The organism is Pedobacter gandavensis, from assembly GCF_014172405.1.
GTDB lineage: Bacteria > Bacteroidota > Bacteroidia > Sphingobacteriales > Sphingobacteriaceae > Pedobacter > Pedobacter gandavensis.
Genome location: NZ_WNXC01000001.1, coordinates 519,043 through 576,713, shown reverse-complemented (window position 1 = coordinate 576,713; position 57,671 = coordinate 519,043). Strand labels below are relative to the sequence as shown.

Annotated in this window: 43 protein-coding genes (2 of these 43 only partly in view); 6 read left to right on the top strand and 37 right to left on the bottom strand. The window is 42.3% G+C overall.

Going from position 1 to position 57,671, the window contains the following annotated elements; all coding sequences use genetic code 11:
- The 3 genes in view from GM920_RS02220 to GM920_RS02210 are tightly spaced (at most 58 nt apart) and all read right to left on the bottom strand, a layout consistent with a single transcriptional unit that may run on beyond the window.
- Positions 1-1,153, bottom strand: partial view of a DEAD/DEAH box helicase gene (locus tag GM920_RS02220; RefSeq protein ID WP_182953011.1) — the 5' end (the start) only. 2,210 nt of this gene lie to the left of the window's left edge; the window shows 1,153 of its 3,363 coding nt (coding positions 1-1,153); its start codon is at positions 1,151-1,153; its stop codon lies beyond the left edge, outside the window.
- 47 nt (positions 1,154-1,200) lie between these two features.
- Positions 1,201-1,785, bottom strand: coding sequence for an O-methyltransferase (locus tag GM920_RS02215; protein WP_182953009.1), 585 nt, complete (start codon positions 1,783-1,785; stop codon positions 1,201-1,203).
- Positions 1,786-1,843: 58 nt separating this feature from the next.
- Positions 1,844-2,470 carry a 5' nucleotidase, NT5C type gene (locus tag GM920_RS02210; protein ID WP_182953008.1) on the bottom strand — a complete coding sequence of 209 codons (627 nt, stop codon included), beginning with the start codon at positions 2,468-2,470 and terminating at the stop codon, positions 1,844-1,846.
- Between the two features lie 91 nt (positions 2,471-2,561).
- On the opposite strand from GM920_RS02210, the gene GM920_RS02205 reads away from it, so the two are divergent.
- Positions 2,562-3,311 (top strand): DeoR/GlpR family DNA-binding transcription regulator, encoded by a 750-nt coding sequence (locus GM920_RS02205; RefSeq protein WP_182953006.1) that lies wholly within the window; start codon positions 2,562-2,564, stop codon positions 3,309-3,311.
- Between the two features lie 40 nt (positions 3,312-3,351).
- On the opposite strand, the gene GM920_RS02200 is transcribed toward GM920_RS02205, so the two are convergent.
- The 19 genes from GM920_RS02200 to GM920_RS02110 all read right to left on the bottom strand — a co-directional run bounded on the left by GM920_RS02200 (position 3,352) and on the right by GM920_RS02110 (position 31,790).
- Positions 3,352-4,977: an NADP-dependent glyceraldehyde-3-phosphate dehydrogenase gene (locus GM920_RS02200; RefSeq protein ID WP_182953004.1), complete on the bottom strand. Its 1,626-nt coding sequence runs from the start codon at positions 4,975-4,977 to the stop codon at positions 3,352-3,354.
- Positions 4,978-5,010: 33 nt separating this feature from the next.
- Entirely contained in the window at positions 5,011-6,378 is a 1,368-nt protein-coding gene (locus tag GM920_RS02195) for an MFS transporter (protein WP_182953002.1), read from the bottom strand.
- Between the two features lie 42 nt (positions 6,379-6,420).
- Positions 6,421-7,080, bottom strand: a complete 660-nt coding sequence (locus GM920_RS02190) for a bifunctional 4-hydroxy-2-oxoglutarate aldolase/2-dehydro-3-deoxy-phosphogluconate aldolase (protein WP_182953001.1) — start codon at positions 7,078-7,080, stop codon at positions 6,421-6,423.
- Between the two features lie 47 nt (positions 7,081-7,127).
- The gene (locus GM920_RS02185) at positions 7,128-8,192 is read right to left on the bottom strand and encodes a PfkB family carbohydrate kinase (protein ID WP_182952999.1); all 1,065 of its coding nucleotides are present in this window, start codon (positions 8,190-8,192) and stop codon (positions 7,128-7,130) included.
- Between the two features lie 5 nt (positions 8,193-8,197).
- On the bottom strand, positions 8,198-9,598 hold the full coding sequence (uxaC, locus tag GM920_RS02180; RefSeq protein WP_182952997.1) for a glucuronate isomerase: 1,401 nt from the start codon (positions 9,596-9,598) through the stop codon (positions 8,198-8,200).
- Between the two features lie 26 nt (positions 9,599-9,624).
- Positions 9,625-11,277, bottom strand: a complete 1,653-nt coding sequence (locus GM920_RS02175; protein ID WP_182952995.1) for a UxaA family hydrolase — start codon at positions 11,275-11,277, stop codon at positions 9,625-9,627.
- A complete protein-coding gene (locus GM920_RS02170) occupies positions 11,277-12,809 on the bottom strand; it encodes a tagaturonate reductase (RefSeq protein WP_182952993.1) in 1,533 nt (510 codons plus the stop codon). The genes GM920_RS02175 and GM920_RS02170 overlap by 1 nt, the downstream gene beginning before the upstream one ends.
- Positions 12,810-12,948: 139 nt before the next feature.
- Positions 12,949-14,979, bottom strand: a complete 2,031-nt coding sequence (locus GM920_RS02165; RefSeq protein ID WP_182952991.1) for an alpha/beta hydrolase family protein — start codon at positions 14,977-14,979, stop codon at positions 12,949-12,951.
- Complete coding sequence (pelA, locus tag GM920_RS02160; protein WP_182952989.1) at positions 14,961-16,001, bottom strand: pectate lyase; 1,041 nt, start codon at positions 15,999-16,001, stop codon at positions 14,961-14,963. Before pelA ends, GM920_RS02165 begins: the two co-directional genes overlap by 19 nt.
- Positions 15,998-17,947 (bottom strand): glycoside hydrolase family 88/105 protein, encoded by a 1,950-nt coding sequence (locus GM920_RS02155; protein WP_182952987.1) that lies wholly within the window; start codon positions 17,945-17,947, stop codon positions 15,998-16,000. Before GM920_RS02155 ends, pelA begins: the two co-directional genes overlap by 4 nt.
- Positions 17,948-18,016: 69 nt before the next feature.
- The gene (locus tag GM920_RS02150; protein WP_235964410.1) at positions 18,017-19,711 is read right to left on the bottom strand and encodes a glycoside hydrolase family 28 protein; all 1,695 of its coding nucleotides are present in this window, start codon (positions 19,709-19,711) and stop codon (positions 18,017-18,019) included.
- A 130-nt stretch (positions 19,712-19,841) separates the two neighbouring features.
- Positions 19,842-21,593 (bottom strand): glycoside hydrolase family 43 protein, encoded by a 1,752-nt coding sequence (locus GM920_RS02145; protein ID WP_235964409.1) that lies wholly within the window; start codon positions 21,591-21,593, stop codon positions 19,842-19,844.
- The gene (locus GM920_RS02140; protein WP_235964408.1) at positions 21,575-22,477 is read right to left on the bottom strand and encodes a pectinesterase family protein; all 903 of its coding nucleotides are present in this window, start codon (positions 22,475-22,477) and stop codon (positions 21,575-21,577) included. The genes GM920_RS02145 and GM920_RS02140 overlap by 19 nt, the downstream gene beginning before the upstream one ends.
- A gap of 38 nt (positions 22,478-22,515) precedes the next feature.
- Positions 22,516-23,490 carry a pectinesterase family protein gene (locus GM920_RS02135; protein WP_182952983.1) on the bottom strand — a complete coding sequence of 325 codons (975 nt, stop codon included), beginning with the start codon at positions 23,488-23,490 and terminating at the stop codon, positions 22,516-22,518.
- The gene (locus GM920_RS02130; protein ID WP_182952981.1) at positions 23,487-24,269 is read right to left on the bottom strand and encodes a rhamnogalacturonan acetylesterase; all 783 of its coding nucleotides are present in this window, start codon (positions 24,267-24,269) and stop codon (positions 23,487-23,489) included. Before GM920_RS02130 ends, GM920_RS02135 begins: the two co-directional genes overlap by 4 nt.
- A 6-nt stretch (positions 24,270-24,275) precedes the next feature.
- Positions 24,276-25,046, bottom strand: coding sequence for a rhamnogalacturonan acetylesterase (locus GM920_RS02125; protein ID WP_182952979.1), 771 nt, complete (start codon positions 25,044-25,046; stop codon positions 24,276-24,278).
- Between the two features lie 26 nt (positions 25,047-25,072).
- On the bottom strand, positions 25,073-26,677 hold the full coding sequence (locus GM920_RS02120; RefSeq protein WP_182952977.1) for a DUF4957 domain-containing protein: 1,605 nt from the start codon (positions 26,675-26,677) through the stop codon (positions 25,073-25,075).
- 12 nt (positions 26,678-26,689) lie between these two features.
- Positions 26,690-28,540: a RagB/SusD family nutrient uptake outer membrane protein gene (locus GM920_RS02115; protein WP_182952975.1), complete on the bottom strand. Its 1,851-nt coding sequence runs from the start codon at positions 28,538-28,540 to the stop codon at positions 26,690-26,692.
- A 19-nt stretch (positions 28,541-28,559) separates the two neighbouring features.
- Positions 28,560-31,790 carry a SusC/RagA family TonB-linked outer membrane protein gene (locus tag GM920_RS02110; protein WP_182952974.1) on the bottom strand — a complete coding sequence of 1,077 codons (3,231 nt, stop codon included), beginning with the start codon at positions 31,788-31,790 and terminating at the stop codon, positions 28,560-28,562.
- Between the two features lie 249 nt (positions 31,791-32,039).
- Here GM920_RS02110 and GM920_RS02105 point away from each other — a divergent pair, with 249 nt between their 5' ends.
- Positions 32,040-33,053: a LacI family DNA-binding transcriptional regulator gene (locus GM920_RS02105; protein WP_182952972.1), complete on the top strand. Its 1,014-nt coding sequence runs from the start codon at positions 32,040-32,042 to the stop codon at positions 33,051-33,053.
- On the opposite strand, the gene GM920_RS23805 is transcribed toward GM920_RS02105, so the two are convergent.
- On the bottom strand, positions 33,050-33,175 hold the full coding sequence (locus tag GM920_RS23805) for a hypothetical protein (protein WP_262891057.1): 126 nt from the start codon (positions 33,173-33,175) through the stop codon (positions 33,050-33,052). The genes GM920_RS02105 and GM920_RS23805 overlap by 4 nt on opposite strands.
- Positions 33,176-33,617: 442 nt before the next feature.
- On the opposite strand from GM920_RS23805, the gene GM920_RS02100 reads away from it, so the two are divergent.
- Together GM920_RS02100 and GM920_RS02095 are read left to right on the top strand one after the other, a co-directional pair.
- Positions 33,618-36,713, top strand: coding sequence for a SusC/RagA family TonB-linked outer membrane protein (locus tag GM920_RS02100; RefSeq protein ID WP_202986018.1), 3,096 nt, complete (start codon positions 33,618-33,620; stop codon positions 36,711-36,713).
- Between the two features lie 15 nt (positions 36,714-36,728).
- Positions 36,729-38,234, top strand: a complete 1,506-nt coding sequence (locus tag GM920_RS02095; protein WP_182952970.1) for a RagB/SusD family nutrient uptake outer membrane protein — start codon at positions 36,729-36,731, stop codon at positions 38,232-38,234.
- An 87-nt stretch (positions 38,235-38,321) separates the two neighbouring features.
- Here GM920_RS02095 and GM920_RS02090 read toward each other — a convergent pair whose 3' ends face one another.
- The 9 genes from GM920_RS02090 to GM920_RS02050 form a co-directional block, all read right to left on the bottom strand.
- Positions 38,322-39,659 (bottom strand): TldD/PmbA family protein, encoded by a 1,338-nt coding sequence (locus GM920_RS02090; protein ID WP_202986017.1) that lies wholly within the window; start codon positions 39,657-39,659, stop codon positions 38,322-38,324.
- Between the two features lie 5 nt (positions 39,660-39,664).
- A complete protein-coding gene (locus GM920_RS02085) occupies positions 39,665-41,305 on the bottom strand; it encodes a TldD/PmbA family protein (RefSeq protein WP_182952968.1) in 1,641 nt (546 codons plus the stop codon).
- Between the two features lie 211 nt (positions 41,306-41,516).
- Positions 41,517-42,833, bottom strand: coding sequence for a TldD/PmbA family protein (locus GM920_RS02080; protein ID WP_182952966.1), 1,317 nt, complete (start codon positions 42,831-42,833; stop codon positions 41,517-41,519).
- Positions 42,834-42,835: 2 nt separating this feature from the next.
- A complete protein-coding gene (locus tag GM920_RS02075) occupies positions 42,836-44,470 on the bottom strand; it encodes a TldD/PmbA family protein (protein ID WP_182952964.1) in 1,635 nt (544 codons plus the stop codon).
- Between the two features lie 69 nt (positions 44,471-44,539).
- Positions 44,540-46,450, bottom strand: coding sequence for a hypothetical protein (locus GM920_RS02070; protein WP_182952962.1), 1,911 nt, complete (start codon positions 46,448-46,450; stop codon positions 44,540-44,542).
- On the bottom strand, positions 46,440-48,626 hold the full coding sequence (locus GM920_RS02065) for a DUF4175 family protein (protein WP_182952960.1): 2,187 nt from the start codon (positions 48,624-48,626) through the stop codon (positions 46,440-46,442). Before GM920_RS02065 ends, GM920_RS02070 begins: the two co-directional genes overlap by 11 nt.
- Positions 48,619-50,139 (bottom strand): BatA domain-containing protein, encoded by a 1,521-nt coding sequence (locus GM920_RS02060; protein ID WP_182952958.1) that lies wholly within the window; start codon positions 50,137-50,139, stop codon positions 48,619-48,621. The genes GM920_RS02065 and GM920_RS02060 overlap by 8 nt, the downstream gene beginning before the upstream one ends.
- A gap of 10 nt (positions 50,140-50,149) precedes the next feature.
- Positions 50,150-51,037: a DUF58 domain-containing protein gene (locus tag GM920_RS02055; protein WP_235964407.1), complete on the bottom strand. Its 888-nt coding sequence runs from the start codon at positions 51,035-51,037 to the stop codon at positions 50,150-50,152.
- Positions 51,037-52,035 (bottom strand): AAA family ATPase, encoded by a 999-nt coding sequence (locus GM920_RS02050; RefSeq protein WP_182952956.1) that lies wholly within the window; start codon positions 52,033-52,035, stop codon positions 51,037-51,039. The genes GM920_RS02055 and GM920_RS02050 overlap by 1 nt, the downstream gene beginning before the upstream one ends.
- A 148-nt stretch (positions 52,036-52,183) precedes the next feature.
- On the opposite strand from GM920_RS02050, the gene GM920_RS02045 reads away from it, so the two are divergent.
- Positions 52,184-52,813 (top strand): DUF4159 domain-containing protein, encoded by a 630-nt coding sequence (locus GM920_RS02045; protein WP_182952954.1) that lies wholly within the window; start codon positions 52,184-52,186, stop codon positions 52,811-52,813.
- 11 nt (positions 52,814-52,824) lie between these two features.
- Here GM920_RS02045 and GM920_RS02040 read toward each other — a convergent pair whose 3' ends face one another.
- From GM920_RS02040 to GM920_RS02025, 4 genes are read right to left on the bottom strand one after another with little or no spacing between them, the layout of a single operon-like run.
- Entirely contained in the window at positions 52,825-53,208 is a 384-nt protein-coding gene (locus GM920_RS02040) for a DUF3037 domain-containing protein (RefSeq protein ID WP_182952952.1), read from the bottom strand.
- Positions 53,186-53,983, bottom strand: coding sequence for a HipA family kinase (locus tag GM920_RS02035; protein WP_182952950.1), 798 nt, complete (start codon positions 53,981-53,983; stop codon positions 53,186-53,188). Before GM920_RS02035 ends, GM920_RS02040 begins: the two co-directional genes overlap by 23 nt.
- A 45-nt stretch (positions 53,984-54,028) precedes the next feature.
- Complete coding sequence (locus GM920_RS02030; RefSeq protein WP_182952948.1) at positions 54,029-54,490, bottom strand: DUF4268 domain-containing protein; 462 nt, start codon at positions 54,488-54,490, stop codon at positions 54,029-54,031.
- Positions 54,491-54,515: 25 nt separating this feature from the next.
- A complete protein-coding gene (locus GM920_RS02025; protein ID WP_182952946.1) occupies positions 54,516-55,199 on the bottom strand; it encodes a pseudouridine synthase in 684 nt (227 codons plus the stop codon).
- 138 nt (positions 55,200-55,337) lie between these two features.
- On the opposite strand from GM920_RS02025, the gene GM920_RS02020 reads away from it, so the two are divergent.
- Positions 55,338-56,927, top strand: a complete 1,590-nt coding sequence (locus GM920_RS02020; protein ID WP_235964406.1) for a M20/M25/M40 family metallo-hydrolase — start codon at positions 55,338-55,340, stop codon at positions 56,925-56,927.
- Between the two features lie 83 nt (positions 56,928-57,010).
- Here GM920_RS02020 and GM920_RS02015 read toward each other — a convergent pair whose 3' ends face one another.
- Positions 57,011-57,671, bottom strand: partial view of an alpha/beta hydrolase family protein gene (locus tag GM920_RS02015; protein WP_235964405.1) — the 3' end only. 1,775 nt of this gene lie beyond the right edge of the window; the window shows 661 of its 2,436 coding nt (coding positions 1,776-2,436); its start codon lies off the right edge, out of view — the gene reads right to left on this strand; the stop codon is at positions 57,011-57,013.

Below are 57,671 nucleotides of genomic sequence, written 5' to 3'. Positions count from 1 at the left end.
TTGAAAGAATTTCCTCTTGGAAGTTTTCAAATTTAGAATGGTGGATCAACATCTTATCATGATGCTGTTTAAAGAAATCAATGACCCTTAAGAAATTGGGGTTATCAATCAGATGAAGACACTGATCCATCTGGATGAAATAATTGTATTTCAACTGAATCTGATCCATTGCATAAGCGGTCCCATTGAGCGTTAGTTTCCCGAAAACTTCATAAAACTCATGCCTTTGACTCACATGAATGGCCATATCCACACTTAATGAATTTAGCTGAATGGGGATAATCGCATTTGCTGTAATGTTCGCGGAGACTTTCGCATCATGCAAAAAGACATCCATTTGTAAGGGATTTTTTGCGACCGCCCGCAAAGCATCCAGGTCCGAATCGCTCCTTTCCGCATTATAGTTGTTCTGAAACTTTAAAATACCACTATAGAATTTTAAAACGGCATTATCTTCGGTTTTCCAAAGGAGATCCGAAGGACTAATGGTCTGAATTGGGTTTTTAAATTTCCCCTCCACTGTAGTTTGCGCTTCAATCAGTTCTAAAGTCAAGTGGCTATAAAAACGATGTTGACCAAAAACCAAGCCCATTTTATGTTTAGGCTTTAACCCTCCAGATACAGGTAATTGCAATCCTTCTTTAGGCAAAAGGTTTTTTTTAAGATCTTGCTTATGCGCGCCGCTTAAAGGGTACAATTCCCTCATTTTAGCTTTGATAAGCGTCTGCCCTTGCTGATATTCCAATTCAAAGAAGTCGGTCAGGTTACTTTCAGATTCCAATCCGTAGTCCTTAGCATGAACCCTCATCTTTTCTACACGCAATTTCTTATCAAAGAAAAGACGTAATGCAGATCGGTTCAGAATGTTGTGAAGGGCTTGTGCCTGATGGCTGCAAAGCCTTGGGTTGGCATCTGTGCATCCACAAGTAATCAGCGTTTGTCGATCTCGTTGAGTGATGCTCACACCCGGAAATGGAATGTTGCTATTAGGTTGTGTAAAAAAAACAACGTCAATGTCGATGTGTTCCGGAAGTAGTTCGTAAAACCCTTTTACCCCGGTATCCACCCGCTCATTGACGTGTTTTAATATATATAAATCTGTTAATTCTGAAAAATCAAAATCTGCTAATACGTATTCTTTTCTAACCTCCATTTGCTCCGGCAATTCCAAGCCTTAAAGGTAATCGATTTTTGAATGACCTATTGTGCTTTTTTTGTAGCAATTACAATTCCTGTTGCCCAGCATTGTTTGGTCAGGATCAGGTCTTCCCGTTGTTCCAAGTCCTCAATCAGGCGAATAGCCTTCTCTGCATGTCCTTCAGGCCAGTTTTCCTGAGGAAGCATGTCATCAATGATGTAAAATGCACCTGGATTTAACATCTCCAAAACTTCATCCAACAGCAGATACTTTCCATGCCAGGTATCGGCAAAAATATAATCGAACTTCTGATTCTTATTTTGAAGTACCCAGTCCTCACCTTCCATACATTCCAGTTTTAACCGCTCATCACCTCCTAAGAAATGCTTTGCAATGTCTAAAAACTGTGGATCATGATCAATGGAGATTAAAGTAGCTTTCGGATCCATTCCTTCCAATATCCAGGACGTAGACAATCCCGTTCCAGTACCCAATTCCAGGAAAGCACCACCAGGTTTTGAAGCAGCAAGGGTTTGCAATAAGGAACAGGTCATTGTTGCGGAGGCCATAGAAAAGCCTGCGTCTTTGGTCGCTTCATCAATAGCCATATAGGCCTCAGGAAATTTTTGTTTTATTTCTTCTATCATATATTCGTGGTTCCTTTAGGAATTTGAAATATAGATAAAAGAAATAAGAATAGCTTAACTAAGCAGTTCTTTGAGCATCTATAGTGTTTTCCTGCTCAACATTTTCCAGCTGACCTTCTCCTAAAAGCACGGAGTTTGTTTCTCCAGATCGCTCTTTCTCCAGGAAGTCCAGTATTTCTGTCCAGTTATGTACCCTCAGGTGGTGATGTTGGTTCACATTATGAGAAGCATCAAACATAATCGCCTTGCCTTTACAGAAATCCAGGTTTTTACAGTGATCGTCAATCAGGTAATCCGTCACGACTACACTTTTATCTCCACAGAAAATGATGTTTCTCCAGCTGATGAAAGGGAAATGTTCCGCCAACCATTCATGTTTCTCAGATAAACATTGAGGAAATTCCATCGCAGCAGACACAATATAAACGTCATAATCTTCCATCAATTTTTTCACTGCTTCCACTGCAGCTTCCATGACCGGAATCGTCCTAAAAAAGCCTGGCGTATTTACATAACGCTTGATCGCTCCCTTTTCAGGAAAGCCCTCTGGCTCTAAAACACCTAATCTTTCTGCTCTTGATACCCTTACACCATATTCATTTTCGTACCAGTCCATGAATTGTTCTTCTATATCTGCAAGAACCCCATCCATGTCAATTCCTATAGTCTTTCTTATATTTTCCATATGTTATCGTAATATCTTGCAACAAATATAGCTATATTTTGCAACATATTGCATTATATTGCTCGAATTATTTACTTACATTTGCAACAATATGATTAAGGAAGAAAGATTACAACTCATCATAGAGCACATTCGTAAAGAGCGGAAAGTACTATTGGGCGACTTGAGTACCCTATTAGGGGTTTCTGAAGACACAGTAAGACGTGACATTAAGGAGCTTTCCGACCAGGGATTATTAAAAGCCGTACGTGGTGGTGCAATTTCCAGGTCACCAATCCCTCGCCACTTTAGAGAACGCGAACATTATGATGTAAGTCATAAAGGGATTATTGCTGAAAAAGCATTGAAACTGATAAAGAACGGCCAGGTGGTATTGTTCGATTCCGGTACTTCAGCATTGGCAATTGCCACGCTGCTACCAAGGGATTTACAAATTACAGTCATCACCAATAGTTTCCCTGTCGCTACAGTCTTAGAAGATCACCCTTGTATAGAAGTGATATTTTTGGGAGGACGATTAAACAAAACATCCTTCTCTACTACTGGTTTCGAAGTGATTCAGACCATTCGTGGGATCCGTCCGGATCTTTGTTTCCTTGGTATTTGTAGTATCGATCTGATTTCCGGAATTACCGGAATCAATTATGAGGATTGCCAGGTCAAAAAAGCAATGGTGGAAACCTCTAAACAGATCGTCGCATTGGCCACCGTAGAGAAACTTGGTACCACAGAACCTTATTACATTACCAGCATAAGCGACATTGACATGATCATTACCGATATCGATCCTAACGATGAAAGCTTGAAAGCTTATAAAGAAGCCGGAATCAAAATGGAGTAAATCCCATGATTCCGGCTTTCTATCTTAAGTTCAGCATATCCTAAAACAAGTATCTTGTACTCAAGAAATTAGAACTGTTACTATCAACGATTTCATTGATCAGGTGTTTGTTGTTTTCATTTAGCTTTGTGGCTACCAGAGAACGAATAGAAAATGACCTCAAGGCATCCACTACGGAAAGCGTGCCTTCAGCACTGTCTTTTCTTCCGGTAAAAGGGAACACATCTGGACCACGCTGACATTGGCAATTGATGTTTACTCGACTCACCTGGTTCACTAAAGGATCAATCAGAGCGGCAATCTCCTCATTATCATTGCTAAATATACTCACTTGTTGTCCGTGGGTAGATTCGATCAGATATTCAATCGTTTCTTCTAAATCATCAAAAGGTACGACTGGAATTACCGGTCCGAATTGTTCCTCCGTATATAATTTCATTTCTTTCGTAACCGGGTACACAATGGCTGGGTAAACAAAAGACTCATTTACCGCACCTCCGTTTTCATTAATTACACGCGCGCCATGAACGATTGCATCTGCAATACATTCTTGTAAATAAGCTGGTTTATGTGGCTCTGGCAATGGCGTTAAGGACACCCCATTTTCCCAAGGCATTCCGAACTTCAACTGCTCCACAGCTTTAGTCAGTTCTTTTAAAAACACATCCGCCAAACTCCGGTGTACGAATATAATTTTCAATGCAGTACAGCGCTGTCCGTTGAAAGACAAAGCGCCTAACACCGTTTCCTGCACCGCCAATTGCACATCTGCTTTTGCAGTGATGATCGCTGCATTCTTGGCATCCAATCCTAAAATAGCACGTAAACGGTTTACTTTTGGATGGAGCTTTTTCAATTCATTGGCAACTTTACTAGAGCCAATTAAAGTCAGCACGTTGATCTGTCCTGATTTCATCAGATCAGGAATAATCTTATTCCCCCTACCATATATGGTGTTCACCACTCCTTTCGGAAAACAGTCCCGGAAAGCTTCTAACAATGGATAATGTAATAAAGTTCCATGTTTAGGCGGTTTGAACAACAAGGTATTCCCCATGATCAAAGCCGGGATCAAGGTGGTAAAAGTTTCGTTTAAAGGGTAATTAAAAGGCCCCATACACAACACGACACCCAGTGGAGAACGCCTGATTTGTGCAACAATCCCTTGCTCGATTGTAAACCTCGAAGATTGTCTGTCCAAATCTTTTAAGGCATCAATAGTGGCATGAATATACTCTACTGTACGGTCAAACTCTTTCACAGAATCGGCATATGACTTGCCAATCTCCCACATCAGAAGTTTTACTACAATCGCCTTCTTTTCTATAATTCGATGCGTAAATTTCTCCACGCAATTGATTCTATCTGCAACGCTCATGGTGGGCCATTCACCTCTACCATTATTGTATGCTGCTACTGCCGCCGCTAAGGCTTCTGCAGCTTCCCGTTCACTGCATAAAGGGTATGTTCCAATCACCTTACGCTTCAAGCCCTCTGGGCTCTTGATGCATATTGGTGATAAAACCTCATGTATTTCTCCATCCCATGCACGTAGTTCTCCATTGCTTAAATATTCGCGTTGGTGAACCTCTTCTGCCAGTTTAAATTCCTCCGGAATTTGATGCTCCTCTACAAAAATAGATTGGAGCTGGTCATTAAAATTCATAGTAGTATGGTCGATTAGGTAAATAAAAATGAATTATAGGTCAGTAATTGGTGCGTATTTTGGAACCAATGACTTCATAACGATCCAGGCCAACAAATAAGCCACTGCGCAAATCGTAAACATAATAGTATAACCAGTTTGCGTGTGTCCTAGTTCTTTATAATGATCAAATAACGCGCCACCAAGTTTAGACATCGCAACGCCACCCATTCCACCTGCCATGCCACCAATCCCAATCACTGAAGCGATACTTTTCTTAGGAAACATATCTGAGACTGTGGTGAAAATATTTGCAGACCATGCCTGGTGCGCTGAAGCACCAATTCCAATGAGTACCACTGGAATCCAATAACTATAATGACCCAGCGGCTGCGCCAATAACACCAATAATGGGAATAAAGCAATCACAAACATCGCGCGCATCCTGCCATCATATGGGGAATATCCTTTATTGATGAAATACATCGGGAACCAGCCTCCGCCAACACTTCCAATCATGGTCATACTGTACAACACTGTCAGTGGCAACATGATGTCTGTGCCTTGTAAATTATACTGTACTTTAAGGTAGGAAGGCAACCAAAACAAGAAGAACCACCATACACCATCAGTCATAAATTTACCAAAGGCAAAAGCCCAGGTTTGCTTATAGCCCAATAGCTTAGTCCATGGTACTTTTTTACCTTCATCAATGACTTCAACTGGCGCTTCATCTTCCTGGTCACTATTCACATAGGCCAATTCTCCAGCACACATTCTTTTCTGATTTTCGGGTTTTTCATAGAAGATCCCCCAGAAAGCCAACCATACAAAACCTACTGCTCCAATAATCAGGAAGGCTGCTTCCCAACCCCAAACCGTAGCTATCCATGGTACGGTAAGTGGCGCCAGAATGGCACCAACGTTGGCACCTGAGTTGAATATACCCGTCGCAAATGAACGTTCTTTCTTCGGGAAATATTCTGCCGTAGCTTTTATAGCTGCCGGAAAGTTAGCGGATTCGCCAAAAGCCAATACCGCTCTGGCAATGATAAAACCGACAACAGATACTGGCATTGCACCCAATCCTATCCAGGTCAATAAGGTGGTTGCACCTTGTCCAATTGGAATGGCTACCGCATGCATGATGGCACCAATAGACCAGATAATCAAGGCGATGATATAGCCCCATTTCGTGCCTAACCTATCTACAAATCGCCCTGCGAAGAGCATAGAGATGGCATATACGAATTGAAATGCAGCTGTTATATTGGCATAATCACTGTTTGTCCAGTTAAATTCTTTCTCCAGCATGGGATGCAGGAGACTTAACACTTGTCGGTCAAGGTAGTTGACTGTGGTTGCGAAAAATAGTAATGCACAGATTGTCCATCTGTAATTACTCATTTTAGTCTCTTTCATTATATTTGGTTTTTGGTTGGTTGTGGTTCGATTGTACGGGTATTATCTACCCGCTTTTACCAGTTCAATCGTTTTTCTGGTGAGATTCGCTAGTTCGTTATAGTCTTTGTTTTCTAAAATGTCTTTACTGATCAGCTTGCTGCCCATTCCAACAGCACATACGCCAGATTTGAACCAGTTGCTAATATTTCCCTGTTCGATTTCAACGCCGCCTGTTGGAATGAAAAGCTGGCCAGGGAAAAGGTCTTTAATGGCAGCCATATAAGCTGGGCCTAAGATGTTTGCAGGAAACAATTTGATTAATCCAGCTCCCATTTGATGCGCCGTATTGATTTCTGTTGGTGTAAAACAACCAGGAACCCATAGCAGGCCTTTTTCATGAACCAGTTGACCAACCGCTTCATTTACAATTGGTGAAACAATAAAATGAGCACCAGCAGCAAGAAATGCTTCTGCCTCCTGAACGGTTTTAATGGTGCCAATTCCTAGATACAGGTCTTGCATTTCCGTTTTTAAGGCTTCAATTAGCAATGTGAAATTAGCCAATGCAGCTGGACCGCGGTTGGTATATTCCAATACCCTGATTCCTGATTTGTACAAGGTGCGGATGATTTCCAGACTCACCTCTGCATCTTCAAAGTAAAACAAAGGAAGGATTCCTTGTTCTGTAATGGCCTTTAAAGAGTTTTTTTTCGTTTTCATTTCTATATCTTTTTGTAACAGTTTGTCTGTAATGTGTGATTAACCTATTAAATCGTCGCCTCGTACATTTTGGCTACTTTAGGAATATCAGCCAATTTTGTCGTCGTGAAATCAGTATGGGTAAATAGCTTCGAAAAAGCTGCTCTGGTCGCAAAACCGAGAACTTCTTCTTTACTCAGCTGATGGTAAAAACCATATATCAGGCCTGCCATAAAGCAATCTCCGCTTCCGATCTTCCCGATGATCCTTTCCGCACGGTATTCTTTGGAAACAATATGGTTTATTAAACCTTGTTTTGCCCCTTCAGTAGCTGTCTCCGCTGCCGTATGTAACGTACAGTAGTACTTTACGCCCTTTTCCTTGAAATCAAACCTAAAAGTATTGGCTACTGCAGTACATTTTGGAAAAGCCTGCATGATGGCCTCCGCACTTTTCTGCGCTTGTTCCAGGTAAGCTTCTTTGCGATCTTCTTCTGCTAATCCGGAGGCTACCGGAATGCCCAACATATTTTCTGCTGCCCATACGTTACCCATAATCAGGTTACAATACTTCGCTAATGCAGGCATCACCTCCACTGGCTTCTTACCATATTGCCAGAGCTTACTCCTGAAATTGAGGTCCAGCGAAATCTGAATATTACGTTCAGAAGCGGCAATCAAAGCTTCTTCGCAAACGGCTACGACATCGGTATTTAAAGCCGGACAAATGGCGCTAAAATGCAACCAGGAAACATCCTTCAATACCTTGTCCCAGTCGATCATTCCAGTTTTTAACGTAGAAAAAGAAGAATATTTGCGGTCATAGATTACACCCGCATTCTTCAAATCCTTACCGTTTGGCAGGTAATACAAGCCAATACGCTCACCCATGTACTGCATTGGATCAGTATCAATGTTTAGCTTGTCCAGGTAGTTGACCACCTGTTTACTCATAAAATTGTCTGGCACTGCCGAAAGGTAGGACGATGGTACGCCCCAAAGCGCTAATGCAGCAGCCACATTGGCTTCTGCACCTCCTACATAAAAGGACAGGTTGTTCTCTTTGAGCCAGTTCCCATCCAAATCCGGAGAGATTCTCAATAACAGTTCACCAAAGTTTAAAACCTTTCCCATATTTATTAAAAATTAAAGTATTCTTTTGCGTTGTTATAGCAGATGTCCTGAATTACTTGTCCCAGCCATTCCTGATCATCAGGCAATTCCCCATTTTCTACATCATCACCAAAAAGATTGCATAAAATCCTTCTGAAATATTCGTGACGTGGATAAGAAAGGAAACTTCTGCTGTCAGTTAACATCCCAACAAATCGGCTCAATAAGCCCATATTTGATAAAGTATTCAGCTGTTTGATCATGCCATCTTTCTGATCCAGAAACCACCAACCTGATCCCCATTGCACTTTTCCGGCAACCGTTCCATCATTGTAATTTCCGATCATCGTGGCCATCAACTCATTATCTGCAGGGTTTAAATTGTAGAGAATAGTTTTTGCCAAACAGTTCTTGCTATCCAATCGATTTAAGAATTTAGCTAAGGCTTTCCCCTGACTAAAATCACCTATAGAATCGAAACCGGTATCCGGCCCTAACTGACTCAATAATCGATCATTATTATTTCTTAGCGCTCCCAAATGGTATTGTTGCACCCATCCTTTTTCATGATCCCATAAGGCAAATTGAAAGAGCAATGCCGATTTAAACTGCCCAACTTCTGTAGGAGTTAATGCCTTTTGTTGTCTGATTTTAAGGTAAATTGCGTTGAGCTCTTCGTCCGTGTAATCATCAGCATAGATTTGCTCTAAGCCATGATCAGATACCGAACATCCATTTTCCGCGAAATAGTCATGTCTTGATTTCAGCGCCGCCAAATAGGCATCCAAATCATTCAAAGAAGTGCCAGTTAAAGTAGCCAACTGATCTATATATTTATTCAATACCTTCAGATCGTCTGCATTCATGGCTTTATCTGGACGGAAAGCAGGCAGGACTTTAATATCCAGCTGATCCCTTTTTATTTTCTGATGGTGTTCTAAAGAATCCAATGGATCATCTGTGGTACATAGCGCCTTTACGTTCATTTTACGCAAAAGGTTTTGTACTGAATATTCCGGTGTTTGCAATTTGGCAGTACATTCTTCATAAATCCGCTCTGCATTTTCCGGAGAAAGTACTTCATGTATATCAAAATAACGCTGCAGCTCCAGGTGTGTCCAGTGGTATAAAGGATTCCTTAAGGTGTATGGCACAGTTTCCGCCCATTTCTTGAACTTTTCAAGGTCAGTAGCCCCTCCAGTGATGTAATATTCATCGATGCCATTTGCACGCATCGCGCGCCATTTATAGTGGTCGCCATATAGCCAAACCTGTGTAATATTTTCAAACATGAAATCGTTTGCAATCTGATCCGGCATTAAATGATTATGATAATCAATAATGGGCATCTGTTTTGCAAAATTATGATACAGCGATTGTGCTGTCTTTGTCTGTAGTAAGAAGTTGCTATCTAAAAAGTTTTTCACAATAATATTTCTAAATGTATAAAATTTTATAAAGAAACGCCCCTTTTCCAGGGAATAAAATCATCTTGTCTATGGCGTAAGGCACTCACCTCCACGGCTCCACTGGCCACTTGGATTACATATTCTAAAATCCGGGCACCAGCAGCTTCAATACTCTCCTCGCCCTCGATGATTGATCCGGTGTCCAGGTCAATAATGTCCCTCATTTTATTAAATAAGCGTGTATTACTGGCAATTTTCACTACTGGAGCAATTGGATTTCCTGTCGGCGTTCCCAAGCCAGTGGTAAATAAAACCACATTCGCACCTGATCCTACCTCTGCTGTAGTAGATTCCACATCATTACCAGGAGTACATAACAGGTTTAATCCAGGTTTTGTCACTTTCTCTGGATAGTCCAAAACTGCAACTACCGGGGAAGTCCCCCCTTTTTTTGCTGCTCCGGCAGATTTAATGGCATCTGTAATTAATCCGTCTTTAATATTCCCAGGGGACGGATTCATGTCAAATCCTGATCCTGCAGCTGTTGCCCTGCTACTATAAGTAGTCATCAGTTCGGAAAAACGACTTGCATCTTCACGCGTTACACACCTGTCGCTCAAGTTCTGCTCTACTCCACACAATTCTGGAAACTCTGCAAGAATTACGGAACCGCCTAAGGCAACTAATAAATCGGAAGTATAGCCAATTGCAGGGTTTGCAGATATTCCGGAGAAACCATCTGAACCGCCACATTCCAATCCAATACACAACTTACTCAATGCTGCGGGTTTTCTAACATTCGCATTCGCTTGAATCAAACCTGCAAACGTTTGCTTAATTGCCATACTTAACAGCTCAGATTCTTTCCCAATAGTCTGCTGATCCAGAATGTATAATGGTTTGTCAAAATTAGCCACACGTTTTTCAATTTCTTCCTGTAATATACTGACCTGGGCATTCTGACAGCCCAAACTAAGGATCGTTGCACCTGCTACATTCGGATGTGTAATGTAGCCAGCCAATAACCCACATAAAGTCTGCGAATCTTGTCTCGTACCACCACAACCGCCCGTATGGGTCAGAAATTTGATCCCATCTACATTAGGGAATAGACGATTGGCTTTTTCCTTTTGCTCCGTATAAACCAATTGCGTATTCAGAATTTCATCCAAACTTTTCCCCTGTTCATACAAAGCAATCAATTCTTTGGCCTGTTGCTGATAAGTTTCATTGCGACCATAACCTAAATTATTCAACAAAGCCTCTTGAATCACTTCAAGGTTTCTGTTTTCACAAAAAACCATTGGAATCACCAGCCAATAATTTGCCGTTCCTACTTGCCCGTCATTGCGATGAAAACCGTCAAATGTACGGTCTTTCCAAGCTTGGATATCTGGTTTATTCCAAGATAAATGCGCTTCATTGGTCTCAAAACTAGTTGAAGCATGTTTGATGTTTGCAGTGGTTAACAGGGAGCCAACCGGAATATCCTGCTGTGCTTTACCAACCAATACACCATACATCAGGAGCTCGTCACCAGCTTTCAAAGCTATTGTATTGAACTTATGTTTAGCTGCTACATGGTCTTGCAAAAGATATTCTGCGCCGTCGTAACTCAACACTTCTCCTTTGGACAGGTCCGTTAACGCCACCAACACATTATCCTTTGGATGGACCTTTAATATTCTTTGCTTCATTAATTGCTTTGTAAATGTTTTTCTGACTGTTGCAAAGCTTGTTGCAACGTTTCCTGCATTCCTACCGATAGAATCATTTGATATTGATCTGTTATGGTTTCTTGTAACCCAGGTAAAACTGATAAATCAGTAGTCCACAGTCCTTCATCCGATAATACCTGTTGTATATATTCCGCTGCAGATAATCCACTTTTCTCCTGGAAGTAACTTCCCTGATCATCTGTAATCTGGTATTCTTTGCCTTGGAAAACGCCAAAATACTGGCCATTGGAGGAAGCTCTGCTAACCCGCATAAACACCAGGTAAGCCGCAAAACCCAATGCGATATGCGCCGGAACCTGGTGGTATTTTTTATAATAATTGAGCAATACCGGAACCACTCGAATTTTAATCTTCATGGTGTATTGAAAGGTAATATTGATCCAGGAATGGGCAATAAATGGATTAGAAAAACGATCAATTACCGTATCCGCAAAAGCGGTTGATAGTGCTATTGCCACTTCATAAGGGATCGCGGGTGCAATCTCTTTTTGCATGACCTTACTGATATAGCGCTTTAAAGGTGCTTCTGCCATCGCTTCTGCTACGGTTGAAATCCCTGAAAGGAAAGCTATAGCCGAAGCAAGCGTATGTGAGCCATTTAATAGACGGACTTTTAACTCTCTATAAATCTCAATATCTGGTTTTACAATAATACCTTCATCTACTCCAGTTAATCCAAGTAAACGCTCTACTGCTGCTCCACCTTCAATTGCCCATAGGCGATAAGGCTCAGCCATGATCAACAACTGATCCGTATATCCCAATTCCGCTTCTAATTCCGCTAATACCGCTTCATCAGGTTTTCCTGGGACAATCCGATCTACCAGGGAATTACAAAAATGAACATGCTGTTTTAACCAACCAACAAATTCGCTATCCAAACCTTGATAATCAGCCAACTCAAACACGATAGCCTCCAGCTTTTTTCCGTTATCAGGGATCAACTCTGTCGCAATCACCACTAAATCCGCATCTTCATCTGTTTTAGCAAATGCAAGATATCTCGCATACAATACTGCGAGTAATTTGGCTGGAAATGAGCGTGGCGGACTTTGATTAATGTCTTCCTTAACCAATTGTATACCCACCTCTGTGGTATTAGAAACAATTAATCGCAAGTCTTTACTGGTCGCTATTTCCAGAATATGATCCCAATCTGTATCCGCCGTCAACACCCGACTAATCGCAGATGTAACGATATTCTCTTTTATTTTCTCTCCTTGTTCAATTCCCCTGACACATATCGTATACAAATTGTCCTGTTCGGTAAAAGCATTCGTATTCCCTTTACTAGTAGACTTTACCACAGCAATTCTGCCATTGAAAATCCCCTTCAGATTTGCTTTGTTGATGAAATAATCAGGAAGTCCGCGCAATAGTACGCCAGTCCCAAATTGTAAGACTCTTTCAGGAAGGTTAAAATGCCTTTGATCAGGAACAATTAGCTGCGCTGACCCCAGACCATTTAAGGTGGTTTTGGATAGTATCATGTCTTAATTTACATTCGGTTTGAAACAATTCTACATAATAATTATAAGGAATGACCGGCTTCACAGGAAATTATTTGCGCAATCGTTATCGGGAACGTTATCGTGCCCGATTTATTGGTCTATTTCCTCAGAAAGGCCATTATTTAAAGAAATTTACGGGTATTGGCGACAACCATTTGATCAAATCAGGAAGGTCGTAATAAGAAAGGACACCAGGAATAAGCTCCGTATACCCATCTTTTTGTAAGGGATTCTCTAACCTACTGAGGTAAGAATTAAGCCCCTGATGTAAGTCCAGCTGCACAATAGCAGGCTCAAGAAAAGCGGCATGCATCGCCGCAACATTTAAGAGGCCATTGCTGCGCAACAATATCTTGTGATTCCCAAGCAATTGGTCACTTTTTACAAATTGCACCAAAGAAAGGATATCGTAAACCCGCTGACCTACCAACGGTTGCCCGAGGTGCAAAGCAAACATCGCATTCCGGTAATCTCTGTTTTGATATTTCGGATCGTTTAAACTGACCTTGTCTTTTGTTTCTCCAATCCCTCTCAAATCAGGAAGGATCAGCGCAATGCCTTGATCAAGATATTTCTTCAGGCTATCCGTATCTTTGGCTAGAAGTGCTTTCCCATCTTCGTTTACCCAAATCAATACCTGTTTGATTTCGGCTTTTGGCTTCAATAACAGAAAAGGCAAAGGAATCTCATTTGGAGTTCTAAGGATCACTTTATGATACTTCAGTTCATTTCTTGTTAAACCCTGATGCTTAAAACCCCCGATTACTCCGGAATCCAACACTTCCGAAAACACTTCAATATTCAGGTCAGACACCCCCAACAACACCCTTATTTCCTTAGATTTAAACAAATGATTTTGTTTAGAAAAGACAGCCCTTTTTGACGCCAATTCCTGATATAAAGACAGGTGATAATCAACCAGACTTTGTTCCTGCTTCCCTTGCAGCATTCCCTCCGGAGTACACCATAATCTTTCTGCTGGCAAGAGCTGAGAGCTACCTGTTACATCTTGTTGTTCCCCCTCTTTAACCGGCTTTACATCTTTATAAAAGTATTTACGAAACCAGCTGACTGCCGCTTCCCTTTTAGGTTTGGACAAGCCATGACCATCTGGATAACTAAACAGTTCCAAGTCAGCAGAAACGCCCAAATCTGTATAAACCTGTCTAAGATCCCGATAAGACTCCAGGGTTCCCTGATAATCGATAAAATCAAATTTACCCGCCAAAACCAATATAGGCTTGGGAGCCGCTGCAATCAGAAAATCAACCATTTCCAATCCATATTTTCCCTCTTCCGGGATTTGTGCGCAGCCATCAGCAGGACCGGTCATCTCCAAAGTACGCTCCCTGCTGGCCAGATAACTACATGGCGCCAGTAGTTTCACCCGGTCATCCATCGCTGCAAAATAAATGACCTGCATCCCTCCACCACTATTTCCAATGCAGCCGATTCTTGCCGTATCTACTTCTTTACGACTGGAGAGGTAGTCCAGACCCCTGATATTGTCGAAAACCTCATAAACCGCTACAGAATTGCCGAAAAGATTAGCCGCCTGGTTGAGTAAGGTGTGTTCAGTTGTACCTCCTTTTGTTTCAGGCCTCCCTGCTGTATCAAGTAATTGATGTCTTTCTGCTTGGGAAAGGGGATCAATCACAAAAACAACAAAACCATTCTTTGCAAAAAGAATGGCGGTTTGCTGATAGGAAGGTGTTGCCTTAGCGAGATCTTCATGGCCGCAAAACATGATCACAGCAGGAAAAGGCCCCTTTCCAGCAGGTACATAAAGATTAGCCGTGACATGGTGGTTCTTAAAACTCTGATAAATCACCTTTTCAATGTGGTAACCAGCCCGACTTAAGGTCCCTGTTACCTCTGGTTCTAATGCTGTTTTTGTTGGAAATCCTTTCATAACTAAAGCGATATTAGTCCGGACTTTATGCTGATAGTCCAGTGTCGCTGACCTGGAACCTTTAGCCGCTGCCAATGTCATTCTCCTAGCCTCATATGCTGTCTTCAGCTTACCAACGAGATAGGTATTTAAGCTGGTCTCTCCTTTCCAATCCAGCACATCAAATGGCCGCTGAGAGAAACATAAGACACTGTTAAAGAATAGAAAAACAGCAGCAATTAAAGTTGTTTTAACCATTTCGGATATTTCTTATCAATTAGATTTTCCGGCCATTTCCCATACCAGGCATATCCTACCCGTCTTTCCAGTTCTATCTCAGCGACGGCCTTTTTAGGGACACTTTCTCTACCCGTAAAAATGGGTATATTGGTCGGGATGTCGTAAAATCTAGCCCATATCACACTGGAAGAATCTGTTTTCAACACCCGGTCTTTACCGCCAGGCAGTTTAGAATCTTTAATGAACACGAAGTCATAACCGGTAATTTTAGCTTTATCAAACCAGGCTACAGCAGATTTAACAGCAGCGATGATGGCCGTAGAAGGATTTTTCTGGCGCATCAAAAACTCTACGATATAAACGGATTCCATGCCACTTAGTGAGATCGGCTCAAACTTCCGTGCCTGAGCCGGTTCTAAGCTGTGTTGATCATATTGTGCACACCAGACCGTCAATTTTCCATCCTGCAATACTTGCGTTTTCAAAATGCAGGAAATACCCTTTTCAATCGCTCCCAAAGCTCTTTTACGGTATTCTTCGGAAAGTACTTCAAAGCCTTCCTTTCCTTCTGCCAGATCCTGCAACACATTCAACACATTGACCATGGCATTGTCGTTATAAGTGACCTGCCCGCGATACAAATGATGATCAGGGAAATATTGTGGCCAGCCTCCATTTTCATATTGTGCCTTAAAAAGGTAATCAATACCCTTTTTTACCGCAGCAAGGTACTTTGAATTTCTAGTGTTGCGATATGCCCCTGCTAAGTAACGTAATTCTCTGGTCGTCGCTTTATTGTCAATTGTAGCATCATCATGCAGTGAATCCGCTTTAATCTCCAAACGTTGCTGCGCAGATAGTTCCTGATCATAATCTATAGCCACCTTGCCTACTGCTTTTGGCCAGCCGCCTACGCTACGCTGATAAACCAGTATTTTTTCTGCGGTACTATCCAAATCCGAAGACGCCTTGTTGGTGTTTTGCGCAAGAGCACAAGAACTCTGCAAGACTACCATCAGCGCGAAAGTTAATATTTTCATTTGCCCGAAGTTGAAGGTAATTGTTTAGCCAACCATTGCACCAAGTCTGTTGCTGCCGTAAAATTATCATAATCCGCTGGTAATTTCCGACCATCAACATACTCGTTGTACAGCCATGGATCACCGATCACAAAGACCGTCCCTTTACCATATTTTGAAATGGCAATGACATTATTTCCTGCTGAGTCTTTAACGACAGCAACTGCAGTACCACTTAAAGTAAAACTACTAAACTCCTTCACAAACAACCGCTTTGCATTCTTGAAGATAGAATTTCTTGCAGGAATATCAATCCTTGCCGTTTCATATTCGTTCTTGTTTACTCTGCCTTTGCTGTCCTTGTTGAACTGAACACCAAAAGGCTTGGCCAACTGGTTAAAATGATCTAGCTCGGTGTTCCCGGTGTCATTTGCCATCAAGACCAATAGCCCCCCTGCTTTCACCCAAGCGGTCAGGTCTTTGATGTGATTGCTTTCAATATAATTTGGTTTTGGACTTTCTTTTTCGGTATCCGGATCCACAATAATGTACACAGCAGCATTGCTGAGGTTTTTCAAAGTTGGCGCTTCCGACAATTCTTTCGCCTTAAAGCCATTTCTTTCAAAAATCCCTGCCCACATTGAAAAACCTCCATTGGCACGTTCTGCCCATTTATAATGCCAGGAAAGGTCATTCCCACTTTGGTCTTTCTTAATTTCATGGTTAAAGTAATTGTCCAGCATCACCGTTTTCCCCTTTCCAGGTTTTCCTGCGGAAATCCATTCCATCTCATTTGCAGCAAGTAAAAAGGCCCCTACACCTTTAGGGTCATTACTAATTACCGGCTCGCTCATGTAATAAGCAAAACTACCATCTCGATAAGGTTTACCGCCCAATCCAGACACACTAACCGTACCTTTCAGATTTACCTTCCCATCAGGAAAATGCTCCACAAAAACTTTCTCTATTCCATGATAACCACGCTCTGCAACAGCAAGATAAGAAACAGGCAAATCACCTAACCTTACTCCTTTTGCTAAACTATAAACGAACATAGCGGAAGCAGAAGCTTCCGGATAATTTCCTTTTGCATTTGGTTGATCCAGGATGTCATACCAGAGCCCCGATTTTGGATCCTGATATTTCTTAATCGCCACAGCGGTTCTGTTTAAAATCTCCTCAAGTGTTTTTCTTTTTGAATGGTCTTTTGGGAAATACTCCAGCACATCTACGAGCGCCATCGCATACCAACCCATGGCACGTCCCCAGAAATTAGGCGATTGCCCGGTTACCGGGTTTGCCCATTTTTGCTCCTTTGATTCATCCCAACCATGGTACAGTAAACCTGTCTTCAGGTCTTTGCTATGTTTTTCCATCAGGACAAACTGATTGGCAATGTCATCAAAAGCAGCTTGATCATTTACCAACGCCGCATACTCAGCATAGAAAGGTTGCCCCATATATAAGCCATCCAGCCACATTTGATTAGGATAAATCTTTTTATGCCAGAATCCTCCTTCTTTAGTCCGTGGATGGCCTTTAAGCTGCTCTCTTAATGCGGTAGCTGCTTTAAAGTATTTCATTTGACCAGTCACTTTGTACAAAGTGAGTAGAGAACGACCATTTTTAATATTGTCGATGTTATAGTCCTGTGGCTTGTAACGTTGAATTATACCGTCTTTGGTCACAAAAAAGTCCATGCTCTTCTGCATATACTTGAAATATTCACCTTTTCCGGTTCTTTTCCAAAGGCCATCAATCCCCTCGAGGATCACCCCCTGGTCATAAGCCCATTTAACCGGCTTAGGCTGCTCAGGATTGAGGTTTAGCGAATCGGCCCATATTTCCATCACTTTAGCCGCCATACGCGCTGAGAGTGGCTCGTTCGACTGTGCAAAGGCAACAGAAGAACAGCTTGCCTTCAAGATCAGCAGAGCGACCGCCGTATTTATCCAGGTTATTTTCATTTTGTTTCTTTATTTCAGGGGTAAAAGCCCCCATATGATCAAGGATAGCACTTCTCAGGCTACAGAAAATTATTTTTTTGTTTTCTTTATTTCGAATACCTCAGGTTTTGCACCATGCGTAAATTCTGACAGCACTTTCGCCTTAGTAGTTCCGGTATCTGAGATTTTCAGGTCTTTATTTTCTGCTCCGGAAACCCGCAGCAGCAGTTCAGCATTGGTATAGTCTATGTTTTTAAAATTGATTGATTTTCCGTTTTGTATATACAGCAAAGGCTTTGCACCAGGAATGTCCAGGTGAGCATTCGTCAAATGAATATTTTTAGCTTCCTGAATATCGACCCCTTCATCGGCTTTAATCACCAAATTATCCAGATAAATATCACTAATACTCATTTCAGGCAATCCCCGTATAAATACCGCCTTGGAAGCACCATCACAAACGATATTCTGGATGTAAAACTTTCTGAATATCGGCGTCTCCTCGGTTACAGGTAATAATTCTACTTTAGGCGCCAAACGCTGCTCTCCTGTTAAAGGAACCGGGTCAACCGCAGCATAGTACATGTCAAAAAGAATTGCTTCGCCAGCAATGTCTTTCATATTGATGTTCTTAGCATAGATATTTTCTACCACACCACCCCTTCCTCTGGTCGTTTTAAAGCGTAAGCCGATGTCTGTTCCAATGAAAGTGCAATCAGAAATGAAAATATTTTTTGCTCCACCAGACATTTCGCTGCCAATCACAAAACCACCATGAGCATGGTAAACGGTACTATTTCTAATGACCACATTTTCGGTTGGCATTCCGCGTTCCCTTCCCGCAGCATCGCGACCAGATTTAATACAAATTCCATCATCACCAACATCGAAGGTACTTCCTTCAATCAACACGTTTTTACAGGATTCAATGTCTATTCCATCGCCATTCTGCGCATACCATGGATTTTTAACGTATACATTCCTTACTATCAGATCTTCACTCATTAATGGATGTAAGTTCCAGGCTGGAGAGTTCTGAAAGGTTACCCCTTCTAATAAAATCTGTTTACAACGATTCAGCACCATTAAATTCGGACGTAAAAAATCCTTAATGCTTTCATAGAATTCTGGCGTTTTTTCCGGGCTAATTTTCCCTGCATCCTTCATTTTTGATCCTTTCATAGTCAAGGCTGAAGGATACCAGATTTTCTTATCCTCAGATACGATCCCACCTGAAGCGAGTAATTTCTTCCATTGGCTTTCGGTTAATTTATCTCTTTTCACCATTCTCCAGGCATCACCACCACCATCGATAATTCCAAAACCAGTAATCGCGATGTTTACTTCCTGGTTTGCCCAGATTGGAGACTGGTTACGCATCTGTGGGAACCCTTCCCAGTTTCCCTTCACCAATTCATATTGTTTAAAATCCTTGCTAAACTGCAACAGAGAATTCTTTTGCAAATGCAGATTTACATTGCTTTTCAACTCCACAGGGCCCGTTAACCATAAACCAGCCGGGATAACCACAACACCCCCGCCTTTTTTGCTCATAGCTTGAATCGCAGCATTGATGCTTTTTGTATTTAAAGTGATGCCGTCATTTTTGGCGCCATAACTCAGAATATTAATCGTATCTTTTTTAAAAGCCGTTCCTTTTACTGTCGGTAAGTTATCAAATGAATACTGTTGCGCTTTGTTTGATCCTTGTGCATTGGAAACCGAAGGGTTCCATAACAAAAGAGCAAAGGACAAAGACCACAGCATAGGGTTAATCTTGTTCATACAAGGTTGGTTTAGGTATCGTAATCTATTTGGTTCAACTGTTTCCAGCTGCTTCACAATTCTACATAGTTTTGGGAGAGAATAAAACAAAAGCGCTCAAAATAACTGCGCAATCGTTCCCGTAAGGGCTTTAAAAATGAACCGGTTCCACTCGGAACCAATCAAAATCTGCATAACCGGAATCGTTGCTTTTCCCCTTTTTAACTGCAAAAAGGCCCATTTTTGCCCCGATCCATTGGCCTTCTTCTGCCTGAAACGTTTCTGGAAGAGATTTGAAATTCAAGCCATCTACGCTGTAGCTAAAAGTACAAACTGCCCCTTTGCCTACTTTAACGCGCAAATAGACTTCCTCTGGCTGCGCATGAGTTCCATTTTGTTTTATCTCTTTCCAGTCTGTGAGGCTAATTTCTTGCTCCTTTTTACCTTTAGCGGCCCCAACACAGGTGCTGTATACCAAAGAAACCTGACCGTTTTTACTTCTCAAAGCAAGATTCGCATAACTTCTACCCATAACAATCAACCCAGCTTTTTCTTCCTCCAACTTTAAATTTGGACTGAATTTCATTTTAGCAGTGGCCATGAACTCCTCCGCAGGAAACTTTTGCAAAAGCAGGTTAGGTACTTCCCAATAACTATTCATGTCTTCGGGAGCGGATTGTGTGAAAAGCCGCAAATTACCTTTTCCAGGGTTCATGATCGCCCATGTGGCTTCAGGATTGGCTTGCCATTGCCATTGAAGGCCCATCCTATGATCATTAAACTCATCGCTTTCTGCAGGTGTATTGATGGGGTAAATCTTAGCTACAGCCGGTTTTTTATATTGTATGACTGGGGTTCCGATTCCTTTTCCTTCAGCATCCAGCCCAATCACGGGCCAATCTTTCAGCCATTTCATCGGCTGTAAATGTACCACACGACCATAAGGGCCTTTATCCTGAAAATGAAGGAACCAATCTTCTCCACCTGGTGTATCAACCCATGCCCCCTGGTGAGGTCCGTTTATTGGGGATTTCCCTTGATCCATCACGACTTTTCTTTCATATGGGCCATAGATGTTTTTTGAACGCAGCACGAGTTGCCATCCAGTGGATACACCACCCGCCGGAGCAAACAGGTAATAATAACCGTTACGTTTATAAAATTTTGGCCCTTCAATCGTCGGATCGTCCTCATGACCATCATAAACGAGCTGCCCCTGGTCTATGGCTTGATCTCCCGCTTCATTGAGCTGTTTAACCGCCAGCACACTTTTAATTCCGGCTCTACTGCCGGCATAAGCATAAGCTAAATAAACTTTCCCATCCTCATCCCAAAGCGGACAAGGGTCTATCAGACCTTTCCCTGCTGCGACCAAGACTGGCGCAGACCATTTTCCGACTGGATCTTTTGCTTTAATTAAATAGATTCCGAAATCCGGATCCGGGTAATAAATATAAAACTCTCCTTTATGAAAGCGAATTGCTGGTGCCCAAACCCCATTGCCATGTTGGGTTTTAGAAAAATGAGCTTCAGGAATTTGTCGGGTTAAAGCATGGTTAATAATCCTCCAGTTCACGAGATCTTTGGAATGTAGAATTGGAATCCCTGGAACACCATCAAAGCTGGAAGCAATCATGTAAAAATCATCACCCACCCGAATGGCATCCGGATCAGAATAATCGGCATTCAAAACCGGGTTTTTATAAGTCCCATTACCCAGATCAGCTACCCAAACTTTACTAATTGTGCTGCTACTCACTGTAGGCTTTTCTTTTGCATACCTTGGTGAGGTCTGCGCCTGTAAAGGTGCTGGACAAAACAAAACACTGCCCAACCATAAACTACCCCAGCACAAATGGCTAGGCATATTCCCTGTTTTTTTAACTACTGTTCCGGCTTCCATAAACTTGTTCCTGAAAATATGTTCATTAATGTATAAGCTTTAACTTCTTTCTTTGACAATTGATTTGACCAGGGAATCCTGGCTTCTTTTAGCCCACCTGGACCTTTCGAGGCGTACTCCGCATAAAAACTCGTCTTATGGTTGTCGTTTTCATTCCATGCACGCCAGCCCGCAGGCAAAATATGTGCATCCATATCCGTGTTTATAAATACCGTATTGGCATAAGGACGCCATGGCCTGCCCAGGTATACTTTTTCTATACCCGGTGCCGCTGTCAGCTTACAGTCCTTGAAAACAAAACCAAAACGCTGTGCAGCAGTAGTGGAGGCCGCAGTGATGTAAGAATTCTTCTTGCTGTGGATATGGCAACGTTCAAAAACGACAGTAGCAGCCCCGAAGATAAAATCTGTAGTTCCTTCAATATAACAGTCTAAGTAATACTGTCTACTGGTATCCACCGCAGGAAAAAGCGTATCCTGATTCCCCAAAAACCGGCAATTCTTAAACATCAACCGGTCTCCTTCGGCATGAAGTGCAACTGCTTGTCCAACTGGCCCGGCATCATTTTCAATGGTTAGGTTTTCAGCCCTGAAATCATTCCCCTGCACCAGCATCGTATAAGAATTATAGGTATTGAAGCCTGCTTTACCTGAATAGTCCCCGTTGGAGATCACCGTAAACTGTGGGTCTTCCCCGAGAAGAAAGACTTTTGTCTTCCAGGAAGGCACTACTATTTTCTCTTTGTAAACGCCCTTTTTAATACGGATAGTGACCACTTGAAGGGAAAAATCGCGAACTGCATTAATTGCAGCTTGTATCGTTTCAAAATCACCTTTTCCATCCTTGCTTACCGTAAAAGAATCAGGTGCTGTATTTTGGGCCATTGTTCGCATGCCCAGACCGAACAATATTAGGCATAGTATTAACTTTTTACTGGTACCCATCCTTTAAATATCTTTTCTACTGTATACTCCGATGCTTCCTGATCGTTTAATTGCTTAGACCAACTCACGCGTTTTTCTGTTGAACTTCCTGCTCCTTTATTCTTATATTCCGCATAAAAAGCAGTTTGTTCATTGCTGGTTTTACCCCAATTATTCCAACCCTCTGCTTTAATCATAGCGCCAAGGTCACAATTTAGAAAAACTGCTTGTGCATAAGGACGCCATGGTCTACCCAGATACACAGATTGCGCAGCTGCAGTTCCCGTAACTTTGCAGTTCAAAAATACATAACCATGTTTTACGGAATCTGGTGCCGAAGAAGCCGTCAAAAAACCGGGCTGCTTACAAAACAGTTCGCAATCTTCGAAAACTGCAGTAGCAGATCCGAAGATAAAATCAACTGTTCCACTGATGAAGCAACGATAAAAATACTGTTTACTCTCTGGCCCATACGTATAGAGCGTATCCTGGAAACCCAACATTCTACAGTTTAAAAAGCTGGCTTTATCGCCAGCTACCCACAATGCGACCGCCTGTCCAACTGGCCCGGCAGTATTTTCAAATGTGATATTCTTAGCGGTAAAATCATCTCCATAAATGTAAAAACCTGAAGATCCGGAAGTTCCCATTTCTTCCCCAAACCGGTTTTTCTTTTGCGCGTAATCGTCGTAGTACAAAATGGTTTTCGCTACATCTTCTCCAATTAAGGTCACCATTTTTTTAGAGGCCGATAAGTTTAGCTTCTCTTTATAGCGCCCGTTTTTAATGAAAATGGTGGTGGTCACTTTTCTAAAATCAGGAACCGCATTGATGGCCTCCTGAACAGTTTTAAAATCACCGCTTCCATCCTGGGCAACCACAAGCCTTTTATCCTGTGCCTTCATTTTATCCTTTGCTTGCAAAGGTCCAATTCCTAAGAAACTGAACACCGCAAACCATAATATTATTCTCATTTTTTTAGGGCTTTAGGTTGTACCACGTACTTACACAATTCCAATTGTTGTTGTTTCATTTCAGAAAGTACAAGCTGTGCTATTTTTCTGGCACCAAATTCAGTGAAATGCGTATTGTCTTTTTTTCCCTCCGGATAATTTGGATGAACACCGGGTTCCAGTTGCATAAACAATTTTTTAGTGGCCATGGGGCCCATCTTTTCATACATCGCCCTGCTGTCTCTATCTAGGTCAATCAAAGGCACGTCATACCTCTTCGCGACTTCATATACCGCAGCCCTGTATTCCGCATGTGTTTCCTTTGCATGTCCATCTTTGTCGAAACTCATCCGCGATACTGGGGTAATCAAAATAGGAACCGCATTTTTCGCTCTGCTTTCCTTTATAAATCTCGCGAGGTTTACCTCATAATCTGGCACCGATGTATACCGCTCTTTATACTTTTCTTCTTTAGCTTCATCATTATGACCAAACTGAATCAACACATAATCTCCTTTACTAAGACTATCTGCGACATTTCCCCAACGGTTTTCTGAAATAAACGTTCTGGTGCTTCTTCCACCTTTTGCCCGGTTATTCAGCTGTACTTCTGCAGTAAAGAAACCAGCGAAAGGCATTCCCCAGCCTGTTAATGGTGCTTTGGAACTTTCATAATTACACATGGTCGAATCACCAATCATCCAGACCTTTATTGGTTTTTGCTCGCTTATAAAAGCAGTACAGACACACAACAGCCCAACAGCAGCTATTTTTAACCTTGTAAATCGAGTGATTTGCATTCTTTTTTATTTAAAATTCTTCCCTTTCTCCAACATCAAATTCCCATGCCTTGACAAATCAGGTAAATTCAAAGTCCTCATCTCTTTTAAAACCAGTTGGGCCATTTCTCTAGCCCCAAGTTCATTAAAATGGGTATCGTCTTTTTTTCCTTCCGGATAATTTGGATGTTCTCCTGGTTCTAAATGATTGAACAACAATTTTGATTGTTCAGCTCCATATTGTTGTAATAACTCCTGGCTTTTCTTATCCAGATCTATCAAAGGTACCGAGGCTGATTTGGCCAATTCCCGCACCAGATTCGCATATATCAGATGTGTTTCCTTAACTTTTCCGGAAGTATCGAAACTTCTCCTGGCTACCGGTGTAATCAAAATCGGGATTGCCCCTTTCTCCCGACTTTCCTGGATAAATTTCATCAGGTTCTTTACATAATCTTCCTCCGGAGTATAACTTGCTTTGGTTTTCACCTCATCATTATGACCAAATTGAATCAGTACATAATCGCCTTTATGAAGTCCGGAGACCACTGGAGCCCATAAATTTTCAGAAATAAAAGTCTTGGTGCTCCTGCCATTCTTTGCGCGGTTATCTACCAGAACCTTTTTGCTAAAAAAGTTAGCAAAAGGCATTCCCCAGCCTGTCTCGGGGAAAGCGCTTGCTGATTTAGCAGCAAGCGTTGAATCCCCGATCAGATATATGGTTAATTTTTGCGGGCTTGAAATGAATGACATCCATATCATGCCTACCAAAGCAAGTATCCAGCTATATTTTCTCATTATTTAATTTTAAAACCATCTTTTACTTAAAACGTCCATCTTGGATCACCCAAAGCCTCACCTTCGGTACTGCTTTTCAACAAAATTGATCCTGTTGGCAGTATGAATTGTGTGGTACTGGCATTCCATCCCGGATCTACAGTTTGTCCTTGTTTAGCCGTTGCAGGCAAAGGCAGTTCGGTTCCGTTGGTACTGGTCGTTTTCAGGTTAAAAGTATTGTTGTTTTCAAAGGTTGTGGTAAAACTGCTCGAAGTACCCGCAATCAGTCCAACTACTGAGCCAGCGCGCGGAGCATTCGCAATAATAGAGTTTTTCACACTGAAAGTGATCGGATTTGCCACAGCATTAATCAATAAAAGCATGCTACCATAACCGATATTATTGATGGTACACGCATTGACGCTCACTTCAGCAGGTGTACCAGGCATGGTAGTTTTACAACTTACTAATCCCGGAGCACTGTTATAAATGGTGCTATTCGTAATTTTTAAAGATTTAAAAGCCAGTTTATCTAAGTGGAATAGATAATAGTTAGCCCCTGCGAACTCATAGATCAGACATTTATTAACCACCATTTCGTCCAGACTGAACAAAGCACTACGATCCGCACGGAGTACAGCTGTGGTGAAGCCATGAATCCAGGAATTTTCTGCATGAAAAGTTTTGAAGTTGGCAGCAACTGTACCAGAACTTAACATATCGCAGAAATACGCAGCAGCGTAAGCTGTTCCATCGAAATTAATACCCGATACCGCTAAACCGGATCCTGTACCCAGGAAGGTAAAACCTTTCAAATTTACTTTTACCTTTTCCGGATTCCCATTCACGGATCTTAAGGTAATCATTTTACCTGCAAGCCCCACCAGTGCCGGTAGTTCATAGGTACCATCTTCCAGACCAATAACCGCATTATTTGCTGCATTGGCAATGGTATTCGCTAAATTATCAGCTGGCGTAATCTTGATGTTGTAAACAATCGCAGCTGTGGTTGTAAAAGTCAAATAACCACTACTACTGCTTCCTGAAAACAACTCTGCAGTATATTTCATGCTCGGACTAAGACCAGGAATGGTCATTGCTCTTTTTGCAAGCTCTTCTGCACTTAGGTTGATGGTAATCGCATCACCAGTTTCTGGAGTAATGACAATTTTAGAACCGGCTGCAAGTTCGAAAAAGGAGAAGTCGACACTATTTTCTCTGATGACCGTTTTATTTGCCCTAAACAATTGCTTGCCGACAATCTTAAAACCGCTACTCAACAAATATTTAGACTCCGGCTGTGTCGCTGTTGCATTGGCTTTCACCCTGGCAAAATACTTGAGCCTTAATTTCAACTCTCCCTCTTTTACTGTAAATCCGGTAGAATCCGTTTTACCGGAAAAAACTGTGGTAGAAAACAAAGAGTCTGTAGAAAACTCCACGGTATAGCTATATTGATTCTCCCCAGTAAACAAAGGCGCCTTCCAGCTTAACCATGCTGAGCTTTCTGAGGCAACTACCTTTACTGCTGAAGGCTTAAATATTCTTGGTGCTTCTGTTTGTACTTCCTCCTTTTTGCAGGAAGAGATGAACAACGCTAAACTTGCAAATAAAAAACAATGGCAAGCGATCGTTAATAGATTTCTTTTCATAACTGTATATACTTAATAACCATTATTTTGAACCATATTCGTTGTTTCGATGAGTACTGTTTTTGGATAAGGCAACAGCTCTCTTTCATTCGCTTTAAAATAAGTAGCGAATCCATTCGAAGTCCCGGAGATAGAGCCGGAAACAGGATCATCATTAACCGCCATACGCCAGGCCTTCACCGTATACCCTGCAGGCGCCGTAGAACTTTCCAATCCTTTGGTGTAAAAAACTGCGTTTGGGGTACCACCATATAAATCAAGGTTAGCCACTTCCGCAACGCTACTACCTTTCAGGTAGTTGTTTTCTTTCACGTAGATATAAAGCGGTACGTTCGCATAGGCCCCTTGTCCACTCATAAAATCCCTCAATTTCGCACGTGTTTCGATAAACTTAGTCGCGATCAGATTCCAGCGGATCAAGTCGTATTTACGAATTCCTTCTCCACCAAACTCCAACAAGCGTTCCTTTACAATCGCTTCAAAGAATCCTGCTTTATCTAATGGTGTCGCAGGGATATCATTTTCAAAACCCAGATAAGCACGCTTACGCACTCTTTCTAAAGCATTTTTCGCCTCAGCAGTTGGCCCACCCTTAACTTCATTCTCCGCTTCAGCAAACATGAGCAACACATCTGCAAAACGTAAAATAGGCCAATTGATAGCGAAGTTCTGAGAGGTAGAAGAATTGTTAAAAGCCGTCCATGCCTTTCTAAACTTGGCATCGGTCATGGTATTTGCGGTATTCAGTATCTTTTTAGAGTTATCATTGATTTCATAAACGCCAATGGTCACATCTCTACGGCAATCCTTAGCAGGATCAAACTCATAAAAATAAGTAGCAATGGCATTCATACCACCTCCACCTGCCCCGAAAGTAGATTTCGCGGAATACCTTAAGCCATTATAATAACCCAATTTACTATCTGTAGAAGCATTGGCACCAAAAGCACCAACCTCCATCATCAGTTCAAATTTATCATCCGCACGTGTGCCATGTAAAGTCTTAAACACGTTTTCATAACTTGGATTTAAATCATGTTCCCCTGCTTCAGCAATCACCTCTGCACATTCTTTTGCTGCAATCTGATAATAGGTTAAATAATCTGCTCTTCTTTCCATTTTACGGGTATCCGTACGCAAGGCATATCCACCTCTGGCTAAAGCAATCCTCGCCCTTAACCCTTTTATTGCTCCTTTAGTAAAGCGGAAGCTACCATAGTCACTGATTTTAGATCTCCATGGCACTAAAGTTTGTGCCAGCTCCAGGTCTTTCAATAACTGATCATAAGTTTCATCACGGTTGCTATTGCTAAAATTCAAAGTAGGCGCATCGGACCCCGGAACAAAAGTTCCCGGAACATCTCCCCAATTGCGGATCAATTCATGGTAAAATTGCGCCCTCAAGGCCAATGCTTCCCCGAGGTACCTGCCCATTTCCTCTTTCTGCGACGCAGTACCACTCGTGTATAATTTCGACAATGGGATGTATTTAATACAAATATTGGCGCGTTCTACCCCAGCAAATAATTGTGCAAAAGGTTTGGTCAGCTCTGTATTGTCTGAACTTGCCCCATACATACTCACCCCTCTACGGTCAGAGGAACTATAGCTACCCGAAGTTTTGAAATCATCGGCAGTCAGATTTAATATGGTTGCCAATCGGTTACCATAACCGTCATCGCCACAAAGTCTATTGTACACCCCGATCAGGGCAGAGTTTGTATACACCGTACTTTCAAAAACTGTTGTAGGTGAAGAAACAGAAGGAGATTCAAATTCCAACGCTTTTTTACAGGAAGGAAGTATGCTTAAGGTGCTCATCGCAAAGGCCATGATGGCAGCCGATAATATTTTCGTTTTCATTTCTTTTCTAGCTGAATGATTAAAAAACAAGGTTAAGACCTGCAAGGATATATCTGCTACGCGGATAAGCTGCGTAATCGATCCCTGGTGTTAGTGGGTTACTTCTGCGGGTATTCGCTTCCGGATCATATCCTGAATAACCCGTAATCGTCAACAGATTATTGACCGTGCCATACACGCGAAGTCTGGAAATAAATCCGGTACGTTTCATTAATTGCGCAGGAAGCGTATAACCCAAGGTCACGTTGCTGATGCGAAGGAAAGAGCCATCTTCAATAGCAAAAGAAGTTAAGGCATAATTTCCTGGTGTAGGTGTCCAATAAGTAGTGTTCTCATTCATTGCTGCTAAGGCAACCGGATCGGTAACTTTAACCCCATTCGCATCAAAATTCTGCCAACGTTGCGTCATGATCTCCAACAAATTATTGTCTTTCACATTGTATTGTGAAGTAAACTCTAAACGGTTTGCATTGTACACTTTGTTCCCCACAGAAAAGTTAACGAATACAGTCATGTCAAAATTCTTATAGGTAAACTGGTTGTTAAATCCACCGATAAATTTTGGTTGTGCATTGCCCAATACGGTACGATCGTCTTCAGTAATCACCATGCTTTCCGAAGAAGATAGCTTTTTAAGTTTCATATCTCCAGGCTGTGGCTCCCTATTCCCAATTAAAGATTTGCTGTTGGGAACATCCGACTTTAAAGTATAGCTGTATACACCAGTACCCGCATTTTGTACATAGTTGAAATCATTTACAGTGTACCTGCCATCAGAAATGTATCCATAGAATTGCCCTACAGGCTTCCCTACTTCTACCTTCACATCGGCAAGACTATTTACCCATCCAGACTGGGTCAGGTAAGAGTTTACCCCAGATTGTAATTCAAGGATCTTATTCTGATTGAAAGAAATGTTAAAGCTGGTGTTATAACTAAAGTTTTTACTTTTCACTGCCAGGAAACCCAATTGTAACTCAATACCTCTATTTTGTGTTTTCCCTACATTTTGTATTTGTGTATTGTATCCTGAAATCGGAGAGATATTCGCATCCAACAACAGATCCTTCGTTTTATTGTCATAAAGGTCAACTGTTGCTGTTAAACGGCTATCAAACAGTTCCAGATCCAGACCTAAGTTGGTAGAAAGATTCGTTTCCCATTTGATGTTTGGATTGGCCAGTTTCGTAGAAATCAACCCGGTACTCACTGCAGCATCATTTGCTGCGTAGCCACCTGCGGTAGAATTTGCCAGGAATATGGTTCTAAACAAATCCTGTCCGATTCTGCTATTTCCAGCAGCACCATAACTCAATCTAAATTTCAAACTGTTTAACCATTTGATATTGGCTTTCTTGAAGAATTCTTCTTCAGAAGTACGCCATGCAATCTGTCCGGATGGAAAATTACCATAGCGATTACCGGCAGCAAATACAGAGATACCATCCCTTCTAAAATTGAAAGTAGCCAGGTATTTCCCTTTGTAAGAATAAGCAGCTCGGGCAAAAACAGAAAGATTCCTGATGCCACTAACTAAAGATGTTGGTTTATCCTGAACCGCACCATTTGGCAAATCTGTTTTTTGAATGTTAGAGAATGCCTCATCAGGTGTAATATTTGCAGGGAACCATTTGATGCTCATGTTATCAGAATTGACATCGTCATTACGCAACTCTTGTCCCACTAAGAGATCCAGGCTATGATCTGCACCAAGACTCGGTTTGTAATTTAAGGTATTGGTGTTGATGAAAGTCGTAGTATAAGAATTCTCCAACTGAATCGCAGGTCTGTTCGCATTGTTTCTGGCGATATTCGTCAGCAAACCATTAAAAGTATCCACATGACGGTCGTTATAATTCAAACCGATGGTACTTTTTAAGGTCAGGTTTCTTAAAATCTGATAACTGGCATAAGCACTGGTGATCAAATCATTGCGGTAATCATATTTCAATTCATTGTGTGCTAAACTAATCGGATTGGTTAAGTTCGTTGCCTGATAGTCAGCATCAAACAAATCTCCGGAATCACCACCACCCAAATAAGGTTGGTAACGCACTGCATTTCTTAAACGGTTGGCACTTTGTGATTGGGTATTACTCGTTCCTACACCATCCACGCGTTGGCGACTATATCTTGCATTCAATCCAAAGCGTAATTGATCAGAAATCTTATGGTCAAAACGGAAAGAAGCGAATGTTCTTTTATAAGCAGATTCCAACATAATCCCGTCTTCTTTGGTATTGTTCAGGGAGAAATTAAACGTCGTTTTATCACTTCCTCCGGAAATATTTAAAATCTGAGTACCTGACCAAGCCTGGCGACCAAAAACTTTGTCTTGCCAATCTACCTTTGCCAGGTTCTTATAGATATCCAAATCTTCAAACGTTCCATAGGCCTTGGTAAAATCATCCTTCACCTGTTGAGAAGTATTGTTATTGTACAATTCGTATTGATACTTCACAAAATCATAAGGCCCCATAACATCCAGTTTGTTCACAATCTGGCGAACGCCTCCAAATACATCAAAAGAAACCATGGTTTTCCCCGGTTTCCCTGCCTTTGTGGTAATGATCATTACCCCATTTGATCCTCTGGAACCATAAATAGCAGTGGAAGCCACATCTTTTAATAAGTTGATGGATTCAATCTCCCCAGGAGATAAAATAGAAAGTGCATTGTCTACCGGAATTCCATCTACTATATATAAAGGTGAATTGTCGCCGGTAAGCGAACTTCCACCACGAACTTTGATTTGAATGTCTGCTCCCGGATTACCTTCAGGTGTAGTTACCGATAAACCAGCCATCTTACCCGCTAGCGCTTGTGCCAGGGTTCCAACCGGAAAATCAGCGACATCTTTGCCAGACAATACCGACACCGAACCGGTCAGCATTTCTTTTCTGACCGCGCCATAACCAATATTGATCATCACCTCGTTCAGTTGAGCAACATCTTCCTCTAAAATAAAATTAATCTTTGATTGTTTGCCTACCGGAATTTCCTGGGGCACATAGCCGATATATCTGGCAATTAAAACGGTTTCTCCCTGATCAGGAACGGAAATCTTAAACTGGCCTTTCTCGTCTGTACTCACCACGATGGCAGTACCCTTGATAGAAACACTCACGCCAGGAATCGATTCCTTGCTTGTTTTGTCGGTCACCTTGCCTGTTACCTGGCGAATTTTCTGTGCTTCCGCCCGGAAAACTACAATAGCCAACAATACAAACAGTAGTAAATTTTTTTTCATACTCGGTTTGGTTAATACTCCCCTTTTGGGATCAGGGAGTTTTGGTTTATTTTGGTTAGTATGGAAAATGCTCAGTCTTCCATTAACAATTCTACATTGTTTTTTTAATAAAGGAATCCAATAGCGCCAGATAAATTTGCGCAATCGTTCCCGACAACGTTGCCGTACTGAAAATCAGATACTTTTAATTAGGAGGAAAATCCTTATATTGCCCTAATAAGACCAAGTATTAACAATTCCCTCTTTTTCATGTTCGAACCTACTACTTTAAAAGACATAGCGAAGGCCTTAGGCCTATCTACCTCAACCGTTTCCAGAGCTTTAAGAGATACCCACGAGATCAGTTCAGAAACAAAAAAAATAGTATTAGAATATGCACAAAAGATCAACTACCGCCCGAATCCTATTGCGTTAAGCTTAAAAGAAAGACGGACTAAATCTATTGGAGTTTTAGTGAGTGAAGTAGCCAACCATTACTTTTCTCAGGCCATTGGAGGAATTGAATCTATTGCGTACGACAGAGGTTATCATGTCATCATCACGCAAACCCATGAATCTTATGAAAGGGAAAAGATAAACATCCAGCATTTGGCATCCAGAGGCGTAGACGGGTTATTGGTTTCGCTATCTGCAGAAACCAGTGACACTTCCCATTTGAGCCTTTTACATGACCGAGGCTTACCAATGGTCTTTTTCGACCGGGTAGCGAAAGATATTGAAACGCATAAGATCAGTGCCAATAATGAACAAGGTGCCTATGATGCAACCATCCAGTTGTTGGAATCAGGCCGTAGGAAAATTGCACACCTAACCAGTTCAAACCACCTTTCGATCAGTATCGAACGCCTGGCGGGATATACCGCTGCCTTACAAAAATATGGAATTCCGGTTCAGGAGGAATATATTAAATACTGCCCACATGGTGGCATGTTCCCTGAAGAAACTGAACAGGCCATCCAGGAACTCATGTCCTTAAAGGATAAACCTGATGCTATTTTCGTTGCCGGCGACCGCCTCAGCATTGGCTGCATTACCGTGATGAAGAAATTCAACATCTCCGTACCTGAAGAAATCTCGATTTCTGGCTTTAGCAATTCAGATGTACTAGATCTATTTAACTCTCCCCTAAACTCTGTTAGGCAGCCTGCTTATGAAATGGGACGTTTGGCTACAGAAATGCTGATCAAGCTGATTGAAAGCAAATATCCGGTAACGGAATTCGAAAACCGGGTATTGGATACTGAACTGGTGATCCGGAGCTAGTCTTCAATTCTTGCAATCCGATAAGCACACCTCCGATCGCCACTCACAATATGGTCCATACGCTTAATCGTGATGGTTTCTCCCAAAACATGTTTAAATGCTGTTTTTTCACACCCTACCATTTACAGCTTATGGAAATTTAAAATTCTGAAACACAACCGATAAAATGCTTCCACAAACTGCTCCTCTGATCTAATATGACAATCCCCTGAAATAATTTACTTAAAGTCTAGGGATTTAGTAGTGTTTTTACTTACCTTTGCCCTCGAAACGTTTATATGTTCAAGTAAAGACACGGTTATGTATCAAATTCTACTTCAATTTTTTCATCAGGTTGAATCCTTCACCTGCTTAATGCTCCAAATTCCAGCAACACGCCGAATGTGTTGTTGCCCAGCCTAATTCTGTAGAAATATTTTAATGTTGCCTAACACACCGGTTCCCGGTGCAGGAAGACTATTACCTAAAATTTCTGCCTAAAACATTTTTTATTGCCCCCTGATCCATTCCTATTCATCTGGAAATCAGCGGAGCTAAATCCTATTATCAACGAAAAATATTCAAATGAAAGCAAGATTATCTATTTTATTCCTTTTGTTCTTCATTCAATTCGCACATGCCCAGGAACCTTATAAAGTCAGCGGTAAAGTAATTGAAAAAGGAACCCAACTTCCCCTACCTGGCGTAAGCGTACTGATTAAAGGCTCGAAAATTGGTACCACTACCGATCAATCTGGAAACTTCAGTATTCAATTGCCGAAGGAACAAGAAACATTGATCTTTTCTTTTCTAGGCTTCAGCAGTCAGGAGCTTGTTGCAAAAGCAGGAGCCAATTTAAAAGTAGCGCTTGCAGATGCTTCCAATGACCTCGATGAGGTTGTAGTGGTGGCCTATGGTACCACAAAAAAGAGAGACATTACCGGATCAGTATCCCGCATTAATGGGGAGCAACTGCAAAACCGACAAGTCTCAAATATCACGAAAGCACTGCAAGGCCTGGCCCCCGGTGTTCAGGCAGTTTCTTCCAGTGGACAACCAGGAACGGCTGCAACCATCCGCATCCGCGGTATTGGTTCAATCAACGCTTCCAGCTCACCGCTATATGTCGTTGATGGCAATCCTTATTCAGGAGACCTGAATTCCATTAATCCCAGCGATGTTGAATCGGTAAGTGTGCTAAAAGACGCCGCATCAAGTGCCTTATATGGCTCCAGAGGTGCAAATGGTGTCATCATCATCACCACTAGATCTGGTAAGAGGAATAATGAAACACAAATTAATGCCAGCATTTCACAAGGAATTTCCGACCGCTCAGTGAAAGATTACAAACAGGTAACGACCGATCAATATTTTGAAAATTATTGGTTGGCAGTAAAAAACAAACAACTGAGTTCTAACCCTGTCTTCAGCGATAAACAGGCTGGAGAAGCTGCAAACAGACAGATAATCGGCGATTTAGGCATCAATCCTTACGGAATCAATTTCCCTAATCCTGTGGGATTAGACGGAAAAATTGTTCCTGGAGCAAAAGCTTTATGGGATGACAACTGGGGAGATGCAACGGAACAAACCGCAAGAAGAACGCAGGCAGACCTGAGTTTTAGTGGTGGCGGAGAAAAAAGCCAGTACTACATCTCTGGTGGTTACCTAAATGATCAAGGAATCGCCCTTGGCTCAGGATTTAAACGTTATAATACAAGAATAAACCTGACTACGCAGGCGAAAAAATGGTTAACGGCAGGATTGAATCTTTCTGCATCCAGCAGCACACAAGATTATCCAACTTCGGAAGACAGTAAAACTTCTAATGTAATCCAATATTCCAGAGCCATTCCAAGCTTCTACCCGATCTACGAACACAATCCTGATGGTTCGTTTAAACTGGATGATAACAATCAAAAGATTTATGATTTTGGCGCTTACCGACCTAGTTCGGCCATTCCAAGAAGTAACCTTCCGGCAACAGTTGGACTGGATAAATCAGAAATCATGAAAGACAATGTGTCTGCCAGAACTTTCTTAGAAGCGACTATCCTACCTGAATTGAAACTGAAAACTACCTATAGCGGAGATTTCCAGAACTACAATTCTCATTACTATACCAACCCTTTATTGGGTGATGGAAAAGAAAACGGTGGTTCTGTTTCTAAATCAAACAGCAGAACTTACTCCTGGACCTGGAACAACATCGCGACTTACGATAAGACCATTGGTGATCATCACTTCAATGTGTTAGGTGGACAAGAGCTTTACAAATACAATTACCGCGTCATTTCCGGCTCCCGCCAGCGATTCGTGCTTCCTGATTTATATGAGCCAGATGCTGCGGCACAGCTAACCGGTTTTAGTGGAAGTTCCATTGATTATACCTTGCTGAGTTTCCTTGGAAGAGCAGAATATGATTACAAAAAGAGATATCTTTTCTCTGCCTCTTTAAGAACAGACGGAACATCAAGGTTCTCTCCAGCACAAAGATGGGGAACTTTCTGGTCCTTAGGCGCTTCCTGGAAAGTATCAGAAGAAGCCTTCCTGAAAGACACACCATGGTTGAGTACCCTATCCCTAAGAACCAGTTATGGCGCACAGGGTAATGACAATATCGGTATATACTACGCTTACAAAGGATTATATAGCATCAAAAGCAACCTTGGAGAAAATGGTTTAGTAACCTCAAGATTGGCAACGCCAGACCTAAAATGGGAATCTAACTTAAACCTAAACGTGGGGCTGGACTTCGGTATTTTCCACGACCGCATCAATGGTACAATTGAATACTTTGACAGAAGATCAAAAGACCTGTTATTTAGTCGCCCAATCGCACCATCACTCGGATTCGGATCTATTGATGAAAACATTGGCGCTTTGAAAAACCAAGGTATCGAGGTTCAAATCAATGCCGTTCCCGTACGCACCACAGATTTCAGGTGGACGATCAGTCTAAATGCAACCCATTACAAAAATACCATTACGGAATTACCTGGCAATAAAGACATTCCAACCACAACCAAAATTATGCGTGTAGGTGGGACAATCTCTGACTTTTACCTTAAAGAATGGGCAGGTGTAAACCCGGCAAATGGCGATCCCCTTTGGTATAAAACCACTGATGATAAAGGTACCAGAATCACGACAAACGATTATAGTGCAGCTACGCAATATTACCAAGGCACCTCATTACCCGACCTGACTGGTGGTATTTCCAATACTTTCAACTACAAAGAATTTGAAATCTCTGCATTGTTTAACTACAGCATTGGTGGTAAAATTCTTGACAATGATTATGTAGGTTTAATGCACACAGGTAACGCAATTGGCCGCCCATGGTCTACAGAAATACTGAACCACTGGACGCCGGAAAACCCTAATACCAATGTTCCTAAATTGACAACGGATGATAAAGGTTGGACACAACCATCTACGCGTTTCCTTTATAGCGGTACTTATGCCAGATTGAAAAACCTAACCCTCGGCTATAGTCTGCCAAAAGCATTGGCAAACAGATGGGGTCTGGTGAACCTAAAATTCACCATAACCGGAGAAAACCTGCTGACTTTCTACGGTCATAAAGGAATGGATCCTGAACAAACCATTGAAGGAACTACCTATTACCGTTACCCGGCAATGCGTACGCTATCTGCTGGCTTAAACCTTACTTTCTAATTTAATTCTACGACAATGAACATAAAAAATATCACCTACATCGCGGTTACAGCACTATTGCTCCCATTTTTGGGTTGCAAGAAAGAGCTAACCACCAGCCCTACTTCCTCCGTAGATGAAGCGCTGGTGTATGCGAACGTTGACAACATCGAGACGGTTCTGAACGGTACATGGGCCTATATGCACGAAACCTTTTTCACCTATGCCAACCCAGGATATACCACCATTTTAAGAAACAGTGATGCCATGGGGAATGATGTAGCCATCATTCAGAACAAATATGGATACAAGGATTCGTACAACTTTACCATCGCCAATAACCAAACCCGCTTGGGCGCAATCTGGTCGATTCTTTATAAAGTGATCGACAATACCAATAACATCATCACTAAGATCGATGCTTCAGCAGGTTCTGCGGATAAAAAAGCAAGGATTAAAGGACAGGCCTTGGCCTTAAGAGCTAACAGTTATTTGAACCTGGTTACCTATTACCAGTTCAATTATCAGTTGAATCCACAGGCAAAAGCAGTTCCTTTATACACCACGCCAACGGTTCCAAGTTCTGTAGCAAAGCCAAAAGCTACGCTGGAGGAAATCTATCAGGTGATCCTTGCGGATTTAACACAGGCAGCGCAATTGTTACCAGACTATAACCGTCCGAACACCACCAAATACAAGATCAATATTGATGTTGTTCATGGTCTTTTAGCAAGAACATACCTGAATATGGGGAAATGGGATCTGGCCAGGGAAAATGCTTTAGCAGCGAAAAAGAACTATACGTATATGGCTCCTGAGGAATATGCGAATGGCTTTAATGAGCTAAAAAACAGCGAATGGATCTGGGGACAAGGTCAACAGCCAGATCAAAGCAACGCCAGTTACGCTTTCCATTACCTGGACGTAAGCAGCTCTGCTTCTTATTACTATAGCTTTATGGCCGATCCAAATTTCAAAAAACTATTTGATGACACAGACATCAGAGCAAAACTGTTTTTATGGGATGGATTACCAAGTAGAGAAGGTTATTTAAGGTACCAGAAGTTTAAATTCCGCCCGGATGTAACCGCAGACATTGTGCTGATGCGTTCTGCAGAAATGACATTAATTGCTGCAGAAGGTTATGCAAGAACAGGAAACCTAACTAAAGCAGCAGAAACATTAAATGAATTGCTGGCTGCCAGAAAAGCGACCCCATTTGACCTGGGCACCAAATCTGAACAAGAAGTAATCGCTACGATCCTGATTGAAAGAAGAAAGGAACTCTGGGGCGAAGGTTTCTCCCTTTCGGATATCCTGAGAACACAGGCTTCGGTCATCAGAAAACCAGCATTGGGACCTGATGGGCAACCTTTAAAGGTAACTGTCATTGCGCCAGATGGTAGTAGTAAAGAAGTATTTGCCAAACAGCACACTACTTTAAGGTTCCCAAATAGTACGGATTTCGTACCCAATAGCCCTTACTACTTGATTCCTATTCCACAAACCGAGTTATCCAATAATGATAACCTGGGAAAATAAGCAATAAAGACAATACCCTACAAATACCCCCTACCTATGAAGAAGGGCTGTTCCGAAATCAATTCGGACAGCCCTTTGTTTTTTTATTTAAACTGCGTCAGATAAAGACGTGAAGGTGAAATCTCTGATTTTCAATGGAGGAAGCAAATAGTTTGAATTTGATTCTGCACTCACTGTTCTTTCCGTTTTACCCATCTCTTCCAGGTTATTGAGCATGATGATCGGACTCTCATTAAACCTGAAATTCTTTACCGGAAACTTGATCTCTCCGTTCTCAATATAGAAAGTACCATCTCTGGTGAGCCCTGTTAATAATAATGTTTGGGGATCTACAGAACGTATATACCATAATCTGGTGACCAAAATCCCTTTCTCTGTTCCTTTAATCAACTCTTCCAGGGATTTGTTACCGCCCATCATGATCAAGCCATCTGGAGAAGGAAGTGCTTTAATACCGGTCTTTTGTGCCCAATATCTGGAAGCGTAAAGGTTTTTAACCACCCCTTTCTCTATCCAGTTGACTTTCGTTTGAGGTCTGCCATCACCAGACCAGGTTGCTCCGGGCAGTTCTGGATTCCATGGATCTGAATATACATTGACACGTTCGTCCAGCAGTTGCTCTCCTACTTTAGTCTTTCCTCCGGGCTTGCTCATCGAGCTCCTGCCTTCATCTGCGGTACGGGCATCCAGGTCGAAAAACAGGTTCTCCAACATCACTGCCACTGCGGTAGGTTCCAAAATCACCGTATATTTCCCGGGTTCTATGGCCTTAGCCGTAACAGAAGCCATGGCTTTTTTTGCCGCTACTGCAGTATCTGTATTGGTATCCAACTTACTAAAGTCGTTGTAGCCCCTGGTGGCATAACCAGATCCCTTGCCATCTTCGGTACGAATGGTGATGTTGAAGGCTACATCTGTGGCTTTATTATAAGCAAACAAGCCCTTACTGTTCATCATGGCAGCATAGCCCGCCTGATTAGAAAGGAAACCTGCTGCATTCAGCTTGTTTTGCTTTGCCTGATTCAGACTGGCCGCAACCGCATCAGCTCTTTCCTTTGGGCCTACAGCGGCTGTGATTTCAGAGAAAGTAGGCGAATCCGGGCCATACTCCTGAGGGCCTAAAAAGGACATAAACTCCGGATTTTCCGGTGCCAATTTTGCCAGCTCTTCTGCTCTGCGTACTACTTTTTCCAGGGAGGCATCATCAAACTCATTGATGGTGGCTACACCTAATTTCTTTCCAAAAGCGGAGCTCACCACCAGACTTTGAGTACTCGACCCACCGCTGGTAGATACAGAACTTCGCGCATATCGGATATTTCCTGAATCAGATCCACCCAGGTTTACTTCACATTCATCTGCTTTTGAGTAGCTCAGTACCTTCGTTAAAAGTGCTTTTACTTGTTCTTTAGTTAGTATTGCCATGATTTCTATCCGATTTTTCTAGCTGTATTGATCACATTAACTCCATTGAAACGTGCAGTAGCAGATCCATGAGACACGGCACTGCTTTGCATAGGCTGCCCCTTACCATCAAAGAAGGAACCTCCCAGACGGTAATCACTTTGATCACAAACTGCGGAACAAGAATTCCAGAACTCCTGAGTATTGGCCTGGTAGGCCACATCTTTCAGCATGCCAACAATCTTGCCTCCTTTAATTTCATAAAATAATTGTCCGCCAAACTGGAAGTTATAACGCTGCTGGTCAATAGAAAACGAACCATCACCAATGATATAAATCCCCTTTTCTACGTTTTTAATCTGATCGGCGATGGACAATGGTTTTTTACCCGGTTGCAGGGATATGTTTGCCATCCGCTGAAACTGTACACTGCTCCAATTATCGGCATAACAACAACCCTGAGAATGGTCCAGGCCAACAATATGTGCCTGATCTCTGATGGCCTGGTAATTTACCAAAACACCATCTTTAATCACATCCCATTTACCACATTTTACACCTTCATCATCATAACCTACGGCCCCTAAAGAACCCGGCTCTGTTTTATCTGCGGTAATGTTCACTTCCTTACTGCCATACTTGAATTTCTTGCTTTCCCATTTGTCTAAAGTCAGGAAGCTGGTACCTGCAAAATTCGCTTCATAACCCAATACGCGATCGAGTTCCGTAGGGTGTCCGCAGGATTCATGAATGGTTAACCAAAGGTGTGAAGGGTCTAATACCAGGTCATATTTACCCGGTTCTACCGACTTCGCTTTTAGCTTTTCGCCGACTTGTGTTGCCGCCTGCTTTGCATCTTCCAGCATATCATACCGGCCTTTATAAAGCGTACCAGAAGCTGTTTTTATTTTGTCCTGAGGCCTGGCATCCAGATACTCATAACCTTTACCTGTAGGTGCACTTAAGGCATTTCTAGTCTCAAATTTCCCAGTCTCTTTATTGATCTTGGTGATGAAAAACGTAGGCCAGATGCGGTGAATATCCTGGTCAATATAAGAACCATCAGAAGAAGCAAAATACTTTTGCTCATTCACCATAAAAAGAATAGAATTGATATAATCGGCACCACCTTTCATGGCGGCATCATTAACAGACAACAGCAGATCCACCTTTTCTTTAATCGGCACTTCAAAGGCGTTCTTCTCAATCGGGGATTTCCAGCTCACTTCGCCATAGCCCTTTTGAGGCGCTAACTGTACCGGTTCATTTTGTAATCTTGCATTTTCTTTAGCGATCGACACTGCTAATTCTGCTGCTTTCGCAATGCTGTCTTTGTCCATCTGATCTGTGGCCGCAAAGCCCCAGCAACCGTTAGCAATCACACGAATACCAACGCCATAAGACTCTGTATTGACGATATTCTGTACTTTATCTTCTCTGGTGACCACATATTGGTTCAGGTATCTGCCTACACGAACATCTGTATAAGTGGCTCCTTTAGCCCTTGCCGCATTGAGTGCAACATCAGAAAGCAGTTTTTTTGCTGCCGGATCGATGTATTCGAGTGACCTTTCCTGGGAGATCTCATTTCCCCACACCGGAATGGCTGGAAGCATTGCCGCAGTCGCTCCAATGCCCGTTAAATAAATAAAATTTCTACGTTTCAAAGTAAGGTGGTTTAGGTTTTTAATAATAATGATCAGACGGTTATCCGCTACAGAAAGTTACAAAGAATCTTGGCTTTTAGCGCTGGCTATGATCAGAAAAATCATGACAAGCAGGAGAGGCCTGCTTATTTTAAAATTGTCTTGACGGAACAGTGTTTAGGTGATCAACAAATGAGTGTATTTATTGAATAATACACTCATTTGATTGTGATTAAACTGCGTCAGACAGAGAGGTAAACGTGAAATCCCTGATCTTCATTGGTGGAATCATTCCGCTTCCTGTTCTTACCGGTTTCCCTAATGCTTCTACATTATTCAACATGATCACCGGACTTTCATTGAACCTAAAATTCTTCACTGGAAACTTGATTTCTCCGTTTTCGATATAGAAAGTACCATCTCTGGTTAATCCGGTTAACAATAATGTTTGTGGGTCTACCGACCTGATGTACCAGAACCTGGTCACCAAAATCCCCTTTTCCGTGCTTTTGATCAGGTCTTCCAAAGATTGAGTACCACCTTCCAAAACGATACTTCTATTAAAAGGAAGCGGTTCTACGCCCTTCTGTCCAGCCCAATATCTGGAATAAGCTAAGTTCTTCACTACCCCATTTTTCACCCACTGGGTTCTTTTCACAGGTAATCCATCGCCAGTCCAAGTGGAAGAAGGGATTTCCGGGTTCATTGGATCAGAATAGATGTTTACATTTTCTGAAAACAGCTGTTCGCCCAATCGGGTTCCCCCTCCTTTTTTACTCATAAAACTTCTACCTTCATCAGCACTACGTGCGTCAAAGCCTCTGAACATATTGCCCAGCATATCGCTTGCTGCGAGTGGTTCCAGAATTACAGTATATTTTCCAGGCTCAATGGCTTTCGCCCCTGCCGATCCTGTTGCTTTGGACGCGGCAATTTTACTCAGCGTTAGGGTATCCATTTTATCCAGGTCATTGAAACCTTGCTCGATATAACCAGAACCTGTTCCTGCCTGATTTCTCACCGTTACCGAAAAGGAAACATCAGTACCTTTATTATAGGCAAAAAGCCCTTTAGAATTCATAATGGCATTGAAACGGGTAGAATTTTCTAAAAACCCTGCGGCTTCCAGGTTTGCAGCTTTAGAGACCTGAAGACTCTTACCTACCATCTCTGCTCTGGTATCTGGGGTAATCGCAGCTGTTTTTGCGTTATAGGTGGCTGACTCCTGAAAGGTCTGTGGGCCTAACAAAGGCATGAATTCGGGGTTCTCCGGTGCCAGCATCGCCAGTTCTTCTGCTCTTTTTACTACTTTTTGCAAGGAGGCATCATCAAATTCATTGATCGTTGCTACTCCTGTTTTCTTGCCAAAGGTTGCGCTTACCGCAAGATCCATCACACTAATTTGCCCGGCAGTAGATACTGCATTTCGCGCATAACGGATATTTCCGCCATCAGATCCACTTAAACTTAATTCGCAGGAATCTGCTTTTGAATAGCTAAGTACCTTTTTTAGTATTGCCTGGGCTTCTTCTTTACTTAATATGGCCATAATTAAATCTTTCTTGCTGTATTAATCACATTAACTCCATTAAATCTTGTGGTTGCACTTCCATGAGAAACCGCGCTGCTTTGCGAAGGTTGTCCTTTACCATCGTTAAAAGAACCTCCGAGGCGGTAATCACTTTGGTCGCAAATGGCAGAACAGGAATTCCAGAACTCTTGTGTGTTGGACTGGTAGGCCACATCATTGAGCATACCAGCAATCTTTCCGTTCTTGATTTCGTAAAATGTTTGTCCGCCAAACTGGAAATTATAACGCTGCTGATCAATTGAAAAACTGCCATTACCGATGATATATATCCCTTTTTCTACGTTTTTGATCATATCATCCACACTTAACTTCTGTTTTCCGGCTTCTAAAGAGATATTTGGCATGCGCTGAAACTGTACATCATCCCATCCCTGAGCATAACAACATCCTTGCGATTCATCTAGTCCGATGATGTGTGCCTGATCGCGGATCGCCTGATAGTTCACTAAAACACCATCTTTGATGATGTCCCATTTCTTACATTTCACGCCTTCATCGTCATAGCCAACAGCGCCCAAAGAACCTGGCTGCGTTTTATCCGCCACCACATTTACATGATCACTTCCAAACTTAAACTTCTTTGATTTCCATTTATCAAGCGTCAGAAAGCTGGTTCCCGCATAATTCGCTTCATAGCCGAGTACGCGATCCAACTCTGTGGGATGCCCTACAGATTCATGAATAGTTAACCATAAATGCGAAGGATCCAGCACCAAGTCGTACTTTCCAGGTTCCACAGATTTGGCTTTCACCTTTTCTGAAGCGTTGAGCGCGGCAGATTTCACATCTTCCAGCATGTCATACCTGCCTTTATAGCGGGTAACCACACCGGAAACCTTATCCTCCGGACGGGCATTCATGTACTCATAGCCTATCCCCATCGGAGAACTTAAAGAAGACCTGGTTTGAAACTTACCAGATTCCCGGTCGATTCTCGTCACATTAAATGAAGGATAGATGCGATGGATGTCCTGATCAATGTAAGAACCATCGGTAGAAGCAAAATATTTCTGCTCATTTACAGCGAAGATCACCGAGTTCACATAGCTGGCGCCATTTTGCATCGCGATATCGTTCACATTGAGCAAGAGGTCAACTTTATCCTTCACCGGAACTTCAAACGCATTGATTTCTATAGGAGTTTTCCAACTTACCTCACCAAAGCCTTTCTGTGCTGCAAGCTGTACCGGTTCCCCTTGAATCTTGGCATTTGCTTTAGCTACTGCCACTGCTTGTTCGGCAGCTTTGGCTACCGCTTCCTTGGTCACGTTATTCGTGGCTGCAAATCCCCAGCAGCCATTCGCAAGTACACGTACCCCAATCCCATAAGATTCCGTATTGGCTACGCCCTGTACTCTTTTCTCCCTGGTCGCTACAAATTGATTGAGGTATCTGCCGATGCGAATATCCGCATAACTGGCACCTTTAGATTTTGCTGCATTTAAAGCCACATCAGCGAGCTCCTTTTTAATTTTCACATCTACACCCTCTAATGCTTGCGAGGGATCTATCGGATTTCCGAAAGCAGAAAGGTCAGGAAGCAACAAGGCCCCCATCCCCAGTCCGGATAGGTAGATAAAGTCTTTTCTTTTCAAGTGGTTCAGTTAGTTAGGTTAATAATACTCCCAATTTAACTAATTTAAAAAAGGAATATTCAAGAACCTTTATAACATTTTAGTTTCATACCACAAAAAACTGAGGGAAAGTAATAAAGGAATAAAAAACCACCATAAGGAGTACTTTCTCTCTAATAAAATACTTGTTTCCAAAACCTTAGTACGGATGGGATGATCTTTCACAAACTGACTGGTAGCGAGTCGGTTTTGAGCCGCAGACAACTGCTGCCAATCGGATGTTTCATAGACGTAAAAAGAATCCTGAACATCGCCAACGCTAAGGGTATTCCAGCCTGGATGGGCAGCCCAGGTGTTCAACTGCCATTGTGTTGGAAGTTCCCTGTTTTGCAAAGGACTCATCAATAGGTTGCTCACTTTAAATGGAGGAACTGTACCTCCTTGCGGCAATGCAATGGAAATAGCTAAGCTTTCCCCTGTTTTAGGAAAGGCAGGGCTCATCAACCAAGTTTGAGTTGCTTGAGTTTGCCTTGCGGTTTGATGCAACATTTCTGCCCAAAATTGTGCGTAATCCTCAGCGGAACCATTCAATAACCAGGGATAGGTGGCCGGTAAAGTGGAAACCGTTTTCCTTCCCATGCCATAAATACTGGTGCTGACCAGGATTTTCGCAGCAGGAAGCTGTGTACCCTGAAATACAGGCAAGTCATTGTTTCCAGGTTTTAGAAACAGCTGCTGTTCCATTGGCAGCGCGCTGAATACCCTCGTTTTGTTGCTGAAACGACCACTTAAAGTTTTATCCTTTAGGGAGGCTGATGCTTCAGCTGCAACAAAAGTCCCAAAGCCGATGCTAGATTTAGCGGTAGATTGAACAGCATTCAGTCTGACAAACAGCCCCAGCCCTCCTTCCATCGCAGACTTTACATTGGAAAGCTCTGCAGCGGAAAGTTGCGCTAATTCTGCTTCATCCAGGATCAATAAGTCCATTTTCTTTAATAATCCAGCACTGATGGTATTGATCTCCTTAATATCCGTATTCAGAAAATCTGTGCTGTACTTATCTTTACTGATCCGGGTTCTAAAGATCAAAGGATACTGTTTCTCAAAGAACCAATTCTTCAGAAACTTATATTCAAAATCTGGATTAGCAGCCAACATTAAGATTTTAACTGGCTTGGAGGGCTTGATTTCTATGGGAACAGGTTCCTTGAACAATGTATCTTTACCGGCTACCCTGTTATTCTTAGCACTTTCTCCTTTGATACTTTCCTGCCTGTCTCCTTTAATGCCGATCAAATGAAAAACTGCTTTACCGGATTGCTGTGGATTGGCCCTTAAAGTGAAATGTTGCTGACCATCCTGGCTGATGGTTACCGAATCCTGATTTGCACCCAATCCTTCCAAGATCAACTTTACTGATGCTCCGCCAGCCTGCTGATAGGTTCCCTGCAAAATCAATGGTTCAGTGGCTTTCGCCTGGGCATTCCAATTCAGGGCGATCAAGCCATCTGTAACTGGTCCTGGCCGAAAACTAAGTTGTTTGTCTTTGAGCAATCGCAGCTGATCCTTACTCAAACCATTGCCGTAAATATGAACCCGCTGCAGATCTGGATTTGATTTAAGGAAATACTCCAGATCTGGAATAAAACGAACTCCAGCCTTTTTATGATTCATAAAAACCTGATAATCTAAAGTATAAGACAACCCATTTAAAGAATCAATTCCCAAAGAAGCACCTTTAGCTGTTGTAGCAACCTGCTTTGAATTTGCACCAGTTCCTACAAGTCCAGCTCCAGTTATTAGATTAAAATCCTGAGTTCCTCCTGGCTTTACAGTGGTATAAACCGGGGGATATAACAAAAAATAAAAGCAAACCACCGAGACCACAATTGCAGTCAATCTCCAGGACAAATGTGCCTTACGCTTTCTAAGCGTTTCCATGACCAGCAGAAAAATTCCCAATGCCACACAAATTCCGATCGCCAGGTACTTAAAATCCATTTGATTGTTCTGCTTTTTTAAGTTGATTAAAATACTTTTGACTCAATGAAGAAGCCGGAGCAATGGTTGGCAATTGTGGGCTGGTTTGTACTGGCCCCAATATTTTAAGTATTGCCTTTTGAACCAAGGCGATATCTTTTGCATTGCCCCCTTTAGGAGATAACAATTTACGTCCCGCTGTTAAAGCCGGCAAAAACAGTACGGGTTGATCTGAGGCTGCCAGGATCATGTATCGTTCCGTTTCTTTTAGCAATTGGCGATCCTCCTCCCCAAATTGAGCGGGCTTGTGGGCACTGGCAGCCGCTTTTCTGTCTTCTAACAAAGAAAGCACTTTCCTTAACAACACTTGTTCCTGCTCCTTAGGCTCAAAATCACTTTTTTGTACGGGTGTACCAATCTTATCCAATTCCCCTGACAAGCGTTTCTCTTCTTTAATTTGAGTTACTTTCACAGTAGTTTTAGCCACATAAGCTCTTGATTTTTGCTGAAGGTCTTTCAGTAAACGTAAGGCTTTGTATTCAAAAGGTAAAGCATCGCGCGTTTTGTAGGTCCGCAGTTGTAATTCCGATTTCCACATTTCAGTCAACACGGCCTTTAACTGGGCTTTTATCCCGGGCTCAAAAAAAGTCGCATCCTCTGCAATGTCATGCTTATGGGCATAACTATCCATAATCGCTTTCACATCCCCAAATCCACCTGCAGTTTGTGTTTCCTTCCCTGTATCGTGACCATCATGATCGTCCTTTTCTCCTTCCTTATGGTCATGATCCGCTCCGATCTCTGTTTCAGACTCTTCGCCCAGGAATTTTCCATAACGCAGTCTCAAGAGCTTTTGATCCATACCAAGGTCATTACTCCTATTTCTAAAAGCATCATCAGTGATCGTATTCTTTTCTGCCAGTAGTTTTTCCGTATCCATAATGATCTGCCGCTGACTTCTAAAATATTCCGGAACCAGGTTTACTCCATTTGTCATCCCAGCCATACTCATCAACTCCGCAGTATCCACGATGGAAACAAAATACACATCCGACCTGCTCATTTGACCCAGGTTATCAAAGGCTTTCACAAAGAAATAAAGCTCATCTCCGGGTTTCATGCCTAAAGCTTTCAAGTCTATTGTTTTGTTTAAGGACATTGATTTACGGTTGTCGAACTGTTCCTTAAAATCCAGCTTCCGCTCGGTAAAACTAACGCCTTCCCCTTTTCCACTGGCCATGGTAGCCGCAACATAGGCAGATTTCAAACCATAATCATCTGTTAAGGAGAGGCTTAAACGAACCTGCTGTACTTGTCCATAGTCAATACTGGTATGTGGCTTAGGCTGCGTAATTCTAATGACCGCTGGAAGATCCGGTATCACGTTCATCAGATAAAGGTCTGATTTTTTACCATCCAGTTCTACCTGATAAAATCCGGATTTATGAATGGTTTTAAGGTATTCCCAGGCTGTGCCTGCTCCATCCTTTGATTTTAAAACCGCTACTTCTTTATCATTGAAAATCAGTTTCAAAACCTTAACCGGAACTGAAGTCTGAATGTTCCATTTCAGTAAGGCTCCGGTTTCTGCTTGAAGGGCAAACTGCGTTTGACTCCTTTCTGGAACACCAGTATAAGCAGGGGCTTTGATCATTAGGGAAAAAGACGCAATCTCCGGCAATATCTTCTCTTTGACACTCACAATATTCTCTTTTGCAGTAGTGCTGGCCTGAAGGTCTGTAATTGGCTTCAAAAAGGAAATCCCCAGGCTCATCCCCAGACCAACAAGAAACACCAATCCTGCCCAGGATAATTTCTGTAATGGCGGTTTTGGCGCAGACATTTGAATGAGTACCTGATTAATTTTATCTTGTTGCAAGCGCTCCAGACTTGTGCATGCTGTTGCTGGCTTGAGCAAGAGTTCAGTGCTTTCTTCCAATTCAGGGAATCTTTCATTCAGATACCTGCAAATTTGTAGGTTACTAACCTTCCAAAAGGGCTTAAACCAACTTAGAACTGCAAAGAAAACCAGGAAAAAGGCCATGAAGATCCAGTTAGAACCCTCAAACAGATAGCTCCATAACGCAGCAGAAATAAGACTTAAGCCCAGACTTAACATCAAAACCTGGAACAGCAACAAGACCGTCCATTGTTTTTGGAGCCTGGTTATGCCAAATATGCCTCCCTGCTTAACCATGGCTTATACTGCTTTTAAGACGGTAAGAAATGATGCGTTCTAAAGTAAAAACGAGCAATGCAATTAGCCAAAGTACTTTTTGAAGTGGCTGTTCTTTTTGTGAGCTGACCGACAATTCCGCTGCATTACCTGAATCTCCGGGCTCCATTGCCGCGTTTTCAATTGTCCTGCTTCCTGGTTTTGTTTTGGCGCCAGCAGGAAGGTAAACTTTGGATTGCCGGGAGTATTGTGCTACCGGAACAGCACTAATGCGCTGGTCAGCCGGACTGATTTCGAAACCAAAGCCATGATCAGTCTCCGCATTTCCCAATAAAACCGGCATCATCAGCGGTACAAATTGTGCATTCCAAACCAAATCAGTCCAACCTGGGTTCATACGGCTATAAAAGCGATAATGCGTCAATTTATTTTCTTTCGCTAAGGTCAACAATGGCGTTCCAAATCCATCCGTCCAGATCTGTGTCCCAGGATAATTAGCTGAGGTCATTCTCTTGCGCAGCCCCATCGCCTCGTTGTTCCCGGCATTCCCTGGTTCCAACCAGGAGTTGGTCATACTTAATTTCTCACCTGCATAATTAAACAAGCGCCCGGTATCACTCATATGGTTAAAAAAGGCTTTGCTTACTGGTTTTGTAGAAATCCAGAAGCCTACATCAAAACTTAAGTCACTACTAATGTTATCATTAAATGCAATCAATTCAATTTTTCGTTTTGTTTCCTGAGCGATTGCCTGTATAGCTGCTTTGAGGTATTTCACATCCTCCGGATGCTCGGTCTCATAGATCAGAACCTTGATCACTGACTCCTCCCGGGGATCATCCAATCTTTTAAAACTCGTTAACGTTGGACTGGAGCTGGCTTCGAAAGTTTTATTTGCGAAGGTATTTCTCCAGGTAGCAAGGGTATCTGTTCCTTTAATTTCCTTCCAGATTAATCGGTAATCAACCTGAGGCAAATCTCCTTCCAGATGTTGTAACCGATGATCGGCATACAGGTAAACCGGAAAATCAGGTTCGATCCGCGCATTCAATTCATTCAATAATGCAGGGTAACTCAATTTGGCGGCTTTTCTAAAGCTACTGGTATCGATTCCTGAACTTACAGGTACGGTATCATTCAGGCTCATCTTTTGAAAACCCAACCCAAAATCATGCAGTTCATAACCAGCCAGCAGCAAAGAATCCAGGCTCTTTTTCTCTGTCTTGTAAAGAATAGGGAAATAGGCTTTCTCTGTTAATACCCAACCTTTTTGAAGCCCATTACCTGTGTTCTTTTTAAAAAAATACGGCTCCGCCAGGAAAAATGCCAACAAAGCAATCAGCAGCATCCTTAAAAACAGCAACAGCCAGTCGGTGATTTGGTAACTTCTGGAGGTAAAGGGCGAGCTTGCCCCCAACAATGCAATACTCCCAATCTGCAGGGTTTTCCCCTGTTTTAGTTTCCACAGGTGAATGATCAGCGGGATCAATAGTCCTGCTAACGCGATTAAACCTATGGGATATAATAAATGCACCTTGATATCTTTATGTCTTTAACTTATTTCTTTGGTTCAAGAAATCTCTCAATGCCTGATCCAATGGCTGATCCGTTTGAATCAAACGATAAGAGATTCGTCTGTCCAGCATTTTATTCTTGATTTTATCCAGGTGCCCTTTCAGGTTCTCCTGATAAGCAGCCCTTGCCGACTCCTGGTCTATCTGAATCGTTTTCCCGGTCTCCAGATCTTCGAAAGTCGTATACCCTTTAAAATCCAGGCTCATTTCATTTCCAGACATCAAATGAAACACCAGCACTTCATGTTTCAACGTATTCAAGGTATCTAAAAGATCAAATATCTCCTGTTTCAGCTCATAAAGATCTGTGACAAAGATCAGCAGTTCCCGTTTTTGAGCACCGGCATATAATTCTTTATAATGAATGGGTTTAGTAAAAGTGCCATCCGGGGTTATTTGTTCCAATTGATAGAACAACCTGGCCAGGTGCTGAAAGTCCTGTTTTGCGACCATTGAAAAGATACCTGCATCTTTAAACACATACAAACCAATAGCATCGCCCTGTAGGTTGCCCAGATAAGCCAATGAAGCTGCCAGGTAACGTGCGTAATCAATTTTACGAAAAGCACCATCCTGATGTCCCATAGATGCACTGGCATCCACCAGCAAACGGATACTAATATTCGTCTCTACCTCTGATTCTCTGATGTAATACCGATCGGAACGGGCAAACATTTTCCAGTCAAGAGACCGCAAATCGTCTCCTGGCTGATAGCTCCGATACTGGCTAAACTCCAATCCAGGCCCCTTTACCGTACTTTTATGGATGCCGCTCATGAAACCATCTATTGTCATTTTCGCCGACAAAGACAGCTGTTTAATCGCCATCATCACTTTCGGGTCCAGCAACTTGCTCATTAAATATTGATTTTCGGTCTGGAAATGGTTTTCAATAATTCCTCAGCTACCATATCAGCGCTAACTTGTTCCGCATCTGCTTTGAAATTCATCAATATACGATGTCTCAATACTGGAAAGGCCATCGTGTGCAGATCTTCCATCACCACTGCATAACGCCCATGGATCAAGGCCCTTGCTTTAGCGGTTAAAATCAACGCTTGTCCGGCTCTAGGCCCAGCCCCCCACCTTACCCATTCCTTCACGTACGCTACAGGGCTGGTATCTGGCCGGGTTGCCCGGATCAACTCGGTTACATAAACCACTAAATCCTCGCTGATGCTGACCTCTCTGGTCAAGGCCTGAAGTTGTTTAATCTCTTCCGCACCAATGATAGGCTGCACCTTATTTTTTAGGGTTCCTGTGGTACTGCTCAAAATTTTAGTTTCCTCTGCTGCAGTTGGATACCCGATTCTTATGAACAATAGAAAACGGTCCAGTTGCGCTTCTGGAAGCGGATATGTACCCGCTTGCTCAATGGGATTTTGCGTAGCAAGAATAAAAAATGGCCGGTCTAATGGATAAGTATGACCTCCATAAGTGACCTCAAATTCCTGCATCGCCTCCAATAAAGCGGATTGTGTTTTTGGTGGCGTCCGGTTGATTTCATCAGCCAATATGATATTGGCGAATAAAGGCCCCTTATTGAACTTAAAAAACCGCTTTCCGGTCACATGGTCTTCCTCTAAAATCTCGGTACCGATGATATCCGTAGGCATCAGATCTGGGGTAAACTGGATCCTTCTAAAAGATAGATCCAGGGCTTGCGACATTGTACGAACCATCAATGTTTTTGCCAGGCCTGGTACCCCTTCCAACAGACAGTGGCCACCGGCAAGCAAGGCAACCAGCATTTCTTCAATGATCAGGTCTTGTCCAACGATCACTTTTTGAATCTCTTCCTTTAACAGGGTAATTTTATGGATCAGGGTTTTTAGGTTATTTTCTGAAATTTCCAAAGCATTGATTTTAATGAGGTATGGATTGTAATTCAATATAGGGCTCTCCTTGTATTTTTCCTTATGCCCAGATCAGAATATCAAAAAAATTACAAGATATCTCTTGCTTAATCTGGATTCTAATGAAAATTGACGTTATTTTAGAACGATGCAAAGATCAAAGTTCACATTTGCGAGAATAAAGTATAAATCTGGAAACTGGGATACGGATCAGCGTATGCCTTCCAACCTGCTCAATTCTTTGTTGGAGTACACCACTATCCCTTTAGATCCGGAAGAAAAAATTGTCGAATTAAGTAGCCATGACCTATTTAAATATCCTTTCTGCTATTTAAGCGGCCATAAGCTTGTCCAGTTTGACCAGCAGGAGGCGGCTAATTTCAAGAAATACGTGAACAATGGTGGTTTTGTATTTGTAGACGATTGTAACCATGATATTGACGGACTCTTTGCAAAATCATTTGAAACACAAATGAGCAATCTCTTTGGACCAACAGCGCTCAAGAAAATTTCAAATCAACATCAGATTTACCATTCCTTCTTCAACTTTGAAAAGGGACCACCTACCACCTCTTTTGAATTGAATGGTTGGGGTGATGATCTGGTCCATGACTACCTGAAAGCCATTACGGTAAACAACCGGATTGGGGTATTGTACAGCAATAAAGACTATGGCTGTGAATGGGATTATGATTTCAGAAACAAGCGATTTCTGGCGGAAGACAACACCAAATTTGGCGTAAATATTATTCTTTACGCCATGGGTATCAACAGTTAAAACCCGTACAATTAAAGTACGAGTTGTTCATATAATTTCTTTAAAGTTTCTGCAGCATCCACACATAAGCCTGGATGCGTTTTAGAAGTTTGCACCACGGTACTTCTGGTAGCCGTTAGCCAGCGAAAACGCGAAGCCATGTCTAGCTGACCAATTGTCCCTCCTGCTTTTCCTCCCTTGCTAATCAGCTCAAAAGAATGCAAATGATCTTCCAGTTCCTGAGGATCTAGTTTACAGGCAAAGGCAGCAAGGCGTCCCTCATTTAATTCAAATGATGTTTGTAAAAATTTTTGTTTGGAACAATAAAGGATGATCCCCACATTAAGAAATTCTTCTCGTTCTACCCTAGGTACAACGCGAATCACGGCATACTCAAATAAGTGCTTCTCTTGCATTCTGCGCTTCTTTTACAAAAATTTCTGAATTTGCGAGGCGTAATTCCAGAAATTTGGAATATACATCGCGATGTGCTTCAATAGATTCAAAAGTATTATCCCTGATCAACCAGTCGTCTGGAATTAAAGCAACAATGGCTCTGATTTTTTCCGGAGTCAATATCGCCTTAAAAAGTGCATCTACTTCTTCCAATTGCGAAGCCTGGCTCAGCAATACATGGTCTTTAATTAAGCCGAAAGGTCTCACGGCCTGTTCTTCCCAGTTCTCCATGGCATGGTGGAAGTACAATGCAGCACCATGGTCGATCAGCCACAATTCCTTATGCCAGATCAGCATATTGGTATTCCGGGCCGTGCGGTCCATATTGGTCAGTAAAGCATCCATCCAAACAATCTCTGAAGCTGTTTTTTCGTCCACCTGATTTGCTAAAGGATCAAAGGTAATCGCTCCGGAAAGGTAATGTAAAGCTAGATTGAGCCCCACACTGGTTCGCAGTAAATCCTGAATCTCTTCATCAGGTTCTATGCGTCCAAAATCTTTCTCCAATTGCGCGAAAACCAATTCCGGCATCCGCAAACCAAGTGCCCGCGCAATTTCTCCGCCAATAAGCTCGGCAATCAATGCACGTAGCCCTTGTCCGGCACCACGGAATTTGAGTACATATAAAAAGTCGTCATCTGCTTCTGCGATTGCAGGCATAGATCCCCCTTCGCGTAGCGGGGTAACGTACCTGGTCACATTGACAGTTCTAAGTTCTGGTTGGATATTCTTCACACCTGAATAGTTTAAGAGTAAAAGCTCCTGTTTCGGCCAAAGATACTATTTGAAAGTATCAAAACCATCCTTTGCATCGCACCAAAACTCGTCCAGTGCAATCAATCGTGGTTTGAGGAAAGAAATCAACTGTGGCCAATCACTTTCTTTAAAAATACTGACATCAGACAGGGTTTTCACAATCCTGCTGACCGTTTTATAATTTTCATCTGTAGTATGTAACTCCCAATCCCATTCTTCCTCCAGGCTGGTATGTAGCATGTTTTTAAAAGCTGCGAACTCCTCAAATATCAGCTCCTGCATTCCTGGATCAGGATGTGACATTTCTATCGCGATATAAGCAGATTTCTTGTCCACATGCATCTTAAAGTTCAAATATTTGATGCCTGTTTTATAGTTCACCCAATTGATTCTCATCCCTTCCGCAGACTGATGAGGTGCGATATATTGTCCGAAGGTAGTCCAGAAAGACTGTTTTAACTGTGCAGACTGATCTTTTGAAAACATGGTATTGATTTTTTAATGATGGTGATTAAAGGGTCCAGTTCATCAGTTCCATCACTCTTTTAAACTCGTCCTGAACGTCAGCTTTCAAATGAATGGTTTCTTTAGTAACCGGGTGTTCGAATTTCAATTCAGAAGCGTGTAACAACATGGTCGTCATCTCCCACTGCTCTTTGAAAAACTTGTTTTGTTTATTACAACCATGCTTACGGTCGCCGATAATCGGGTAAAAGATATGGGCAAAATGTCTGCGCAACTGGTGCATCCTTCCTGTGGTTGGCGTTGCTTCTACCAGTGAATACCTGGAAGTTGGGTGTTTACCAAGGGCAACATCCAACTCTGCACGTTGCAAAGTCACAAATGCGGTAAATGCTTCCTGCATATTGCCATTCTCTTTCGCCAATGGGTAATCGATGTCCAGCTGATCTGGCGCATAACCTCTCAAAACCGCCAGGTATTTCTTTTCTACCTGCGCGTTTTGAAACTGTTGATGCATCGCAATCTCCGTTTCTTTATCAAAAGCAAAAAGCAGCAAACCACTGGTTTTACGATCTAAACGATGCACAGGGCTAACATACTTATTAATCTGATCCCTTAGCATTTGCAGGGCAAATTCTGTAGCATCACTGGCAATAGAAGAACGGTGGACCAATAAGCCATGGGGCTTATTGATGGCAATCAGATAATCGTCCTGATATACAATTTCAAGCATTTATTTTTTTCTGCGAAGATAACCTTTTGAATTTTTAAAACCCGCTGATTGTATCAAATTTGTTCCTTTTTGACAGGTTGGAAGCATTTATCCTTACCTTTCCCTTTGAATACCCCATCAATAAACGCAACTAAATTCATGAAAACCAAACCAACAACACCTTCCTTAACCGGGTTAAGGCATGCCACAAAAGTATGCTTTATGGCCTTGCTGATCACTGGAAATGTCAGCTATGCACAAACTAAAAAACAAACTATCGACCTGATCGTCAAAGAGGCGACGGAGAACTCTCAACTGGAAAAACTTGCCCATGAGCTACTGGACATGGTAGGTCCAAGGTTGGTAGGCTCCCCTCAAATGAAACAAGCAAATGATTGGGCGGTAGCTAAATATACCAGCTGGGGCATTCCCGCTAAGAACGAACAATGGGGCGAATGGCGTGGCTGGGAGCGTGGAATTTCTCATATTGACATGGTCTACCCACGCGTAAAATCCCTGGAAGGTATGCAATTGGCATGGAGCCCAAGTACAAAAGGAAAATCTGTTGTCGGAGAAATGATCATTTACCCTGACCTACCCGATTCTGTTTCTTTCAAAACCTGGTTGCCTAATGTCAAAGGGAAATTCGTAATGTTCTCCATGAATCAACCTACCGGCCGACCGGATTATAACTGGCAGGAGTTCGCTACCCCGGAATCTTTCGAGAAAATGAAAACAGCAAGAACGGCACAAACCAATGCCTGGCGCTCCAGAATCAGCAAAACTGGTTTAAACCTGAAAGCTTTAGCATTGGCTTTTGAAAGTGCAGGTGCATTAGGTGTGGTGACAAGCAACTGGTCTGCAGGTTTTGGCGTCAACAAAATCTTCGGTGCAAATACCACTAAAATCCCTTCGATCGACATTTCCCTGGAAGATTATGGCCTGTTATACCGACTTACAGAATCTGGCAGCAAACCAAAAATCAGCGTAAACGTAGGCTCTAAAGAGCTTGGAATGGTACCAACCTTCAATACCATTGCAGAAATCAAAGGCAGCGAAAAGCCGAATGAATATGTGATCCTTTCCGCACATTTTGACTCCTGGGATGGCGGTACAGGTGCAACCGATAACGGTACCGGAACCATTACCATGATGGAAGCAATCAGAATCCTGAAAAAAATCTATCCTAATCCTAAAAGAACCATTCTTGTAGGCCATTGGGGTAGTGAAGAGCAAGGCTTAAACGGATCAAGAGCTTTTGTGGAAGATCATCCGGAAATCGTTAAAAATATCCAGGTCGTGTTTAACCAGGACAATGGAACGGGCCGTGTGGTTAACCTTTCCGGACAAGGTTTCTTAAACTCTTATGCTTATTTAGGAAAATGGTTATCTGCTGTACCTGAAGACATCAGAAAGCAAATTGCAACAACCTTCCCAGGTACACCTGGTGGTGGTGGTTCAGATTTCGCTTCTTTTGTGGCCGCTGGTGCTCCTGCTTTTTCATTGAGCTCTAACAGCTGGTCTTACGGCACTTACACCTGGCATACCAACAGAGATACTTACGACAAAATCGTTTTCGATGATGTCCGTAGTAACGCGATATTAACCGCTATTTTAGCCTATATGGCGAGTGAAGACCCACAAACAACCTCCAAAGAGAAAAGTATTTTACCAATCAATCCAAGAACGGGAGAACCTGGAGTATGGCCTCCGCAAGTTAAACCAACCCGTAAAGGTGGTGTAAATTAAAAGATTAAAAACACAAAAGGCCCTCCTGATGAAAATCCGGAGGGCCTTTTTCTGTAATCAACAATCTGAATCCTTAAACCAGTTTACTTCTTGTTTTTCACGTATTTCTCTAACCATTGGTCCTGCTCCCAGAATGTATGAAGAATCGACTCCCTACTTCTGTAACCATGAAACTCTTTAGGTAACAGTACCAGTCGGACTGTACCTCCATGACCTTTAATCGCGCTATATAAACGCTCACTTTGAATCGGGAATGTTCCAGAATTTTCATCGTCAATACCATGCGTCATCAACAATGGTGTTTTGATCTTATCGGCATAGTTGAAGGGCGACATTTTATTGTAAACATCCATGGCCTCCCAATAAGTACGGGCTTCAGCCTGAAAACCAAAGGGGGTTAATGTACGGTTGTAAGCGCCACTTCTGGCGATTCCCGCAGCAAAAAGATTGGTATGAGCCAATAAGTTGGCCGTCATAAATGCGCCATAAGAGTGGCCCCCTACTGCGATTCTACCTCTATCAGCTACGCCCATATCGACAACATAATTGATCAGCGCCGTTGCATTGTCTTCAATCTGTTTCAAGAAAGTATCATTAGGTTCTACTTTTCCTTCGCCAACAATCGGCATATCTGCCTGATCTAAGATCGCATATCCTCTGGTTACCCAGAATACTGGCGAGCGGAAAGCCAACTTAGTGAAACGATATGGAGAACCTTTCACCTGACCCGCAGCGGCCAGACTT

Bases quoted from the DNA above. Each gene is read 5' to 3' on its own strand.
- GM920_RS02215 (WP_182953009.1), bottom strand. From the start codon at position 1,785: ATGATAGAAGAAATAAAACAAAAATTTCCTGAGGCCTATATGGCTATT.
- GM920_RS02210 (WP_182953008.1), bottom strand. From the start codon at position 2,470: ATGGAAAATATAAGAAAGACTATAGGAATTGACATGGATGGGGTTCTT.
- GM920_RS02205 (WP_182953006.1), top strand. From the start codon at position 2,562: ATGATTAAGGAAGAAAGATTACAACTCATCATAGAGCACATTCGTAAA.
- GM920_RS02200 (WP_182953004.1), bottom strand. From the start codon at position 4,977: ATGAATTTTAATGACCAGCTCCAATCTATTTTTGTAGAGGAGCATCAA.
- GM920_RS02195 (WP_182953002.1), bottom strand. From the start codon at position 6,378: ATGAAAGAGACTAAAATGAGTAATTACAGATGGACAATCTGTGCATTA.
- GM920_RS02190 (WP_182953001.1), bottom strand. From the start codon at position 7,080: ATGAAAACGAAAAAAAACTCTTTAAAGGCCATTACAGAACAAGGAATC.
- GM920_RS02185 (WP_182952999.1), bottom strand. From the start codon at position 8,192: ATGGGAAAGGTTTTAAACTTTGGTGAACTGTTATTGAGAATCTCTCCG.
- GM920_RS02175 (WP_182952995.1), bottom strand. From the start codon at position 11,277: ATGAAGCAAAGAATATTAAAGGTCCATCCAAAGGATAATGTGTTGGTG.
- GM920_RS02170 (WP_182952993.1), bottom strand. From the start codon at position 12,809: ATGATACTATCCAAAACCACCTTAAATGGTCTGGGGTCAGCGCAGCTA.
- GM920_RS02165 (WP_182952991.1), bottom strand. From the start codon at position 14,979: ATGGTTAAAACAACTTTAATTGCTGCTGTTTTTCTATTCTTTAACAGT.
- pelA (WP_182952989.1), bottom strand. From the start codon at position 16,001: ATGAAAATATTAACTTTCGCGCTGATGGTAGTCTTGCAGAGTTCTTGT.
- GM920_RS02155 (WP_182952987.1), bottom strand. From the start codon at position 17,947: ATGAAAATAACCTGGATAAATACGGCGGTCGCTCTGCTGATCTTGAAG.
- GM920_RS02150 (WP_235964410.1), bottom strand. From the start codon at position 19,711: ATGAACAAGATTAACCCTATGCTGTGGTCTTTGTCCTTTGCTCTTTTG.
- GM920_RS02145 (WP_235964409.1), bottom strand. From the start codon at position 21,593: ATGGAAGCCGGAACAGTAGTTAAAAAAACAGGGAATATGCCTAGCCAT.
- GM920_RS02140 (WP_235964408.1), bottom strand. From the start codon at position 22,477: ATGGCCCAAAATACAGCACCTGATTCTTTTACGGTAAGCAAGGATGGA.
- GM920_RS02135 (WP_182952983.1), bottom strand. From the start codon at position 23,490: ATGAGAATAATATTATGGTTTGCGGTGTTCAGTTTCTTAGGAATTGGA.
- GM920_RS02130 (WP_182952981.1), bottom strand. From the start codon at position 24,269: ATGCAAATCACTCGATTTACAAGGTTAAAAATAGCTGCTGTTGGGCTG.
- GM920_RS02125 (WP_182952979.1), bottom strand. From the start codon at position 25,046: ATGAGAAAATATAGCTGGATACTTGCTTTGGTAGGCATGATATGGATG.
- GM920_RS02120 (WP_182952977.1), bottom strand. From the start codon at position 26,677: ATGAAAAGAAATCTATTAACGATCGCTTGCCATTGTTTTTTATTTGCA.
- GM920_RS02115 (WP_182952975.1), bottom strand. From the start codon at position 28,540: ATGAAAACGAAAATATTATCGGCTGCCATCATGGCCTTTGCGATGAGC.
- GM920_RS02110 (WP_182952974.1), bottom strand. From the start codon at position 31,790: ATGAAAAAAAATTTACTACTGTTTGTATTGTTGGCTATTGTAGTTTTC.
- GM920_RS02105 (WP_182952972.1), top strand. From the start codon at position 32,040: ATGTTCGAACCTACTACTTTAAAAGACATAGCGAAGGCCTTAGGCCTA.
- GM920_RS23805 (WP_262891057.1), bottom strand. From the start codon at position 33,175: ATGGTAGGGTGTGAAAAAACAGCATTTAAACATGTTTTGGGAGAAACC.
- GM920_RS02100 (WP_202986018.1), top strand. From the start codon at position 33,618: ATGAAAGCAAGATTATCTATTTTATTCCTTTTGTTCTTCATTCAATTC.
- GM920_RS02095 (WP_182952970.1), top strand. From the start codon at position 36,729: ATGAACATAAAAAATATCACCTACATCGCGGTTACAGCACTATTGCTC.
- GM920_RS02090 (WP_202986017.1), bottom strand. From the start codon at position 39,659: ATGGCAATACTAACTAAAGAACAAGTAAAAGCACTTTTAACGAAGGTA.
- GM920_RS02080 (WP_182952966.1), bottom strand. From the start codon at position 42,833: ATGGCCATATTAAGTAAAGAAGAAGCCCAGGCAATACTAAAAAAGGTA.
- GM920_RS02070 (WP_182952962.1), bottom strand. From the start codon at position 46,450: ATGGATTTTAAGTACCTGGCGATCGGAATTTGTGTGGCATTGGGAATT.
- GM920_RS02065 (WP_182952960.1), bottom strand. From the start codon at position 48,626: ATGGTTAAGCAGGGAGGCATATTTGGCATAACCAGGCTCCAAAAACAA.
- GM920_RS02055 (WP_235964407.1), bottom strand. From the start codon at position 51,037: ATGAGCAAGTTGCTGGACCCGAAAGTGATGATGGCGATTAAACAGCTG.
- GM920_RS02045 (WP_182952954.1), top strand. From the start codon at position 52,184: ATGCAAAGATCAAAGTTCACATTTGCGAGAATAAAGTATAAATCTGGA.
- GM920_RS02040 (WP_182952952.1), bottom strand. From the start codon at position 53,208: ATGCAAGAGAAGCACTTATTTGAGTATGCCGTGATTCGCGTTGTACCT.
- GM920_RS02030 (WP_182952948.1), bottom strand. From the start codon at position 54,490: ATGTTTTCAAAAGATCAGTCTGCACAGTTAAAACAGTCTTTCTGGACT.
- GM920_RS02025 (WP_182952946.1), bottom strand. From the start codon at position 55,199: ATGCTTGAAATTGTATATCAGGACGATTATCTGATTGCCATCAATAAG.
- GM920_RS02020 (WP_235964406.1), top strand. From the start codon at position 55,338: ATGAAAACCAAACCAACAACACCTTCCTTAACCGGGTTAAGGCATGCC.